This window comes from Paraburkholderia heleia NBRC 101817 (assembly GCF_000739775.1).
GTDB lineage: Bacteria > Pseudomonadota > Gammaproteobacteria > Burkholderiales > Burkholderiaceae > Paraburkholderia > Paraburkholderia heleia.
On sequence record NZ_BBJH01000034.1, the window covers coordinates 56,687 to 110,683 of the forward strand.

The 53,997-nt window shown below is 63.6% G+C and carries 42 protein-coding genes (1 of these 42 running past the window's edge); 17 read left to right on the top strand and 25 right to left on the bottom strand.

Going from position 1 to position 53,997, the window contains the following annotated elements:
- From BHE01S_RS25645 to BHE01S_RS25685, 9 genes are all read right to left on the bottom strand, one after another.
- Positions 1–943: the 5' portion of a phosphotriesterase family protein gene (locus tag BHE01S_RS25645; RefSeq protein ID WP_042268831.1), read on the bottom strand. The gene continues 155 nt to the left of window position 1, outside the view; only the first 943 of its 1,098 coding nucleotides appear in the window; its start codon is at positions 941–943; its stop codon lies off the left edge, out of view.
- Between the two features lie 10 nt (positions 944–953).
- Positions 954–1,958: an ABC transporter permease gene (locus BHE01S_RS25650; RefSeq protein WP_042268832.1), complete on the bottom strand. Its 1,005-nt coding sequence runs from the start codon at positions 1,956–1,958 to the stop codon at positions 954–956.
- Positions 1,959–1,960: 2 nt separating this feature from the next.
- Positions 1,961–2,755: an ATP-binding cassette domain-containing protein gene (locus BHE01S_RS25655; RefSeq protein ID WP_042268833.1), complete on the bottom strand. Its 795-nt coding sequence runs from the start codon at positions 2,753–2,755 to the stop codon at positions 1,961–1,963.
- 45 nt (positions 2,756–2,800) lie between these two features.
- Positions 2,801–3,757 (bottom strand): substrate-binding domain-containing protein, encoded by a 957-nt coding sequence (locus tag BHE01S_RS25660; RefSeq protein WP_042268834.1) that lies wholly within the window; start codon positions 3,755–3,757, stop codon positions 2,801–2,803.
- A 203-nt stretch (positions 3,758–3,960) separates the two neighbouring features.
- Positions 3,961–4,971 (bottom strand): LacI family DNA-binding transcriptional regulator, encoded by a 1,011-nt coding sequence (locus tag BHE01S_RS25665; RefSeq protein WP_042268879.1) that lies wholly within the window; start codon positions 4,969–4,971, stop codon positions 3,961–3,963.
- Positions 4,972–5,040: 69 nt separating this feature from the next.
- Positions 5,041–6,378: an NAD(P)/FAD-dependent oxidoreductase gene (locus BHE01S_RS25670; RefSeq protein ID WP_042268835.1), complete on the bottom strand. Its 1,338-nt coding sequence runs from the start codon at positions 6,376–6,378 to the stop codon at positions 5,041–5,043.
- Between the two features lie 23 nt (positions 6,379–6,401).
- The gene (locus BHE01S_RS25675) at positions 6,402–7,205 is read right to left on the bottom strand and encodes an amino acid ABC transporter permease (protein ID WP_042268836.1); all 804 of its coding nucleotides are present in this window, start codon (positions 7,203–7,205) and stop codon (positions 6,402–6,404) included.
- A gap of 79 nt (positions 7,206–7,284) precedes the next feature.
- Entirely contained in the window at positions 7,285–8,103 is an 819-nt protein-coding gene (locus BHE01S_RS25680; protein ID WP_042268837.1) for a substrate-binding periplasmic protein, read from the bottom strand.
- Positions 8,104–8,303: 200 nt separating this feature from the next.
- Positions 8,304–9,626 carry an NAD(P)/FAD-dependent oxidoreductase gene (locus BHE01S_RS25685; RefSeq protein ID WP_042268838.1) on the bottom strand — a complete coding sequence of 441 codons (1,323 nt, stop codon included), beginning with the start codon at positions 9,624–9,626 and terminating at the stop codon, positions 8,304–8,306.
- Between the two features lie 141 nt (positions 9,627–9,767).
- Between BHE01S_RS25685 and BHE01S_RS25690 the strand changes: the two genes are divergently transcribed.
- The gene (locus BHE01S_RS25690) at positions 9,768–10,679 is read left to right on the top strand and encodes a LysR substrate-binding domain-containing protein (RefSeq protein WP_042268839.1); all 912 of its coding nucleotides are present in this window, start codon (positions 9,768–9,770) and stop codon (positions 10,677–10,679) included.
- A 91-nt stretch (positions 10,680–10,770) separates the two neighbouring features.
- Here BHE01S_RS25690 and BHE01S_RS25695 read toward each other — a convergent pair whose 3' ends face one another.
- From BHE01S_RS25695 to BHE01S_RS25720, 6 genes are all read right to left on the bottom strand, one after another.
- Positions 10,771–12,126 carry a purine-cytosine permease family protein gene (locus tag BHE01S_RS25695; protein ID WP_042268840.1) on the bottom strand — a complete coding sequence of 452 codons (1,356 nt, stop codon included), beginning with the start codon at positions 12,124–12,126 and terminating at the stop codon, positions 10,771–10,773.
- Positions 12,127–12,340: 214 nt separating this feature from the next.
- The gene (locus BHE01S_RS25700) at positions 12,341–13,336 is read right to left on the bottom strand and encodes a 5-oxoprolinase subunit C family protein (RefSeq protein ID WP_042268841.1); all 996 of its coding nucleotides are present in this window, start codon (positions 13,334–13,336) and stop codon (positions 12,341–12,343) included.
- On the bottom strand, positions 13,326–14,201 hold the full coding sequence (locus BHE01S_RS25705; protein WP_042268880.1) for a 5-oxoprolinase subunit B family protein: 876 nt from the start codon (positions 14,199–14,201) through the stop codon (positions 13,326–13,328). The genes BHE01S_RS25700 and BHE01S_RS25705 overlap by 11 nt, the downstream gene beginning before the upstream one ends.
- Positions 14,198–15,661, bottom strand: coding sequence for an acetyl-CoA carboxylase biotin carboxylase subunit (locus BHE01S_RS25710; protein ID WP_042268842.1), 1,464 nt, complete (start codon positions 15,659–15,661; stop codon positions 14,198–14,200). Before BHE01S_RS25710 ends, BHE01S_RS25705 begins: the two co-directional genes overlap by 4 nt.
- A gap of 4 nt (positions 15,662–15,665) precedes the next feature.
- Complete coding sequence (locus BHE01S_RS25715; protein ID WP_042268881.1) at positions 15,666–15,908, bottom strand: acetyl-CoA carboxylase; 243 nt, start codon at positions 15,906–15,908, stop codon at positions 15,666–15,668.
- A 21-nt stretch (positions 15,909–15,929) separates the two neighbouring features.
- On the bottom strand, positions 15,930–16,712 hold the full coding sequence (locus BHE01S_RS25720) for a 5-oxoprolinase subunit PxpA (protein ID WP_042268844.1): 783 nt from the start codon (positions 16,710–16,712) through the stop codon (positions 15,930–15,932).
- A gap of 176 nt (positions 16,713–16,888) precedes the next feature.
- Between BHE01S_RS25720 and BHE01S_RS25725 the strand changes: the two genes are divergently transcribed.
- On the top strand, positions 16,889–17,797 hold the full coding sequence (locus tag BHE01S_RS25725) for a LysR family transcriptional regulator (RefSeq protein WP_042268845.1): 909 nt from the start codon (positions 16,889–16,891) through the stop codon (positions 17,795–17,797).
- A 168-nt stretch (positions 17,798–17,965) separates the two neighbouring features.
- On the opposite strand, the gene BHE01S_RS25730 is transcribed toward BHE01S_RS25725, so the two are convergent.
- The 6 genes from BHE01S_RS25730 to BHE01S_RS25755 form a co-directional block, all read right to left on the bottom strand.
- Complete coding sequence (locus tag BHE01S_RS25730) at positions 17,966–18,262, bottom strand: hypothetical protein (protein ID WP_042268847.1); 297 nt, start codon at positions 18,260–18,262, stop codon at positions 17,966–17,968.
- 12 nt (positions 18,263–18,274) lie between these two features.
- Entirely contained in the window at positions 18,275–19,999 is a 1,725-nt protein-coding gene (locus tag BHE01S_RS25735; RefSeq protein ID WP_042268848.1) for a methyl-accepting chemotaxis protein, read from the bottom strand.
- A gap of 369 nt (positions 20,000–20,368) precedes the next feature.
- Entirely contained in the window at positions 20,369–22,405 is a 2,037-nt protein-coding gene (locus tag BHE01S_RS25740) for a sigma-54-dependent Fis family transcriptional regulator (protein WP_042268882.1), read from the bottom strand.
- A 229-nt stretch (positions 22,406–22,634) separates the two neighbouring features.
- Positions 22,635–23,141, bottom strand: coding sequence for an acetone carboxylase subunit gamma (locus BHE01S_RS25745; RefSeq protein ID WP_042268849.1), 507 nt, complete (start codon positions 23,139–23,141; stop codon positions 22,635–22,637).
- A gap of 41 nt (positions 23,142–23,182) precedes the next feature.
- Positions 23,183–25,507, bottom strand: a complete 2,325-nt coding sequence (locus BHE01S_RS25750; RefSeq protein ID WP_042268850.1) for a hydantoinase B/oxoprolinase family protein — start codon at positions 25,505–25,507, stop codon at positions 23,183–23,185.
- Positions 25,504–27,663: a hydantoinase/oxoprolinase family protein gene (locus tag BHE01S_RS25755; RefSeq protein WP_042268851.1), complete on the bottom strand. Its 2,160-nt coding sequence runs from the start codon at positions 27,661–27,663 to the stop codon at positions 25,504–25,506. Before BHE01S_RS25755 ends, BHE01S_RS25750 begins: the two co-directional genes overlap by 4 nt.
- Before the next feature lie 654 nt (positions 27,664–28,317).
- On the opposite strand from BHE01S_RS25755, the gene BHE01S_RS25760 reads away from it, so the two are divergent.
- From BHE01S_RS25760 to BHE01S_RS25785, 6 genes are all read left to right on the top strand, one after another.
- Complete coding sequence (locus BHE01S_RS25760) at positions 28,318–29,802, top strand: sensor histidine kinase (RefSeq protein WP_042268852.1); 1,485 nt, start codon at positions 28,318–28,320, stop codon at positions 29,800–29,802.
- Positions 29,787–31,181: a sigma-54-dependent transcriptional regulator gene (locus tag BHE01S_RS25765; RefSeq protein WP_042268853.1), complete on the top strand. Its 1,395-nt coding sequence runs from the start codon at positions 29,787–29,789 to the stop codon at positions 31,179–31,181. Before BHE01S_RS25760 ends, BHE01S_RS25765 begins: the two co-directional genes overlap by 16 nt.
- A 147-nt stretch (positions 31,182–31,328) precedes the next feature.
- Positions 31,329–32,123 (top strand): hypothetical protein, encoded by a 795-nt coding sequence (locus BHE01S_RS25770; RefSeq protein WP_042268883.1) that lies wholly within the window; start codon positions 31,329–31,331, stop codon positions 32,121–32,123.
- Between the two features lie 56 nt (positions 32,124–32,179).
- Positions 32,180–32,452, top strand: a complete 273-nt coding sequence (locus tag BHE01S_RS39260; RefSeq protein WP_245639861.1) for a hypothetical protein — start codon at positions 32,180–32,182, stop codon at positions 32,450–32,452.
- A 115-nt stretch (positions 32,453–32,567) separates the two neighbouring features.
- On the top strand, positions 32,568–33,803 hold the full coding sequence (locus BHE01S_RS25780; protein ID WP_042268884.1) for an MFS transporter: 1,236 nt from the start codon (positions 32,568–32,570) through the stop codon (positions 33,801–33,803).
- Positions 33,800–35,053, top strand: coding sequence for an arsenic transporter (locus BHE01S_RS25785; protein WP_042268855.1), 1,254 nt, complete (start codon positions 33,800–33,802; stop codon positions 35,051–35,053). The genes BHE01S_RS25780 and BHE01S_RS25785 overlap by 4 nt, the downstream gene beginning before the upstream one ends.
- Before the next feature lie 70 nt (positions 35,054–35,123).
- Here the strand turns inward: BHE01S_RS25785 and BHE01S_RS25790 are convergent, their stop codons facing one another.
- Positions 35,124–36,629, bottom strand: a complete 1,506-nt coding sequence (locus BHE01S_RS25790) for a GGDEF domain-containing protein (RefSeq protein ID WP_042268856.1) — start codon at positions 36,627–36,629, stop codon at positions 35,124–35,126.
- A 282-nt stretch (positions 36,630–36,911) separates the two neighbouring features.
- On the bottom strand, positions 36,912–37,130 hold the full coding sequence (locus BHE01S_RS25795; RefSeq protein WP_042268857.1) for a hypothetical protein: 219 nt from the start codon (positions 37,128–37,130) through the stop codon (positions 36,912–36,914).
- A gap of 196 nt (positions 37,131–37,326) precedes the next feature.
- Here BHE01S_RS25795 and BHE01S_RS25800 point away from each other — a divergent pair, with 196 nt between their 5' ends.
- Complete coding sequence (locus BHE01S_RS25800; protein ID WP_042268858.1) at positions 37,327–37,545, top strand: hypothetical protein; 219 nt, start codon at positions 37,327–37,329, stop codon at positions 37,543–37,545.
- A gap of 35 nt (positions 37,546–37,580) precedes the next feature.
- Here BHE01S_RS25800 and BHE01S_RS25805 read toward each other — a convergent pair whose 3' ends face one another.
- Positions 37,581–37,793, bottom strand: a complete 213-nt coding sequence (locus tag BHE01S_RS25805; RefSeq protein WP_042268859.1) for a hypothetical protein — start codon at positions 37,791–37,793, stop codon at positions 37,581–37,583.
- A gap of 360 nt (positions 37,794–38,153) precedes the next feature.
- On the opposite strand from BHE01S_RS25805, the gene BHE01S_RS25810 reads away from it, so the two are divergent.
- Positions 38,154–38,690 carry a Uma2 family endonuclease gene (locus tag BHE01S_RS25810; protein WP_052406114.1) on the top strand — a complete coding sequence of 179 codons (537 nt, stop codon included), beginning with the start codon at positions 38,154–38,156 and terminating at the stop codon, positions 38,688–38,690.
- Between the two features lie 49 nt (positions 38,691–38,739).
- Here the strand turns inward: BHE01S_RS25810 and BHE01S_RS25815 are convergent, their stop codons facing one another.
- Positions 38,740–40,032: a D-amino acid dehydrogenase gene (locus BHE01S_RS25815; protein ID WP_042268861.1), complete on the bottom strand. Its 1,293-nt coding sequence runs from the start codon at positions 40,030–40,032 to the stop codon at positions 38,740–38,742.
- A gap of 160 nt (positions 40,033–40,192) precedes the next feature.
- Between BHE01S_RS25815 and BHE01S_RS39590 the strand changes: the two genes are divergently transcribed.
- The 7 genes from BHE01S_RS39590 to BHE01S_RS25845 form a co-directional block, all read left to right on the top strand.
- On the top strand, positions 40,193–40,318 hold the full coding sequence (locus BHE01S_RS39590; RefSeq protein ID WP_281177772.1) for a hypothetical protein: 126 nt from the start codon (positions 40,193–40,195) through the stop codon (positions 40,316–40,318).
- A gap of 547 nt (positions 40,319–40,865) precedes the next feature.
- The gene (locus BHE01S_RS25820; protein WP_042268862.1) at positions 40,866–41,321 is read left to right on the top strand and encodes a ribonuclease; all 456 of its coding nucleotides are present in this window, start codon (positions 40,866–40,868) and stop codon (positions 41,319–41,321) included.
- Positions 41,322–41,732: 411 nt separating this feature from the next.
- Positions 41,733–42,053 carry a hypothetical protein gene (locus BHE01S_RS25825; RefSeq protein ID WP_042268863.1) on the top strand — a complete coding sequence of 107 codons (321 nt, stop codon included), beginning with the start codon at positions 41,733–41,735 and terminating at the stop codon, positions 42,051–42,053.
- 178 nt (positions 42,054–42,231) lie between these two features.
- On the top strand, positions 42,232–42,618 hold the full coding sequence (locus tag BHE01S_RS25830) for a transposase (RefSeq protein ID WP_052406103.1): 387 nt from the start codon (positions 42,232–42,234) through the stop codon (positions 42,616–42,618).
- A gap of 221 nt (positions 42,619–42,839) precedes the next feature.
- Positions 42,840–43,070, top strand: coding sequence for a hypothetical protein (locus tag BHE01S_RS25835; RefSeq protein WP_157025632.1), 231 nt, complete (start codon positions 42,840–42,842; stop codon positions 43,068–43,070).
- A gap of 504 nt (positions 43,071–43,574) precedes the next feature.
- Positions 43,575–45,323 (top strand): ShlB/FhaC/HecB family hemolysin secretion/activation protein, encoded by a 1,749-nt coding sequence (locus BHE01S_RS25840; RefSeq protein WP_157025634.1) that lies wholly within the window; start codon positions 43,575–43,577, stop codon positions 45,321–45,323.
- A 109-nt stretch (positions 45,324–45,432) separates the two neighbouring features.
- On the top strand, positions 45,433–53,997 hold an 8,565-nt coding region (locus BHE01S_RS25845), incomplete at its 3' end, for an ESPR-type extended signal peptide-containing protein (protein WP_042268866.1).

Below are 53,997 nucleotides of genomic sequence, written 5' to 3' on the forward strand. Positions count from 1 at the left end.
TGAGAAATACGTCCTGGGAAAGCAGCAGGCGCCCGATGAACCCGGCGTCGGCGAGTGCGCGGATCGCCCGCGCGTTCTCTTCATCGGAAGGCGACTGCGCGTCCTCGTCCGCGTAGTAGTAGTCCATGCCGATCATGTCGTACTCGAGCCATGCGCCGCGGCGCGCGAGCGCGTGCTGGTAGTCGACGTCGGCATGGCTCGGATTCATGTGGCACAGCACCGTGTGCGCGAGGTCGGCGCCTTCCTGCTCGACGATGTCGAGCACGCGATGGCCGTGCCGAACCCAGCCCGGCAGATGCACCGACAACGGCACCCGCGTCGCCGCGCTGGCGCGAGCCGCCGCGCGCAGCGACTTCTCCTCCTCGGGCGTGAATGCCGCCGAAACGCCAATCTCGCCGATCAGTCCCGCGACCACCTCGGGCTTGCGGTCGGCGCCGCCGACCTCGTAGACCAGTTGCTCCGCCAGTTCGCCGACGGAGCGCTCGCGCACGTAAGCGGGGTGCGAAGGCTCCAGATAGAAGCCGGTCGACATCACGATGTTCAGGCCCGTGCGCCGCGCAATGCGCTGCAGCGCGAGCGGGTCGCGGCCGATGCCGAGATTGGTCGGATCCACCACCGTCTGGCCGCCCAGATCGCGAAACTTCATCAGTTCCTCGGCCGCGAGATCGGCGTCGAAGAGCTGGCAGTTGTCGCGGTTCATCAGCGGGTTCATGCGCAACGCGCCGAGAATGCCGATGTGCACCTTCTGCTCGCCGACATGCCGCTGGCTGCAGCAGGCCGGTGCGACCCATTTGCCCGAAGCGTCGATGAGGATGTGCTCGTGCATCAGCGTGATCCCCATCGCCTCGACGGGAAGCGGCCCGAGCACCGTCATCACATGGCCACTGTCAACGCCGACGGGCAGTGGCACGGCATGGCCGAACGCAGGTTTCGATCGCGTCATCGCTCGGCCCTCAGCCTTTGCGCCGGCGTTGCGGCGAGAAGATCCGCGTGTTCATCCAGATGGCGAACAGCATGATCGCCCCCTGGATGATCTGCGTGTAGAACGGCGAGACGTGGATGAGGATCAGCCCGTTGCCGAGCACGGCGATGGTCAACGCGCCAAGCAGCGTGCCGAGGATCGTGCCGCGCCCGCCGAACAGGTTCGTGCTGCCGAGCACGACCGCCGCGATCACCGCCAGTTCGAAGCCGACGCCCTGGTTCGACGAGCCGCTGCCGAGGCGCGCCGTCGTGATGAGGCCCGCGAGCCCCGCCGCGGCGCCACTCAGTATGTACACCTTGACGATCACGCGCCGCACGTCCACGCCCGCGCGCCGCACGCCTTCCGCATTGGTGCCGATCCCGACGATATAGCGTCCGAAGCGCGTGTGGCGCAGCACGGCCCAGCCGGCCGCCATCACCGCGACAGCGATGACGGCGGGCAACGGCAGGCCGAGGAACCACTCCCGGCCTAGATCGACGAACCAGCCGTTGCTGTCCACGGGCACCGAATAGCCCTGCGTGATAAGGAGTGCCGCGCCGCGCACGATCGACAACGTGCCGAGCGTCACGATGAACGCGGGCATGCCGGCAATGGCGATGAAGTAGCCGTTGACGAGGCCGATCAGGCCGCCGAGCACGAGGCCGCCGATCAGCACGAGCGTGTCGGGCACGCCCGCATGCAGTGCGACCGCCGCGAGCGCGCCGACGAATGCGAGCGTCGAGCCGACCGAGAGGTCGATGCCGGCCGTCGTGATCACGAGCGTCATCGTGGTCGCGACGATCAGGAGCGGTGCGCTCTGCCGCAACACGTTCAGCAGGTTGCCGGATGTGAGGAACGTGTCGGTGGCGAGCGTGAACGCGATCACGCAGATGAGGAAGAAGCCCGCGATGCTGGCGACGCCCGCATGACGGCCGAGCCGGTGCGACAGGCGCGGCGCGCCCGGCGTGGGAGAGGTTTGGGACACGGTGATACCCATGATCAGTTCCCCGCGAGTGGGCGCGCGGAGCGCGCGTTGAACTTGTGGCCGACGATCAGATCGACGATTTCCTGCAGGTTCGTCTCGGCGATCGGGCGGTCCGCGACGGTGCGGCCCTCGTACATGACCGTGATGCGGTCGCATACGAGAAACAGGTCCTGCAGCCGATGGCTGATCAGGATCACGCTGACGCCGCGCGCGCTGACCGTGCGCACGAGTTCGAGCACGGCTTCCACTTCGGCCACGGCGAGCGCGGCCGTCGGCTCGTCCATGATGAGCACTTTCGGGTCGAACGAAACGGCGCGCGAGATCGCAATGGCCTGGCGCTGGCCGCCCGAGAGATTCTCCACGTCGAGCCGCGTGTCGGGAATGCGGATGCCGAGGCCGTCGAGCATCTCGCGCGCGTCGCGATGCATCTTCGCGTGATCGAGCATGGGAACGCCGCAGATACGGCGCATGGGCTCGCGGCCGAGAAACAGGTTGCCGGCGACGTCGACGGTGTCGCACAGCGAGAGGTCCTGATAGACCATCTCGATATGGTGAGCGCGGGCGTCGCCCGGGTCCTCGAAATGGACGGCCGCGCCGTCGATCTCGATCGTCCCGCTGTCGGGAACCACGGCGCCCGAGAGCACCTTCGAGAGCGTGGACTTGCCCGCGCCGTTATCGCCCACCAGGCCCAGCACCTCGCCGGGAGCGACTTCGAGATTGACGCCGCGCAGCGACTGGATCGCTCCGTACTGCTTGGCGATGTCGCGCATGCGTACGCGCATCGGCGCCGCCGTGGCTGCACTGTTCATCTGGATTCCTCCCTTTGCGCGTCCCGCGCGGGGCGCGGGCTCCGGTTACTTGAACACGCTGCGGTACTTGCCGACGTTGGCCTTCGTGACGATCGTCACCGGCACGGAGATGTTCTTCTCCACCGGCTGCTTCGCGATCAGCTTCAACGCCGCGGCCACGGCCGCCTTGCCTTCGCCTTCGGGGTCCTGCTGCACGACGGCGAGCACGTAGCCCTGGTCGATGCCCTTGATGGCCTGTGCGCTCAGGTCCCAGCCGACGATTTTGACGCGGTTGGTCACGCCCTGCGCCGACGCCGCCGCAACCAGCCCGATCAGCGCGGGCTCGCCCGTGGCGTAGACGACCGACATGTCCGGGTTGCCGGAGATCAGGTTCTCGGCAGCCGTCTGCGCCTGATCCTGGACGTTCTGGCCATCGACCGTCGAGCCGATCTTCGCGCCCGGCGTGCTGGCGAGGCCGGACTTGAAGCCGTCGAGACGCACGTTCTGGATGTACGAATTGAGCGCGCCTACCACACCCACCTGCGCCTTGCCGCCCATCGACTTCGTGATGTAGTTGCCGGTATAGGCGCCGATCTCGACGCCGACCTTGTGGTTGTCGACGCCCACCTGCACGTCGTTGTCGCCATTGACGACGGCGTCGATGGCAACCACCGGTATGCCCGCCTTCTTCGCCTCGGTGATGGCGGGCTTGATGCCGTTCACGTCGATCGCAGCGACGAGAATCGCGTCCACCTTCTGCTGAATGTAGGTTTCGATCGCGTTGTTCTGCGCGTTCGGGTCGTTGTTCGAATTGAAGATCGCGAGATCGACGCCGGCTGCCTGCGCCGCTTTTTGTGCGCCGTCGTCCATCTGCGTGAAGAACAGGGCTTCCTGATTGATCTGGACGAGGGCGATCTTTTTCTTCCCGGCCGCGTGCGCCGCGCCCGTCATGCCCAGCAGCGAGAGGGCACCGGCGAGCGCGACGGCGGGCAGGGTCCGGCGGAACAGCTTGGCTGCGTTCATCAACTTCCCCTTCAAGAAAGGACGAAGGCCCGGGACTGCCGCCCACGCGGCGATCCCGGCTTCTGTTGGTGACACTTCAGGAGACGCAACCGACCGTCGCGCCTGACGATGGCAAATCCACCTGCTTGTAAACCGGTTTACACAAAAGTACCGCCATTGGATGAGCGCTGTCAACGGCATCAAAATAAATTTGCGGGGAGGGTTTACCGGGAGGGCGGCGCCACGGACGCGCGCTCGATCAACCGCACCGGCAGGCGTTCGACGACAGCGGGCGCGTTGCCGGTGAGGCGTGCGAGCAGCAGTTCGACGCCCTTGCGCCCGAGTTCGCGTGCGGACTGTCGCAGCGTCGAGATGGGGGGCATCAGCAGGCTGGCGAACTCCATGTCGTCGAAGCCGACGATGGACATGTCGGCGGGGACGCTGATTGCGCGATCGCGCAGGAGTTCGAGCATGCCGACGGCCAGGTAGTCGCTCGCAGCGAAGACCGCGGTGGGCGGCGAGGGCAGCGCGAGCAGTCCGGCGAGCGCCGTCGCGCCGAACTGCCGTTCGTAGGAGCCGAAGCACACGAGCGATTCGTCGAACGCAATGCCGGCCTCCGCCAGCGCGCGACGGTAGCCCTCGCAGCGCTCCTGCACGGTGAAGAGCCCGCGCGGCCCGCTGACGTGGGCGATGCGCCGGTGACCGGCGGCGAGCAGATGCCGGGTTGCGAGATAACCGCCCTGCACGTTGTCGACGAAGACCTTGGGCACATCGGCGCCGGGGATGTCCTCGTCGATGAGCACGATGTTGCCGCGCGTGCCGATCAGGTTGCGCAGCGAGCCGTCGTCGGGACGGTTGGAGACGAGGATCAAGCCATCGAGATGCTGGGTGTCGAGCCAGCCGATATACAGCGACTCGCGATCGAACTGGTTTCGCGTGATGCAAAGCGACAGCCCGTAACCGTGCTCGGAGGCGGCCAGCTCGACTTCGTCCGCGATTTCGGCAAAAAACGGGTTGGCGACATCGGGCATGGCGAGTCCGATGGTTTCGCTGCTGCCGAGGCTCAAGCGCCGCGCAAGGCTGTTCTGCCGGTAGTTGAGCGCGGCGATCGCCGCGTCGATGCGTTCGGAGGTTTCGGGCGGAAGCGCGAGACTGCCGTTCAGATAGCGGGACACGGTGGCTTTCGACACCTTTGCGTACTGGGCGACGTCGCGGATCGTGGAGACTTTGGGCACTGCTTGATCCCGGAGCGGAAAGCTCCAGTGTAGCGCGCGCCGCAAGCGCGGCATCGAACCGTGAACGCGTCAAAACCCTGCATCGATCGTGATCTTCGAGCCGTCGCTAAAGCGGCTCAGGCGAAACGCATGGGTATCGACGAGCGGCTCGTCGTTATGGACGATATCCGCCATCAGCTTGCCTGCGCCGGGTCCGATACCGAAGCCATGGCCGGAGAAGCCCGTGCCGATAAACAGTCCAGGCACTGGCGCAACGTTCGAGATGATCGGAATGGCATCCGGCGTAACGTCGATATAGCCTGCCCAGCGCTGCGCGATGCGCGCGGCCGACAACCGTGGAAAGGCGGCGACGAACGCCTGCAGGCCCTTGTCGACATAAGGAACGATGGGATCGGGGTCAAGCGTACGCACGGCTTCGAACACGGTTGGCCGATCCAGCGGCCAGCGGTGCGGCCGTTTCAGCTCGTCGAAAAACCGCCTGCCGACGCTGATCTGCAAGGCACCCAGCTGGCTCTTCAGCGCTTCGATGTATTTAAAGAACAAGCGGAACGAATCGGGTGTGAGATCGGCATGCGTGCGCAGCCCGTAGGCGACGGTATAGCCGCCGTCCAGACGTTTGCGAAAGGCGAACTCCTCGTTGTTGGCACTGCACGTCGGGCCGCCCTCAATCGGTTCGGTACGCAGCACCGATGCGCGCGTCAGCAGTTGGGGCAGATCGACGCCGAGATTGCCGCAGAAATAGCGCGTCCATGCGCCGCCCGCGACCACGGCTGCATCGCAGCGTATCGTACCGTGCTCGGTGACGACAGCGCTCACGCGCCCACCACTCGTTTCGACGCCGCGTACCGCGCACGGCGTCAGTATGCTGACGCCGCGTTCGCGCAGCGCGTTCGCGATCGCGGGCGCGGCCTTTTGCGGTTCCGCGCGCGCGTCGCCTGGCGTGAAAATGCCGCCTTTATACGCGCGTGTCGCGCCAGGCAACAACGCGGAGATCTCGCGTGAATCCATTACGCGCGTATCGAATGCATCGCCGGCAATGTCCCGCGCGCGTCGTAGCCAGTCGCGATGACGTTCGAGTGTCGCGTCGTCGTTCGATACATAAAGAATGCCGCACTGGTTGAATCCCGTTTCGATGCCGAGCTTCTTGTCGAGCGTACGCCACACCTTGAGGCTTTCAATGCTCAGCAGGAGTTCGCGGGGATCGCGCCGCGTCACGCGCACCCAGCCCCAGTTGCGGCTGGACTGCTCGCCGGCGATATGGCCTTTCTCGCACAGCGCCACGCTGAGGCCCTTTTCACTCAACGCAAGCGCGGTGGACACGCCGATGATGCCGCCGCCTATCACGACGACGTCGGCGCGTTGCGGCAGCTTGATGTCGTCGGCAACGATGTCGACTTTCGGTCCCATGTTTGATCGGTCTATATGAGGGTTCAGGAGCGCTGCCCGGCGGTTCCCGCGTGCGTTTGCGATTGCAGGGCCTCTTCGCGGCGAGTGGCGCGCAGCGTGCGTGTCAACGTCTTGTCGCGGCGGGCGCCGGGATTGCTGAAGCGATTGGTCCAGCGGTCGATATGATTGATTGCATGCGTGAGCGGCACGGTGATCAGCAAATACACGATGCCGGACGCGACCAGCGGCGAGAGGTTGGCGGTGTTGACAGCGGCGTTCTGGCCGATTGTGAACAGGTCCCGCTGCGACGTTAGTAATCCAAGGAAATAAACCAGGCTGGAGTCCTTGACGATGGCGATGAACTGGTTCGCGAGCGCCGGGAGAATGCGCCGTATGCCTTGCGGTACGATCACGTGGCGCATGCCGCTCCAGTACGTCATGCCTAGCGCCTGGCACGCGTTCATTTGCCCGCGTCCGACGCTCTGGATGCCGGAGCGGAATATCTCGGCAATATAGGCCGACGAGATCAGCGCGAGCGCGACGATGGCGAGCGGATACGGATTCGGCCCGAACAGCGAAAGACCAACGGGCGCGAGCCCCTGGCCCACCACGAGAATCACGAGGGCGGCGGGCAGGCCGCGAAACACGTCGATAAAGACCTGGGCGGGCCACGTCAGCCAACGCGTGTTGGAGACGGCCAGCAGGGCAAGCGCCATGCCCGCGACAATGCCGAGCGCCGTTGAGAACAACGACAGTATCAGCGTGTTCACGAGGCCCGTGCCCAGCAGTGCGGGCAGCGAGTCCAGAAGAAGCGGCCAGTCGAAGAAGTTCTGCAAGAACGCATCCATTTGGGCTTGCCTCAACAGTGTCCGGGGATGAAAGGCGACCGCACTCGGCCAAACGTGCGCCCGTTGCGTAAATCGAGCCTTAGGTGCCGGACTTCATCGCGTACGGGGGCAATTGGGCCGGCTTCGGGTAACCCGGATGGAACTCCAGGTACAGCTTCATCCACGTACCGTCCGCGACGAGCTCGCCGAGCGTCTTGTTGAGCGCGGCCTCCAGTTTCGTGTTGCCCTTGCGCACAGGAAATCCCGCAGGCAGATTGACGGCCGAAATGTCGAGCTTGTCGGCAATATTGGCTTGTGGATATTTGCCTTGCAGACCTTCGACGAGCGACTTGTCGACAAAGTAGCCGTCGATATATTTGTTGCGTAGCGCAAGAAAGCCCGCGTTCAGGTTGGGAAAGCGCACAATTTGCGCGCCGGGGAGATAGCTGGCCGAGTAGGTGTCTTCGATCGTGCCCTGGACAACGCCAATGCGCTTGTCCTTCACGGACGCGACGTCGCTGGTGATCGTGCTGCCGGGCAGCGTGGCGACACTGAGCAGGCCAGTCAAATAGCCCTCAGAGAAGTCGACCATCTTGAGACGCTCGTTTGTGATCGAGATGGAGCCCGCCGCGAGATCGATCTGCCGGTTTGCGACGCTCGGCAGCAGGCCCGCGAAATCCTGCGCACGAAAGTCGGCGGACAGCCCGAGCCTGGCGGCAATCGCGCGGATCAGTTCGACGTCGAAACCCGTCATCTTGCCGTTGTCGATGTATGAATACGGTTTATTGTTAGCGTCGACGCCCGCGACGATCTTGCCCTGCGTTAGCGTGCCGACGTCTTCGGCGCGGGCGGCCGTTGCCGCGACGACGCAGAGCGACGTTGCAATGGCGAGGTTGCGTACAAACTGAAGGAATCGCATCTGAAACTCCCCATGTGGAAACGGCGGTCAACGAAAATTGCGGAGATAGCGCGGGCTAGTGGAGAATGCGCGCGAGGAATTCCCGGGCGCGCTCCGAGCACGTTCATTTGCGCGAGCATCCGGTTGCGCCGCACGGTGATTTCGATCATTGTCATCTCTCTCGACGCAAAGCTGCTGACGCAACGATATACCGTGAGCGCCTACGACAGCGCGCTGCGCGTACGCCCGCGCACGAGGTCGTCGGCCTTGTAGAGCGCGGTGCCGAGCGGCACGGCGATACGGCGCACCATGCCTGCGCGGCTCAGCGCAAACGTGCCTTCGCCGAAAGCACCCATATCGCGTTCGACGCCGAGCATGTTCTTTGCGATTCGATGTCCCAGGTAGCTCATCAGTGCGACGCCGTTCCCATTGCAGCCGAGCGCGTAGTGAACGCCCTCGTGAGTGCCGATGTGCGCGAGCTTGTCACTCGTCATCGCGATATAGCCTTTCCATGCATGCGTGATGCGTACGTCGCGCAATGCCGGCCAAAGCTGAACCAGCTTCGAGTAAAGCCTTCGCGCGGCTTCGCGTTCGCCCAGTTCGCGTATCGCAGGCCGTGAGCCAAAAATCATGCGCGTGCCGTCTGGCGATGGGCGTGTATAGAACAGGTTGCGCTTCGAATCGCTAATCATGCGGCGGCCGGGATTGAGCGCGTCCATCAGGCCGTCAGGCAAGGCTTCGGTGGCGATCTGGTAGCTTGCGATGGGCAATAGCCGCCGCGAGAAGAACGGCAGCAGCGGCCCCGTATAGCCATTGGTCGCGACGAGCACGCGACGCGCAATGAGCGTCCCGCGCGCCGTGTGCAGGCGAAACCGCGGACCCTCGCGTTCGATGCGCTGCACCGCTGCATGCGAGTGCATGGTGGCACCGCGCCGCCGTGCGAGCTCGCGCAGCGCACGATGATATTTCGCGGTGTGCAGGCCACCATATTCGTCGATGAGAATGCCGCCGTAGTAGTAATCGGAGCCAATGATCGCGCGTTGCGCGTCCCGCTCGATCACATGAACCGTCACGCCTGTCCTGTCGCGCAGCACCTGTCCCTGATCGCGTAGCACGTCGAAATGCGCAGGCGTATAGGCGCCGAAAAAGCGACCGGTGATTGTCAGGTCGGCGTCGAGCGCTTCTTCCGCGATGAGCCGTTTGAGATAGTCGAAGCTGGCCGCCGACTCGCACATCAGCCGCTTCAGGCGGTCGGCGGGCACGCCGCGAATGGCGTTGGTCAACGCGAGCTTCTGTCCGCTCGACACCATGCCGCCGCTGCGCGTGCTGCCTCCCGCGCCAATCTCCGCCGCATCCAGGACGGCGACGCTTGCGCCGCGACGCACGGCTTCGGCCGCTGCCGACAGCCCGCAATAACCGCTGCCGACAATCGCGACATCCACGCTCGCGGGCAATGGCGCATTCGACGCTTCGGGCGGCGCGGCGTCCCACCAGTACGGCGCACAGCGGAAGGCGTGATGAAACAGCAGGGCATCAGGGCGCATGAATCAGGACCTGTAAGCTCGACGTGAGGCAAGTCTAGGCCGCGGGAAATCATGCGGTCAAATAGCGCCAAAAAAGTCTTCCATTCATTTCTGATATGGCAAGCTATCGTATCGGTCATGTTGCATTGCATCGGAGAGCGTATGAATCTCAGGCAAATTGAAGCGTTTCGGCTCGTGATGCTGCGCGGATCGATGACGGCCGCCGCGGAGGAGCTCAGCTCTTCGCAGCCCAGCATCAGCCGGTTGATCGCGGAACTGGAAGCGTCAACGGGGTTGACGCTATTCGTGCGCAACGGCGGCCGGATACACGCTACGGACGCGGGCAGTGCGTTCTATCGCGAGGTGGACCGCAGTTTCGTCGGACTCGAAAAGCTCGAGCATTCAGCGAACGAGATTCGACAGCTTGGTAGCGGGCGTTTGCGGATTGTCGCGGCGCCTGTACTCGCGCTGTCATTTCTTCCCGCTGTGATCGAACGCTTCGTCGATGTTTATCCGCGTGTGCCGGTGTCGCTGGAAATGCGCAGCGAGAGCACGATCCAGCGCTGGGTGTCGTCGGGCCACTGCGACGTGGGCTTCGGGACGACTACGCCCGATGCGTTCGGCGTGACGAGCGCCGAGCTATACCGGCTGCCGGGTTTGTGCGCGCTACCGGCACACCATCCGCTCGCGGCACTCAGGCGCATTCGGGCTGCCGATTTGTGCGGCGAGCGGTTGATCTTGCCCTCTTACGCGGACGATACGCGCACACCGCTGGACCGTGCGTTGCGGCCCGCCGGCGTGGGCCAGGTGCCGACCATTGAAACGCCGTACGGCGCGACGATCTGCGCGCTGGTGTCGCGCGGATTAGGCATAGGCATCGTCAATCCGTTGGCCGCGCTGGAAGCGGACGCGCGGCGCATTGTGTTCCGGCCATTCGAACCGGCGATTTTTTTCCGTGGCTTTATTCTGTATCCCCAGTCCCAGCAAGCCAATCCCGTTGTCGAGACGTTTCTGCAACTGGTCGAGGACACGATGGCACACGAGATCGCCGCGCTCGGCGTGAAGGCAGGCTGATTTACGGAACTGGGAAACCGTGTGGCCGCCAGGTTGCATCGAGGGCATTCGACTCGCGCAATGGTCCGGCCTTGCCGAGTCGAAGCTTGCCTCAGGTATTGCGCACGAACCACGTCCGCTTCGCGGTTGCCAGCAGCCCGCTATACACGACCCACGAAACGACGAAGGTGGCCGGCGCGGAAAGCGACGCGAGAAAACCCGACGAGGTGTTCAACGCGAACCCCACGAGCGCCCCCGCGAACCACGCAATCAACCCCCCAGGATTGAACTGCGGTACGTGGGAATCCCTGCATTCGATATCCTCGCCGATGAGCCGGACATAGCGCGCGGACGTAATATGCGCAAGCGCAACGCCTACCCACGCGACGACGAAAATGCCCTGCCAGGCGAGCGCCAGAAGGATCTTCGAGAAAATATCCGCCATCATCAGCACGTAGACCACCACGCCGACCACGAGCGCCCAGAGGAACTTCGGCGCCCGCAGGCCCGCGGCTTTCTGGAAGAACGCCTGCATGTTGATGGTGGCGAGATAGTAGTTCGCCGTATTGATGCGTGACTGCGTGACCCACACGAACAGCAGTCCCCAGATGCCCATCAGCTTGAGCAAGGCCAGCACGACCGACACTTCGGAAAGCGTGCCAAGGCCGGGAATCGTGCTGACCAGATAAATGCCTGCCGCGCCGTTGACGAGAAAGGTGACGAGATAGAACGGCATGCCGAAATTCCAGCGACCGTGATATTGCGCGTCTTCCTTGCGCCCGAAGCGGGCGTAGTCGAACGTGAACATCATGAGCACCCACACGCCCATGTAATAGACGAAACAGTGCCACCAGCCGTCGGCCGGCGCCGCGCCCTTGGGGCCGAAGTCCAGCCACGCAGGGTTGTAACCGAATTCCCAGGTCGCGAGTCCCACGGCCGCGAGCAGTCCGAGCAGATAGAACGGCAGCAGCACGCCGTTGAATTTGTCGAGCCAGTGTTGCACGCTGCCGAATACGAGCGGCACGCTGTAGCAGACCACGATCAGCGCGGCCCATTTGTAGGCGAGCGCGGGAAAAAGGTGGTTGGCCGCGACGGCGATGACCGAGCCTTCGAATACCGCATAGTAAATGGCGGTCGCGAAGAAGATCAGCGTCGCGAGCGCGGCGCCCGCGCTGCCGAACAGCACCCGTGAAAAGAGCGCGACCGACAAACCCGTACGGATGGCATAGCGACTGATGATCGTGTTCACGGCGCCATAAGAGACGACTGATAGCGCCATGCCGATCAACGCGTTGCGCGCGCCATAGTTCAGCGCGAGCGTCGCGCCCACCACGATATAGAACACCGCGCTGCATACTGCCCACCACGCCATCGTCAGCGCAAAGGGGGGCATTCTTGCGCTGTCGGGGATGGCGGCTGTCGAAAGATCGACGTCCGCCTCCGTGCTTTCCTGCGCCAGATTGGCCATGGTCCTGCTCCTCGAGTCTGAGTTTTGCGAACGGCGTCTGAACCGCGGTGCGAGATGGCCGCGGGGCTGCCTTGACGCCGGGCGGGCAGCCGATGCTGCAAAAAAAGGCGCGAGTGTTCCCGCCGTGTGGCCCGGGGCCGCACGGAGCGCGGGTTGCGAAAGGAAAAAGCAGGGGGGCGGCGCTGCTGCCAGCCGCTCCCTGGCCTCGGAAGGGCTAGCGCGCTAGCGCTTCACGCAGCAGGGCGAGGCGGTGTTGATATTCGCGCCGGGCCGCGAGCGCCTGATTCAGGGTGACGCTCACGAAGCGCGCGCGGTAGTTGGGCTGCATCTGGCCGATCAGATCCATATCCGCGCTGATCACCGTGCCGATGGTGGCGTAGCCGCCGCCCGACACCGCATCGCGATGCAGGATGATCGGCTCCAGCCCGGCCGGCACCTGGATCGAGCCAATGGGATAACAGGCGTCGACGATATTCGACGGGTCGGCCCCCGCGCCGAACGGCTGCTCGCGTTCCATGAAGTGCAGCGGGCGTCCGTTCTTGTAGCGATAGCCAATGCGGTCCGCTTCAGGCGCGACAGTCCATTCGTCTTCGAAGAACGTGTGGGCCGATTCGGCGGTGAGGCGGTAGTGATAAAGCCCCGTGAGCACGCGCAGTTCGACTGTGGTGTCGAGCTTCGCGCGCAAGGCGGCTGGCAGTTCGGCTCCCTCACCCGCGTTCGGGCGGCTCGCGCCTGTCGTGAGGCGGTCGCCTTTTTGCAGGCGGCGGCCCGCAAGTCCGCCGATGGCGCCGAGCGTGTAGGTCGAGCGGCTGCCGAGCACGGACGGCACGTCGATGCCGCCGGAGACCGCCAGATACGCGCGTGCGCCACGTTTCACGTAGTCGAACGTCAGCTTGCTCCCCGCGCGAATGCGCAGCGTGGTATTGCCGGCATAGGCCACGCCGTCGATCTTCGGGGTCATCTGCGCACCCGTCAGCGCGATGAGTGCGTCCGAGTGGAACAGGAGATCGGGGCCGAGCAGCGTCAGTTCGAGCACGGCCGCGTCTTCGGCATTGCCCACGAGCAGGTTCGCCGCGCGGGAGGAGTACTGGTCGAGCGAGCCGGAGGGCGGAATGCCGACGTGGTAGTAGCCCTGGCGTCCCGTGTCCTGCACCGAAGTGGCCAGTCCGGGCTTGAGCACCTCGATCACATTGAGCGTATCAGTTGGCATACAGCACCTCCACGAGGGAACGGTTGTATTCGTCAGGATCGCGAAGGAAATCGGCGAGCGAGAATCTCACGGGCTGCACACGCAGCGCAAACGTGCCCGCTTCGACGGCGGCGACGGCTTCGTCGTAAGCCGCGCGGTCGATGGGTTTGAACTTCACGATGTCGCCGGGCCGGAAAAACACCATGAACTCGCGCAGGTAGTCGAGCCGCTGCGCGGGGTCGAAGATCGGCGCGGGCGTCACGCCGAACATCTGGTATCCGCCCGCGCCGCGCACCGAATAGATGCAGCCGAAGCAGCCGCCATGGCCGACCGTCAGTTTCGGCGTGTCGGTGCGCGGCCGCAGGTATTTGGGCACCTGTAGCTGGCGCTCGCGCTCCACCATCTGGTACATGAACGGCAGCCCCGCCACGAATCCGACCATCGAAACGAACCACGGCGATCCCGCATGCGCCGCGATGAATTCGTCGACGTCGCGTTTGCCGTTGATGCGTGCCGCGTATTCGAGGTCAGTCGAAGACGGGTCCTGGTGACGTTCGCGAAAGCGCATGAGCGTCTCGTGCGTCCAGGGATCGTTGTAGAGCACCGGGACTTCGACAATGCGCGTGTCGATGTCGAGCGCCGCTTCGCCCACTTCGGCCTCGATGTCGCGCAGGAGCGCCACGAGCGCATCGGGGGCGATCACATCGGGGTCATAGCGCACCTGGTAGGAGGCATTCGCGGGGCAGATCTCGGTCACGCCCGCCACGTTGCGGCGCTGGAGTTCGCGCGTGATTGCCGTGCCCTTGAAAAACGCGTCGAGCGACATCGCTTCGCTGATCTCGGCGAACACGAATTCGTCGCCGCCAAATGTGTAGCGTATGGTCATGACGCCTCCCTTGCGCTCGTCGAGCCCGCCACGGCGGGCTCGCGCGCCGCGTTCGAGGCGGCCTCGCTGCCCGCGCGCCACGCCGCCATCCAGGTTTCCAGATAGTTGGTGTGGTAACGGGCTGCGCGCACGTCGTCGTCGGCCACGAGCGCGCGATGCAGCACGGCGGTGGTTTTCAGGCCGCCGATCTGCAGCTCGCGCAGCGCGCGTGCGAGGCGTTCGATGGCCGCCGCGCGACTTTCGTCGTGCACGATCAGCTTGGCGAGCAGCGAGTCGTAGAAGGGCGGCACGACATAGCCGGGATAGAGCAGCGAATCGACCCGCACGCCTGGGCCCGTCGGCCAGACCAGTTCTTCCACACGCCCCGGATTCGGGCGGAAATCGTGGAGCGGATCTTCGGCGTTGATGCGGCATTCAAGTGCCGCGCCGCGCAGCACGATGTCGCTCTGCTTGAAGCGCAATGGCTCGCCATCGGCAATGCGCAGCATTTCGCGCACGAGATCGATGCCCGTGATGGCCTCCGTCACCGGATGCTCGACCTGGATGCGCGTATTCATTTCGATGAAATAGAATTCGCCGCGCGTTTCGTCGAAGAGATATTCCAGCGTACCTGCGCTGCGATAGCCCACCTGTCTGGCGAGGCGCGCCGCCGATGCGCAAAGCTCCGCGCGCAGCGTGGGCGTGAGCGAAGGCGAAGGGGCTTCTTCGAGAATTTTTTGGCGCCGCCGCTGCAGCGAACACTCGCGCTCGAACAGATGGATCACGTCATTGCCGTCGCCCAGCACCTGGACCTCGATATGCCGGGCGCGTGCGATGAAGCGCTCCAGATAGACGCCGCCGTCGCCGAACGCGGCCTGGGCTTCGCGCTGGGCAAGCGGCAGTTCGGCGTCGAGCTGCGCCGCGTCGTGCGCCACGCGGATGCCGCGTCCGCCGCCGCCCGCCGCCGCCTTGATCATGATCGGGTAGCCAATGCGCGTGGCAACCTCGCGCGCTTCTTCGAGCGAGTTCACAATGCCTGCGCTGCCGGGCACCGTGGGCACGTCGGCGCGCTGCGCGGTTTCGCGGGCGCGGGCCTTGTCGCCCATCGTCGCAATGACCTGCGAAGCCGGGCCGACGAAGATGAGGCCTGCCGCCTCCACCTGCGCCGCGAAATCCGCGTTCTCGGAGAGAAAGCCATAGCCCGGATGAATGGCGTCCGCGCCGCATTGCCGGGCCGCGGCGAGCACCGCAGCGGGATTCAGATAGCTTTTGGCCGCATGCGAAGAACCGATATGCACGGCTTCATCGGCCATGCGCGCGGCGAGGCTGTCGCGGTCCGCGTCGCTCACCACGACTGCCGCGCGCATGCCGAGCTCCTGCGCCGCGCGTATCACGCGCACCGCGATCTCGCCGCGATTGGCAACCAGCACGGTGCGAATGCGCGAGGGGCGGTAGAACGCCGTCGAATTGTCCACGTTCATCGCTTCACTCCTCGATGCGCATCAGCACCTGTCCCGCATCCACGGGCTCGCCGTCCTCGACGAGAAGCTCCGCCACGCGGCCCGACACCTCGGTCTCGACTTCTGTGAACTGCTTCATCACTTCGACGAGGCCGATGACCGCGCCGGCCTGAACGGCGGAGTCGATGGCGACGTAATACTCCGCTTCGGGCGCGGGACGCCGGTAGAACGTGCCCGGCAGGGGGCTCACGATATCGTGCAATGCCATCATGTCTCTCCTTGAATTGATTTAGAACCTGGTCGTCGGCGCGAGCGGCCCGGTGATTCGAATCCCTTCGCGAACGAGGTGCTCGCGAGTGGTTTGCACGAGTTCCAGCGCGCCGGGCGTGTCGCTGTGGATGCAGATGGAATCGAAGTCGATGTCGATGTCGTCGCCGTCGACCGTGCGCACCTTGCCTTCGATGCACGCACGCCGGACCCTCCCGGCGACCTGGCCGGCGTCGAGGCGGCCAACGCGGCGCGTGAAGACGATCGAACCGCTGCGGTCGTAATCGCGGTCGGCGTAAAACTCGCGCACGACAGGCTGGCCGATTTCACGCGCAATACGATAAGTCGCCGACGACTCCATGCAAAAGAGCAGCAGATTCGGATCGATCTGTTGCAGCGTTTCGACGAGGAGCCGCGAGAATGCCTCGTCGCGCGCGGCGTGCATATAAAGCGCGCCATGCGGCTTCACGTGCTGGAGCCTGAGACCGTGCAGCCGCGCGAACTCGCGCAGCGCGCCGAGTTGATAGAGGATGTCGTTGACGAGCGCCTGAGGCGCTTCGGCGATATTGCGGCGGCCGAAGCCGACCAGATCGCGAAAACCGGGATGCGCGCCGATCCCGACGCCGGATTCCCGCGCCAGTTGAACGGTGCGCGCCATGATGTTTGGATCGCCGGCATGAAAGCCGGTGGCGATATTCGCCGAGCTGATGAGCGGCATGATGGCCTCGTCCACGCCATCGCCAATGCGCCAGGGGCCGAAGCCTTCTCCCATATCGGAGTTCAGGTCGACGGACTGCTTCTTCATACGGTTTCCCTCCTCGTTCGTTCGGCCGGGTGTTTCGAAACACGCGCAGCCGACTGTCGAGCTGAGGTTATATGGACGGAGGTGGCCAAAAAAGTTTTATTTTTATATGCTTCGGTATCGATTTTTTCGATAATGCGGGCTAGTCTTCTGCCTGACGCATTCACTTCCCATTGAAGATGGCGCTTACCCTCAGGCAGCTCAAGTACTTCGTCGCGACGGCCGAACTCGGGCAACTCTCGCAAGCGGCCATTCATCTGACCATATCGCAGTCGGCGGTGACGAGTGCCATCAAGGAACTGGAAGACAGCCTCGGCACGCAGCTTTTCGTGCGCACCGCTTCAGGCGTGACGCTGACCGACACGGGGCGGCGCTTCCTCAATCACGCCTACACCATTCTCGCCTCGGTGGACGAGGCCATGCGCATTCCCAACCTGGAAAGCACGCTCACCGGCACGCTCGCCATTGCGGCGAGCTACACGGTGCTGGGTTATTTCCTGCCGCATCACATCCAGCGGCTCAATGCGTTGTATCCGCGCCTCACCATTCAACTGCACGAGTTGAACCGCGACGCGATCGAGGAAGGATTGATCACCGGTCAGTACGACATGGCCGTCCTGCTCACGTCGAACGTCTCGAACCCGGAACTCGCGCTGGAGCCCGTGATTCATTCCGTGCGGCGGCTGTGGGTGGGCGCGCATCACCCGTTGCTCAAGCGCGAGAGCGTGACCTTTGCCGAAGTCGCGCATGAGCCCTTCGTCATGCTGACCGTGGACGAAGCCGCGCAAACGGCAATGCGCTACTGGAACGAGACGCCATGGCGGCCAAACGTGATGCTGCGCACCTCGTCGGTGGAGGCGGTGCGCAGCATGGTCGCGAACGGCTCGGGCGTCGCCATTCTGTCCGACATGGTCTACCGGCCGTGGTCGCTCGAAGGCCGGCGCATCGAAACGATCATGCTGCTCGACCCCGTTCCGGCGATGAGTGTGGGTCTGGCGTGGCGCAAGAACAAGGATCTGAGCCCTGCCATGCATGCGGTGCGCGAGTATTTCCGGCATACGTTTATGGAGCCGCGGGCCAGCGGCTGAAATACGGGTTCCGGTGCAATCGGGAATCGCTATCGTGTTCAGCTCAACCGAGCCGGCTATTTGCACCGGAGCCGCATGCCTGATCCCGCTCGCTTCGGAGACCGATGGTTTGATGTTTTCGGCCTGCGGGGTTCACACATGCGCGCCGCAATCGGCGGGTGAGACATTCTATTGACTCGCGACAGATCCCTGGCTCAGGGCGGCGAGGATGCCATTGGTGAGTTCGAGCAAGGTGGAGTGATACCCTGCGGGCAAGGGCACGTCGTCCATCAACGACATGAGATCCTCAATACCCAGCCGGAATGCGCGGCTGACCTCGGCGCGCTGCGCCGGTGTGAGCTGGGGCAGGGCGACTTCGAGAAACTTGCCCAGCACCATGGCTCGTGCCCCAAGCATGCTCATGTTCTTCGTGTTGGCGGTCACGAGCAAGCCAATCTTCTTCAGCGCTGCGTCAGTATCGTCCAATTTCCATACTCCTCAGAACGCCTGCCAGGCCGCGGACCCCGTGTCGGTCGCGATAGAGGTATGCCCGTCCGCGGCCATAGCGGGCGTCCCCGCGTCCGACGTTGAACGGGAAGGCCGGCGAGCGGCGGGCGCGGAACGACGCGCAACCATTTGCGGGGCATCGAGGCGCGACGAGGACGCATCCCGGTCGACGACCTTGAATACGGACACCGCGTCACGCAACCCTTGGGCCTGCTGGGCCATCGACTGCGTGGCGGCCGACGCTTCTTCGACCAGCGCGGCATTCTGCTGGGTCACCTGGTCCATCTGGCTGACCGCCTGACTGACCTGCTCGATACCATTGCTCTGCTCAACCGAGGCGGCCGCCATCTCGCCCATGATGTCTGTCACGCGCTTCACCGACTGGACAACTTCGGTGATCGTGCTGCCGGCTTCCTCAACGAGCTTCGAACCGGTGTCCACCCTGCTTGCCGAGTCGACGATCAGATCCTTGATTTCCTTGGCCGCGCTTGCACTGCGTTGCGCGAGCGTGCGGACTTCGCCGGCCACGACCGCAAAGCCCCGACCCTGTTCACCGGCGCGGGCAGCCTCGACCGCGGCGTTGAGCGCGAGGATGTTGGTCTGGAATGCGATGCCCTCGATGACACTGATGATCTCCGCCACCCTGGCTGAACTATCGGAAATCCCGTGCATGGTTTCGACCACCCGTCCGACCACTTCTCCGCCGCGCTGGGCGATGTCCGATGCGGTGTTCGCCAGCGCCGTCGCCTGCCTTGCGTTGTCTGCGTTGTGACGCACCGTGCTGGCCAGCTCTTCCATGCTCGATGCCGTTTCCTCCAGTGACGCTGCCTGCTCTTCGGTGCGCGCGGACAGATCCGCGTTGCCAGCCGCAATTTCAGCGCTGGCCAACGCCACGCTTTCTGCATTGTGGCGGACACTGCGCACCACGTCGGACAACGAATTCTGCATGGCGCCAAGGGCACCGAGCAGCGGGGATATCTCATCAGCGTGGGAATCGACGACCGTAACCGCAAAATTGCCGTCCCGAACTCGCTCAGCCACTTTCTGAGCTTCGGCAACGCGGCTGCGAAGGCGATTTCCGATGTACCAGGAGAACGCGATGAGACCCATTGCGATGCCGGCCACGAGGCTTACCAGCAGCAACCGCGTCGACTGCAAGGCTTGCTCGATGTCCGAGACCTGACCGCCAAGTTGTTCCCCTTGGCGGGCGCGCTCCTCGCCCAACCATTTTTGAATGCGCGCAAAGGTAGGGATCGTTTGCGCCGTCAACATCTGGAACGCTTCGTCACGGCGGCCATCCTGAACGAGTCGAAGATTGGCTTCGGCTACCGGCCACGCGTCGGCCTGCATCTTGAGCCAGACATTGTGAAAGGCATCCCTTCCCGCCTCGTCGGTAATGTTGCTCAGGAACGCTTCGTCGTTGTGCCGGATCTGTTGACGTTCCGCGTCGATACTCTGCGCGGCAGCCTGTACGTCGCCCGTTGAGGACACCAGCATCGCCTGGCGCAAATCCAGCAATACCTTCGTCACGCTGAGTTCGGTGCTTGCAATGCGCTCCAACTGCTGCATTCGCACATCGCCTGCGTTGGTTGCAATCTGCTGGGCGTCAGACAACTGCATCCACGAGATCGCGGCGACTGCTGTCAGAGCCACAATCAATGCGGCCGACACTGCATACAGTCGGTGAATCAGGCTGAATCGAGCGAAGCGTTTCATGGCGGGGTAATGGAAGGGTCGATCAAGTGGTAAGCTCCCCCGGCTATGAGGAGGCACCGCGCCCGCTGGACTGGGCGTGCACTGGCAGGACACTCGTGAATAACGGCTCAAGACCGACCTGGATTAGCACTTACCCGAAGAACAGTGCTTTACGGAAGTTGCGAAGATACTGGCTGCCCGTCGGTGATCTGCGGAGCGGGCGCCATGGACAAAAAAAGTCGGAGGTCAGAACCGGAAAGCGGAGCGCTATCGGCTCGCGAGAAGGAAAGTGGGTCAACGACAATCCGCCGTTTTAGCGCGATTGACGAAAGCAAGTTGACCGCAACGCGTTGCAACGTCGTGTGGTACGGCAGGGTTGCATTGTGAAGCTCAGGGACGGCGTAGCCCATAACGCTGCATTTTCACGTACAGCGTGCTTTTCGCGATATTCAGCTGACGCGCCGCGCGCGTGAGATTGCCGTCGCTGGCCGCAATCGCGCGCCGGATCAGCGCCTCCTCACCCTCGGCGATACTCGTCACGTGGCCCGGCATCGTCGCGGCGGCCGTCGTCCCGCGAGGGGGGGCGTGCGCCAATCCGGAGCCCGCCGCGGCCCTGAAGGCCATCCCGGCGTCCGCCGTGGACGCCTCACGCAGCTCATACGGCAGATGCTCTAGGTCGATCGGACCGCCCTCGCTCAGCAGCAGCGCGCTCTCGATCGTGTTGCGCAATTCGCGCACGTTGCCGGGCCAGTCGTAGGTGTGCAGCGCGTCGAGCGCGGCGCGCGTGAAACCCGGCGGCGTGGCGCCCGGCGCGAGGCGCAGCAAAAAATGCCGCGCGATCAACGCGATGTCGCCGCGCCGCTCGCGCAGAGGGGGAATCGGCACCGTGCTCACCGCGACGCGATAGTAGAGGTCCATGCGGAAGCGCCCTGCGGCGACCTCGGCGCGCAGATCACGGTGCGTCGCCGCGATGAGCCGGAAATTCACCTTGCGCGGCACGTTCTCGCCGAGCCGATAGATCTCACCCTGTTCGAGTACGCGCAGCAGATGCGGCTGCATGTCGAGCGGCATCTCGCCGATCTCGTCGAGAAACAGCGTGCCGCCGTTCGCGGCTTCGATCTTGCCGATCATGCCGCCCTTGCGCGCGCCCGTGAACGCGCCGTCGGCATAGCCGAACAGCTCGCTCGCGAGCAGCTCGCGCGCCATGCCGCCGCAATTGAGCGCGATATACGGCCCCTCGCCGGCCTCGTGGATGCCGCGCGCGAACTCCTCCTTGCCCACGCCCGTTTCGCCGAGCAGCAGGATCGGCACGCGCGAGCGCGCGAGCTGGCGGGCGCGCGTGATCGCGCCGCGCATGGCCGCGTCGCCGGTCACGATGTTCGCGAAATCGGGTCGCGCACTCGCGGACCGTTCGGCGCCGCCCGCGCGCGATTCGTGCGCACGCGGCGGATACGGCAGTACGACCAGCGTGCCGATATGCTCGCCCGCGACCATGAGCGGTTCGAGCCATTCGGGGCGCAGCCACGCGGGCAGCGTGTGCGCGTCGACGCTCGCCTGCAGCCGCCCGGCGGCCAGCTGCGGAATCTGCCGCAGATCGGCCGCCTCGACGGCCGCGCCGTGTGCCGCGAGCCGCGCGAGCGCCGCGTGCGCCGACTCGTTGAGCTTGACGAGATTGCCGCGCCGGTCGAACAGCACGAGCCCCTGCGCGTGCGCACGGTTCCAGTAGTCGAGACTGTGTTCGAGCAGCGCGTTGCGCCGTTCCATCTCGCCCATCGAGAGCCGGCTCTCGATGCGCCGCGCGGTGGTCACGACGAGCGCGAGACTCTGGCGATTGTAGGTCTGCGAAAGGCCCGAGACGTCGACCGCGCCGATCACCTCGCCGTCCATCGGATGCCGGACGACCGACGCCGAGCAGGTCCAGCGCTTGATGCCCGCGCAATAGTGCTCGGCCGAATGGATCTGCACGGGCTCGCCTACCGCGAGCGCCGTGCCGATCGCGTTGGTGCCGCACAGCGCTTCGCTCCAGCGCACGCCCGGCATCAGCGCGATGGTTTCGGCCGAGCCGACCGTCGGCGTGTCGCCTTCGACGCTCAGGATCGTCGAGTACGAATCGGCGAGCACCATCATCGTGCCGGTTTCCGAAAGGAAGTCCCGCGCGCACGCCATGACGGGCGCGCTCGCCTCGAGCAGTTCGCGGCGCCGTTCGCGCAACAGATAAAGGTCCTGATCGGGCAGGGGCTCGGGACCGCTGCGCTGGTTCGGGTCGACCCTGGCCGCCTGGCAGCGTTGCCACGAGACGTCGACCAGCGCGCGCAGCGACAGTGCGGGCTCCGGCGCCATGTCGCCGCGCACGAAGGACTCCCAGGCCTGCATGACGCTCGCTTCGTCGCCGGGGTCCGAGAACAGCTCACTGGAGGGGGAAGGCATCCCGTTGTCTCCTTGACGCCGTGTATCCGGCATTCCTGTTTCGTCTGCGGCGCCGCGCGCGGCGCCACGCACCACATGATAGTCGCATCTGCCGCGATGCGACCAGACACGGAAGCCGCGATATGGCATCGAAGGGCGCCGCGCGGACCCAGCGCGAACAGGCCGTGCAGTCGCCTGCCCGGCCTGTGCCGCTCACGCGACGCCGGTCAGCCCGGCGCAGCGCACGGCGCTAGTCGACGCGTTCCGGCACCGGCAGATTCACCCACTCGCTATAGAACGTGTCGATGTCGGGCTCGAAGTCGTGGATCACCGGATACCACGGCGTGGGCGCCTCGACGTCGTGCAGCGTGCCGCACTGCGGGCAGTAGTACTCGCGATACACCTGCCACTGCGTGTCGGGCGCCATCAGCTTCGGGTAAACCTCGGCCATCGCGTCCTCGGTATCGCGCACGTACACGAGCGCGTCGAGCTTCCAGTTGCTGCGCCAGCCGCAGAACTCGTGGCCGCAATCGCACTTCGTCACCCATTTCCTGCTGTCCGCCTTCTGCACGATGTACAGATGCGGGCCGAGCGGCAGCACGATCCGGTCGGCCCAGCTGAGCCGCTGCTGCAGCGTCGCCAGATACTGGCTGAAGCGCGCCGTATCCTTCGGCATCGACAGCATGCGCAACGTGGTTTCCCAGTCGAGCGTGCCGTCCACGAGCTTGCTGACCTGTTCCTGCGTATAGGTCGTCATTTTCCTGTCTCCTTGTCAATCATTCGTCGGTCCGGCCGCGCTCACTCGTCGACTAGCACGACGGTGCGCACGTCGGGCATCTTCGAGAGATCCATGCGGAACTTCGCGCCATAGCTCGGCACGGCCAGTTCTTCCTCGGTGAGCGTCCAGCTCCCGGGCAGCGACCAGAACGTGCGGAACTGCGTCTCGAACTTCTTCGAGAGTCCGAAGCTCGTCGCGAACATGTGCTGCACCTGGACCGCCGCGTCCTTCGCGAGGATGCGCTTGCGCTCGTCCTTCATCCATTCGCGGGTGGGACGCGCGCGCGCGATGCGCTCCTTGCGGATTTCGAGGCGGCGCAGCTGGCTCGCCTTTTCGTCGGCGACCCAGCGGCCGTTGTCGTCCTGGGTGGCGACCGCGCCGTACACCTTCAACGCGAACTCGGGCAGCAGCGCCTCGTCGTTGAGATCGCGCGCGATCGACGCAAGGTCGCGGTCGAGCGGATCGCCGAAGCCCGGGCCGCCGCGCAGATAGTTCAGGTACAGGTCGTAGTTGTCGTAGCAGTCCTCGGTCGTCATGCACTGATGATCGCGCTTGATCACGGCGCCCGGGTTCAGGCTCTTCTCGTAGTCCGGATGGTCCGGGTTCAGGTCCGCGCCGAGCGGCAGGCTCTGGCCTTTCGCGATGCGCTCCTTGAGGCCCGTTTTGTGCGCCTCGAAGCGGTAGCCGGTGGCCGCCGGATAACCGCCCATGAAGCCCCAGTCGCTGTTCATGTAGCCGTTGCCCATGAAGAACATGGTCCAGTCCTGGGCCTTCCAGACCATGCGCAGGCTCTCGAAACCGGTACCGCCGCGATACTTGCCGTAGCCGCCCGAGTTGCACTTCGCGTTGCGCCCGAGGTACAGCAGCGGCTCGGCCATCTCCCAGATTTCCATGTCGCCCATGTCGCCTTCGGGGTTCCAGATCGCCGCGCCGTGATTGAGCCCGTCGCGGATCGCGCCCGCGCCGGTGCCGCACGACGACGCCTCGAAGCTGTTGACCGCATGGATCTCGCCGTCCTGGTTGATGCCGCCGCCCTGCAGCCAGTTCGAGGTGTTCGCGTTGCCCGCATTGACCTCCTCGAGATAACCGCGGCTGAAGTACGCCTGACCGAGCCCGCGCCATAATGCGCTCCAGCCCGAAACGAGGAAGTGCCACGCATAGGCGTGCCCGGTGCGGCGGTCGTCCGGGTTCATCCACGCGCCCTTGGGCAGATGGAACTCGGTGCCGTAATAGGCGCCGTCGTTGATGCGCTGCGTCGGCACGAGTGTCTGCGTCATCATCACCCAGATGCCGCTCGTGAACGCGACCTGGTGCGCGTTGTACGAGTGCCAGCCCCAGCGGCTCGCGCCCTCGAAGTCGAGTCGCCACGAACCGTCCTTGCGGATCTCCATCTCCACGGGCGAGTGCATGATCGAATCGAGTTTCGCGAACGCGTTCGAGGTTTGCACGTCCTCGTGTTTGTAGGGCACGTCGACGAACGCAACCTTGCGATACTTGCCCGGCAGCGTGAGCGCCTTGATGCGGGTCTGCAGGCCGCGGCGGCCCTCTTCGATCACCTCGTACGCGAACTTCTCGTAGGCGTCGATGCCCTCCTCGGCGATGACCTCCTCGACGAGGCTGCGCACCATGTGGCAGCCGGCGATGCGGGTGCGCTCGTCGAGGATCCAGTACTTCGGTGTGCGTACGGAACGCTGGCTCTCGTGCAGCCAGTCGCGCAGCGGCGTGTCGTTCACGCCGGTCTTGCGGCAGGTGATCATGTAGCCGTCGCCGAAGCGCTGGGTCTGGCCCGTCGACATCGAGCCCGGCGTGACCGCGCCGGTGTCGATCACGTGCGTGACGCCGCCCACCCAGCCGATCAGCCGGCCCTCGGCGAAGATCGGCACGATCGTCGCGATGTCGCACGGATGCACGTTGCCGATCGCGCAGTCGTTGTTTGTGAACATGTCGCCCGGATTGATGCCGGGGTTCTGCTCCCAGTTATTCTCGATCATGTACTTGATCGCCGCGCCCATCGTGCCGACGTGGATGATGATGCCGGTCGAGGTCAGTACGCAGTCGCCGGCCGCGTTGTAAAGCGTGAAGCACAGTTCGCCTTCCTGCTCGACGATCGGGCTCGCCGCGATCTTCTTGGCCGTTTCGCGCGCATGCACGAGCCCGCCGCGCAGCTTCGAAAACAGCTTCTCGTAGCGGATCGGATCGCTCTCGCGGAACTCGAGCTTGTCGAGACCGTTGTAATGGCCCGTGGATTCGGTGCGCGCGAGGATCGCGTCGCGAAACTGCTTGAGCGTCTGGCCCGTGCCGAGCAGGTCGGCCAGGCCGACTTCCTGACTGGTCATGCGGTTCATGCGTCGTCTCCTTGATGGACTTCTTTCAGATGGAACAGGCGGTGCTTGTCGATCGTCGTGGCGAAGCCAAGCGGCACCACGAAGGTGGTCGCGTCCGATTCGATGATCGCGGGCCCGGCGATCATGTTGCCGGGCTTGAGCGCTTCCATCTTCCACAGCGTGGCCTCGTGCCAGGTCTTGTGGCGATAGAGCCGGCGCGTGCCGAGCTTCGCCTCCTCCGGCGGCGTGGGACCGGCCTCGGGATCTTCGGGCAGCACCGGCTTCTGCGTGATCACCATGCCGCGCATGATGGCGCCCGTCACCGAGAAACCGAGCTCGGGCGAACGCGCCGAGCTCGCATAAACGCGGCCATAGGTATCCTCGAACGCCTCGACGATACGGTCCCAGTCCTGCGCGGTGCCGGCCGACGCGATCGGCGAATCGATCTCGAGATCGTTTAGCTGTCCCATGTACTGCATGCGGTAGCCGGGCCGCAGGATCACGTCCGCGGCCTTGAAGCCGTTGATGCGGAACTCCTCGATCACCTTGCCCGCCAGTTCGGACCACGCCTGCTGGATCGTCGCCGCGGCCTGCGCCTTGTCCGCGTCCGACGCGGCCTGCGGCAACGCGAGGTCGACGCTCTTGTCGTAGCGGTACTCGAAGTCGGCGCAGGCGCAGCCGAACGCGGAGAAGCCGGCCGCCCAGGCGGGCACGATCACGTCCTTGAAGCCGAGACCTTCCGTGTAGCCGTAGGTGTGCACGGGGCCCGCGCCGCCGTACGAGAAGCAGACGAAGTCGGTTGGGTTGTAGCCCTTCGCGCTGACGTTCGAGCGCAGGTACTCGTGCAACTGCAGGTCGAGCAGTTCGATCACGCCGGCGGCCGCGTCCTCGATCGAGAGGCCGAGCGGATCGGCGATCTGATCCTTGATGTGCAGCCGCGCGCGGTTGACGTCGAGCTTGATCGCGCCGCCGAGGAAGTTGTCCGGATTCAGATAGCCGAGCACGACGTGGCAGTCGGATACGGTGACGGTGTCGAGCCCGCTCTCGGGCCAGCAGGTGCCGACGCGGTAACCGGCGCTGTCGGGCCCGAGCTTGATCGAGCCGCTATACGGGTCGAGCCGCACGAAACTGCCCGCGCCCGCGCCGACCGAGTCCATCGCGACGAGCGGCAGCGAGAGCACGAGCCGGGCCATGTCGGGGTCCGAAGCGATCGTGAAGTTGCCCTTCGTGATGAGCGCCATGTCGAACGAGGTGCCGCCGATGTCCGAGCACGCGATGTTCTCGTAGCCCAGTGCGCTGCCGAGCAGCTTCGAGCCGATCACGCCGCCGATCGGCCCCGAAACGATCGTGCGCGCGAGCTCCTTCGCCTTCCAGCTGATCGTGCCGCCGTGCGTGGCCATCACGCGCAGATCGAACTTCGCGCCGTGCTTGTGGAAGCGGTCGCTGACCTTCCTCAGCGTCTGGCGCGACGGCTCGGCCGCGTACGCCTCGAGGATGGTCGTGTTCATGCGGTGACTTTCCTTGCGCTGCGGATAGTAGTCGACCGACGCGAACACGGGCAGCTCGGCGCCGAGCTGCTTGAGTTCGTCGAGCGCGACGTCGCGCGCGCGCCGCTCGCTCGCGCCGTTCTTGTGGGACTGCAGCAGCACGATCACGAGCGCCTTGCTGCCCGCGTCGACGAGCTCGCGCACCGCCTGGCGCACCTCCTGCTCGCGCAGCGGGATCACGATTTCGCCCTGCACGTCGGTCCGCTCGGTCACGCCGCGCGTGCGTGCGAGCGGCACGAGCGGCTCGTCGTAGCGGTGCGTGTTCAGGTGGATGCGCTCTTCGAGCGCGTAGCCGAGATAGCTCTGGATCGCGCGGCCCATCGAATGCACGTGCTCGAAGCCGCGGTTCACGATCAGGCCCACTTCGAGGCCCTTGCGCTGCACGACGCGATTGAGCATCGCGGTGCCCGAATAAACGCAGGTCAGCAGTTCCGGATAGACGTCGTCGACGCCGCGCTGCCAGTGCGCGAGCGCGTCCTGGGACGAGTTGAAGATGGCGAGCGATTCGTCGGCCGGATTGCTCTGGGCCTTGCCGACCACGAAGCGTCCGTCCGAACGGACGAAGAAGGTGTCGGTCATCGTGCCGCCGGCATCGATGCCCATCACCTGCACGGGGGATTGCACTTCCATGAACCTGTCTCCGCGTTTTAGGAATCAAGACGCGCGGGACTGCGCGCGCCGGCTGGGGAGGCCCCGATGGGCACTCCCGGCGCCTGGAAGGGCAACAGCCGTACCATCGTGCGGCGCAAAACCCTGCTGGACTCGGGAAAAAGCAATCTGTGCGGGGCAGGGCACTGTGCGGAGAACGGCTGCGGTGCCGGATTTGCCGTGCCGCAGCATGAGGTCGGCCGTCCGGTTTCCGGACGGGTCGACCGGAAACCGGACGGGTGCGGACGGGGCCGTGTCCGCGTTCGTCGGATCGCGTGGAGGGGGGCGAAGGGTGTACGGGCCGGGCGCACTTGCTGGTATGCCAATGCGCTGCGCAACCCGGGAAGCGCTCGACCAGTGCGTTCCCGATGGAATCAGGTCACCCCCTGGGCGGACCTGCCTCGTGATTACTCGTCGGAAATCGACCGCACGTATCGCCGACCGCGTCTTTGAATTTATGGATGGCAATCTGGTCGAGATTGAACGAAAATCCGCTAGCGCTGGGTAAACAGAGTGAGATATTTTCGCGTGCGGCGACCGATTACCGGGTTGCCGAAACCGATGTCTGAACCTGTCGGTACTTTCCGGGCAGCAGTCAGGGTTGGCTGCCTGACTCAGTCTGAACACTAGCCACTCATGCCGAGACCGTCGTTCTCCACCCAGCTCTACGCACTCTGGATCCTCGTGGCGATCCTGTGCAGCCTCCTGACCGCAGCCGTGTGGCTGATGCTGTCGTCGGCGCTCGGGGAGCGTGTCGCCGCCGCGAAGCAGCAGGCGATCGCTACCTGCACGGCGGTCGCGTCGCGCTACGACCTGTCCATTCAGCGGCCGGGCGAAGCCAATGTCGATCTCATGCATGCCGTGCTCGATCTCGTGCTGATCCGCACGGAGGGTATCGAAGGCGGCTTCTGGACCTCGGCGCCCGCGCCCGGCGCACCAAACGGGTTTCTCGCCTACGCGTTTCCCACCTATGAAGGCAGCGGCGTGAAGCGTGACGTCCCCGAGGCCGAAACGCCGCTCATTCTTCGCACGCTGAGAAGCGTCTCTGGCGGTGGCCAGATGCGCGCCGACGTCGTCTCGAACGGTGCCGACGCGGTGATCGCCGTCGCCTGCCCGGTCCCGCATCACGCCGGCCTGCTGGCCTGGATGCTCACGCACGCGCGCCCGCCGCTCGGGCCGTATGGGGCGCGCGCCGCGGCCTTCCTTGCGGGCGTGCTCGCGATCATCGTGGTGCTGGCCCTGTTGCTGGCGATGGCGCTCAGACGCTGGAAGCGCAACCTCATGCGGCTCGAACAGGCGCTCGCGCCGGACGGCAGACTCGAGCAGGGCAAGCGCATGGAGCGGCTCGGGGAGCGCGATCTGGACCACATCGTCGACGCGCTCAACCGCTATGTGGAGCGCGCAGACCGACTGCAGCGCGAGGCGAACGAACTGGGCATGAAACTCGCGCAGGCGGAACGCTTCGGCGCCCTGGGCAAGATGGCCGCGCAGATTGCACACGAGATCCGCAATCCGGTGGGCGCCATGCGGCTGAAGGCGGAAAACGCACTGGCCGGCGACGGCGCACGGCGCGAATCCGCGTTGAAGATCATCGTCGAGCAGGTGGGACGCATCGAGTCGCAGCTCACGAGCCTGCTTGCGCTCACGCAGCCCGTCATTGTGCGTGCGCAGGAAGTCGACCTGCGCCCGTGGCTCGGCGAACTGGTGGGCGCCCACGAATCGGCTGCGCAAAGCCGGCGGATAACGTTGCGGGCGCAAGCCGCATCCTGCGCGACGCAACCGGTTTTCGACGCCGCGCAACTGGCGAGAGCGCTCGACAATCTGATCATTAACGCGCTGCGCCATGCACCGTCCGGCGGGCACGTGAGCGTCCGGGCACGCGCCTCGACGGATGACGGCCGCGAGCGGCTCAGGTTCGAAGTCGTCGACGACGGCCCCGGCGTCAGCGCGGCCGATCGGGAGCGTATCTTCGAGCCGTTTGTGAGTGGCCGGCCTGACGGATCGGGTCTCGGCCTCGCCGTGGTACGCGAAATCGCATCGGCGCATGGCGGCCGTGCGTGGCTCGCGGACAATCCGGAATTGACCTGCTTTGTCATCGACATTCCATGGCGACCATCCTGATCATCGACGACGACGATGCCTTCCGCGACGGCCTCGCGGAAACCGTCCGGGACCTTGGACACAGGCCGCTCGAGGCGCGTACGGGCGAACAAGCGTTCGAACGCCTGCGCGGGCAGGCGCCGCCGGACTGTATCTTTCTCGACTTCCGGCTGCCGGACAGGGATGGCCTGGCCGTGCTCGAAGCGCTGCGGGGCATGGCCAGCCTCCAGCACGTGCCGGTCGTGATGCTGACCGGGTACGCGACGAGCGACAACACGATCGGCGCGATGCGGCTCGGTGCTTTCGAGCATCTGACCAAACCGGTCGGCCGCGACGAGATCGCCGCGCTTCTCGCGCGCATTCTCGCGACCCGTGCCGATGCGCCAGCCCCGCAGGCGACCCGGACGTTCGCGCACGAACCGCCGTCGCGCGAGCCGCAACTGCTCGGCATCAGCGAAGCCATGCGTGACGTGCAGAAGCGCCTTGGCCGTGCGGCCGGCACGAACTCGACGGTGCTGATCACCGGCGAGACGGGCACGGGCAAGGAGGTGGCGGCGCGCGTGCTGCATCGGGCGTCGCCGCGCGCCAGCGGCCCGTTCGTCGCCGTGAACTGTGCGGCGATTCCGGCGGACCTGCTCGAGAGCGAGCTCTTCGGTCACGGCAAGGGTGCGTTTACCGGCGCGCATACGGAACGGCGCGGCCGTTTTGAAGAAGCGCACGGCGGCACGCTGTTTCTCGACGAGGTCGGCGACATGCCGCTCGCAATGCAGGCAAAGCTGCTGCGCGTGCTGCAGGAGCGGCAGATCACGCCGCTCGGCACCAACCGGACGGTGGCCGTCGACGTGCGCGTGGTGGCCGCGACGCATCGCGACCTGCCGGCGATGGTCGCGGCGGGCACGTTTCGTCAGGACCTCGTGTATCGCCTCAACGTGATTCCGCTGCACATGCCGCCGTTGCGCGAGCGTGTGGCGGACATCCTGCCGCTGGCGGAGCATTTCCTGGCGAGCGTCACCGGGCCGTCCGGGACGGCGGGCAGGCATCTCTCCGCGGACGCCCAGCGCCTGCTCGTCAGCTTCACCTGGCCTGGCAACGTGCGCGAGCTGGCGAATGCGATTGAACGCGCGAACGCGCTGGCGCCCGCCGCGCTGCTCACGCGCGAAGACTTCGCCTTCCTGTTCGATCCAGGTGAGGGCGGCGCTGCAGCGATCCCCGCGAGCTTGCTCGATCTCCCATTGAATGAGGCCCTTGCACAGCTCGAACGTGCGGTGATCGCCCGTGCACTCGCGCTCGCCGGTGGCAATCGCGCCGAAGCGGCGCGTCGGCTCGGCATCAGCCGGCAGTCGCTTTACACGCGTCTGGCGAATTTCGGCCTGTCCGACGCCGACCCCGACGCCCGATAACGCACAGGTGTCAAGCAACCGGACGGCGGCTGTCCGGTTGCTTGACACTGCGCTCCCGCTTCAGCGCGTTGCGGCCCACTTCCACGGGACTTCCGCGCAATGGCATAGGCCTTGCAAAGAGATCCACGCCAGATGAAGGAGTGGACCATGCAAGCGATCCCGAAGTCCCCGCGCCGCGGCGTCGCCGCGCGCCTCATGAACGCGATGGGCGTCGCGGCGCTCATCGCGGCTGGCGGCGGATGTGCGGCGCAGACGCAGCCGGAGCCGCCGGTTGCGCCTGCGCCGCCGCCGGTCGCGACAAGCGCGATGCCGCCCGGCATCGCCCCGGGGGCGCCTCTCCCGCCGCCGCCCGGCGGCCCGGTGCCGCTCGCCGATGCCGGAGCCGCCGTCACCGCGCAAGACACGGTCTCGCGCTTTCTCATCAACCCGGACGGCGATGTGGACGGCTTTCTGACCGGCGACGGCCAGGTCGTGCATTTCCCCCCGCACATGGGCCCGCAGCTCACCTCGATGGTTCGTCCGGGCGACAACGTGCAGGTCGGCGGATGGCGCGACGCCGGTGGCAACATCGCGGCACAACGCATCGTCGACGCGCGCAGCGGCCGGCAGCTGGAGGACCAGCCGCCGGTGCCGGGCTCGCAGCCATTGCCGCCCGCGCTGCGTGGCGTCGCGCTGTCGCGTCTGAGCGTGCAGGGCCAGGTGGCGCACGTGACGACCGCGCCGCGCGGCGAGCCGGACGGCGTGATTCTGGCCGACGGCACCGTGATCAAGCTCACGCCGCCGATCGCACAGCAGTTTCCCGCGCTCCTGCAAGCCGGTGCAACGGTTTCGGCGCAAGGCTACGGCACCCGCAACCCGTACGGCACAGCACTGCAGGCGACGGCGTTCGGGTCGCCCGGCAACCTCACGCGGCTCTACGACAGCCTGCCGCCGGCCCCTTGAGTCACGGCGGACTTCGGCCGCTTCATCATCGAAAAAGGACCATCGACATGCATTAGATCGACCCGCACGGACTTCCCGAAACCCGCGGCACGGTGACGCGTTTTCTGTTGAACGCGCAGGGCGAGCTGGACGGCTTCGTGCTCGGCTTGCGTCACCCGCGGCAGGTCCATTTTCCGCCCCACGTGTCGCGGCAGATCGCGCGATGCGTTGCGTCGTACCTCGCGCCGGGAGCGCACGTTCAGGCATGGGGGCACGGCATCAGAAACCGTCATGGCCGAACCATCGAGGTCGACGAGATCGCCGAACGGGTTGACGCAGCAGCGGCCTGAGTCGGGGGGAAAAACCCATGCCGGGCTGGATGCATTTCGACGATCTGCACGCTTCGTCCAACAACGGGTATTGGAGCCTCGATCACCTGAAATGGCCAAGGAAGGCGAATTGTCCATGAACCCCCGGTACGCGCTCGAAGGTCTGAACTTCTTCATGGCCGATGTGCAGGCAGGCATCGGGCCGTTTCTCGGTGTCTTTCTGCAAGCTCACGGTTGGCATCCCGACGCGATCGGCACGGTGATGACGCTCGGCGGCATCGCGGGCATGCTCGCGATATCGCCAGCCGGAGCACTCGTCGACGCGTCCTGTCACAAGCGCGGCATCATCGTGGCGGCGACTGTGTCGACCGTGCTTGCTTCGCTCGTGCTCTGGGTGGCGCACACCTGGTGGATGACCGCGGCGTCGCAGATTCTTACCGCGTTGGCAGGTGCCGCGCTCGGGCCGGCCGTGGCGGGCGTGACGCTTGGCATCGTCCATGAACGGGGCTTCGACCGGCAGTTCGGGCGCAACCAGGTGGCCAATCACGCGGGCAATGTCGTGGGGGCGGCGCTGTCGGGCTGGCTCGGCTGGCGCTATGGTTTCGGCGCGGTTTTCGCGCTGGCAGGTGGCTTCGGCGCGCTGTCGATCGTCGCGACGCTGCTGATCCGTGCCGATGCGATCGATCACGACAGCGCACGGGGCCTGGCCGCAACCTCGTCCATGCAGGCGCATGAGCAGTCGAGCGGCGCCCGTGTGTTGCTTGCCTGCCGGCCGCTGCTGTTGCTGTCCGCCGCGCTTGCGATGTTTCACCTCGGCAACGCCGCGATGCTCCCGCTCTATGGCCTTGCGGTCGTCGCCGCGCACAGGGGCGATCCGAGTGCGTTCACTGCGCAGACGATCGTGGTCGCGCAACTGGTCATGGTCGTCGCGGCGGGCTATACGAACCGGCTGATCGAGCGCCTCGGGTACTGGGGCGTCATCCTGATCGCCTTTCTCGCGCTGCCGCTGCGCGGCCTGGTTGCGGCCCTGTTCATCACGCCCTGGGGCGTGTGGCCCGTGCAGGCGCTCGATGGCATCGGTGCCGGGCTGCAGAGTGTGGCCGTTCCGGCGCTCGTCGTGCGGCTCCTTCAGGGCACCGGCCGCGTCAACGTCGGGCAGGGCGTGGTGATGACGGTGCAAGGCATTGGTGCGGCGCTGAGTCCTGCGTTGGGCGGCATGCTCGCCCAGCACTTTGGCTATGCGGCGGCATTTCTCGTGCTGGGCGCCGTGTCGACCGGGTCGCTCGCGCTCTGGCTTCTGTTCGGCACCTCCCTGAAGCAGGCCTGCGGCATCCGCCGCGATCTGGCCGACCCGCGCTCTCTCGCAGCATGAATCCGACCTTCCTCTCATGGGGCATCGCGCTTGCCGCCACCGCGGGCGTGGTGCTACGGCCGTTTCGCTGGCCCGAAGCGATCTGGGCCGTAGCGGGCGCGGTGCTGCTCGTCGCGCTCGGCCTGCTGCCCCCGGGGCTCGCGCTGCAGGCGCTCGCCAAAGGCACCGATGTCTATCTGTTTCTCATCGGCATGATGCTGCTTTCGGAACTGGGGCGTCGCGAAGGGTTGTTCGACTGGATCGCGGTATTCGCCGTCAACCATGCGAAGGGCTCGCCGCGCAGGCTGTTTCTGCTGGTGTACCTGGTCGGCGTTGCAGTAACGACGTTCCTCTCGAACGATGCCGCCGCCGTCGTGCTGACGCCCGCCGTATTCGCCGCCGCGAAGAAGGCAAACACGAAGCCGCTACCGCTGCTATACGTTTGCGCGTTCATTGCCAACGCGGCGAGTTTCGTGTTGCCAATCTCGAATCCCGCCAATCTTGTGCTTTACGCGAATCACACGCCGGCATTGGGCTTGTGGATGACGCGCTTCGCCGTTCCTTCCGTGCTGTCGATCGTCGCGACGTTCTTCCTGCTGCGCTGGACGCAGCGTAGGGATCTCCAGGACACATGCGCCTGCGGCCTGCCGGTCGACCCGCTCGGCGCAAACGGCAAGGTCGCGCTGGCGGGCATCGGCGTGACGGCAATCGCCTTGCTCGTGATCTCCGCCTTCGACCTGCAACTGGGCCTGCCGACCGCCTTGCTCGGCCTGCTCACCACGCTGGTGGTGCTCATCAGGGAGCGCGAGTCGCCGCTGGAACTGGTCGCCGGCATCTCATGGAGCGTGCTGCCACTCGTTGCTGGACTTTTCGTGCTCGTGGAGATGCTCGCGCACACGGGCGTGATCGCTCAACTTTCACGATTGCTCGCGCACGCGGCGCAGCAGAGTCAACCGGCCGCGGCCGCGATATCGGGGCTCGTCGTCGCGTTGGGCAGCAATGCGATCAACAACCTGCCGGCCGGACTGATCGCAAGCGCGAGCGCGTTGCAGGCGCACAGCCCCGAGCGGTTGATCGATACCCTGCTGATCGGTGTGGACCTCGGTCCGAACCTGTCGATCACCGGTTCGCTCGCGACCATTCTGTGGCTCATCTCGATCCGCCGTGAGGGCGAAGAGGTGGGTTTTATGCAGTTTTTCAGGATCGGCACAGTGGTCATGCTGCCCGCGCTCGTGCTGGCCATGGGGGCACGGCTACTGGTCGGGCATTGAACAATGGCCATGAATGCGCGTGATGAGTATCGGGATCACGCTGGTTGGGAAACCGAAGGGCACTCGGGTCTTATAGCCGCTCAGTCGCAACCGCATTGGCAAAAACGACAGTGTTCCTGCCATTACGTTTGGCGGCGTACAACGCGGAATCCGCACCGTTCGTCAGTTCCGCGAGCGAGCAGGGAGAGCCTCGCCGGCCGGTCGCACCGCCAATGCTCACCGTGAACGGGGGAACCGCCCCGGAAGAACCGTGGGGGTGCCCGCTCTCAACTTCGCAACGTATGGCTTCCGCTATCCTCATCGCGGCAGCTTCGTCTGTGTCAGGCAATGCAACGACAAATTCCTCTCCGCCGTAGCGTGCAGTGAGATCGCCGAGCCGACGCACATGCCGTTTGATACACGCAGACAAGTGTTTCAACGCGATATCCCCCTGGGCGTGACCATGCCTGTCGTTATATTGCTTGAAGTTGTCCGCATCGATGAACAGCAGCGACAGGCAGCTATCGTTACGGTGAAGCCGAGCCCATTCGTGTGCCAGGAACTCGTCGAGCGCACGCCGGTTTTTGAGTCCGGTCAGCGCATCCGTCCGGGTGAGTTCAGTCAGCAACGCCTGCGCTTTCACGTGAGCCCGCAGTGAGAATGCGAGGAGCCAGACAACGGCGCAAAATGCGGCGCTGATGAGTGCAGCGGAGATGCCAACCATCCAGGACATGCGTCGCGAGCCGGCCAGCACGTCGCTTTCCGCGGGTGCGACCACGGCAATCAGGGGAGTGCCGGGAACGTGCTGGAATGTATAGAGCCGGACTGTTCCGTCTATCGATGATCGCGCCGAATAGAATCCGGAGTCCTGATTCACCATACGCTTGAAGTGCGATGATGTCAGAAGCTGGGCTTTGGTGAGTGGAGGATTTCTCGCTAGCACCGTGCCATCGACACGCACAATTGCAGTGACACCATGAGGACCTACGTCCAGTCTGGAGAGAAGCTGGCTGAAATAGTCGAGATTGACGGCAACCATTGCCACTCCACCGAACGAGCCGTCCCCTCGGTTGATCCGTCTGGACAATGCGATCGCCTCCACGCCTCCACGTGAACGGGCGCGGTAGACCGCAGACAGATAAAGACCCACGTTCGCCGACTGACGATGAACCGTGAAGTAGTCCCGGTCGCTGAAGTTCCAATGGTGCGTGCGGCCACAGCAACCGTCGATCAGCTGTCCCTGGCTATCTGTAAAACCCATACCGGTAAAATACTCCGCTGGGGTACTGTCAAACAGCAGGTCGTGCCTGGATTTGGGATCCAGATTCTGAACGACGGGCTTGCTCAAGTCAGCAATCAACGTCCGGAGGGAATTATCAGACGTTTCAAAGGTCCGGGCGATATTGCTGACGAGAACCGCAGTAACGTTGCGCGAAGTCTCGTGTGCATGCTCCACCGCCTCGTTGCGGGCGGCCAGAAGCGTCGCTGTGCTGATGGCCATCACCCCCAAGGCCATCAAGGTGCCCAATATGCCGACAATCAAGAGATGACGTCCCGCCCAGGTAGCCAGTTTTCCAGTAGAAGTTGAAACGGACACGAAGGCAGTCTCACGAATTCGCTTGGTTCGAGCGTCGCCCACCCTCGAGACTATGGGACGAGTACAGCTCAGGGATATTCCGCAAAGGCGTCGTCCGGCATCTGTAGTCAGCCGACATCTGGTTATCGGCAAGGGCAGCAGAAAATTGAATTATCTCATGGCGCGGTTTGGCGGCGCCTTTTGCGGAAAACCGGCAAAAAAGCGAGGGGGACTAAGCGGCAGCGTTGTGACGTTGACGTGCTGATCGAAGTATCAGGAACACCGGTGTTGCCCCTGCGTGCGCTAGCCGTGTGTGTCGACCCACGCCTTTGCCCATGCGATTCCCGCGTCCTGCGCTTCCTCCTCCGAATCGAACAGGTCCAGGACGCCGGAAGTGCAGATGAGCTTGTTACCCTGGATGATGGTCCCGCCTCCCGCGTAGCGCCCCGGCGTCAGCAGCTCTGCCTGTTGCGCGATGGCGTGACCCCACAAATCGTAGCCTTTGTAAGTTTCTCGTTCCATCTTTCTGCTGCCCGAAGACGGGAGCCGTTGCCTATCCCGCTCTCATCTTAACTTCTCTCATAGACGAGAGCGTGCCGTCAGGCGCCGTAGCGGCAGCGCGCGCTTGCCAGGCGCCGGCCCGGCAAGGCTTTCGTCCTGCCGGCGTTGTTTAAGCCCGATTTAAGTGACGCTACGTACGCTTCGAAAGAATCCTTGAGTGGACAACGACTCAGACCCCCCCGGACAGAAAGAGGTTGAGATGGTGTACTTGATTACCGACCTGATGATGGTCGAAAGCTACGGCCGCATCAAGGCTGACAGCGGCAAGGATGCGCTGGAAGCATTTGCGCTCAGCGAGGGTTTCGTCAACCTGATGGAATTCGCCTCCGCCCGGCCCGCGTTCGTCAACGAGTTGATGGCTGTTCAACTGCAATAAGGAATACTGACGTGGCCGTGACTTTGGGGCAGGGCCTACTTTTGCGACTCGAGCATGTCGAGGTTCGCTTGCGCGGTCTCCTCGGGATGTATTGAGCAGTAAGCGTCGAAGAGCGTCGAGCACAGTCGCGCGAGTGCCGCGAGATTCACAGCCTGGCCCGCATGTTCAACCTCCCCGGCGTTGAGTATGTCGTCAACGACGGGGGCGAGACGGCGCAGTCGCCGGAAAGTCTCCGTATCGATTTCCATTGCACTTCTCGTGTTCAAGCGCCGGGGCGCACTCGACAAACACTTACAGTAACACTTCACCGAAGCGCGCGCAGAGCGCGACTTCGGTAAAAGCTGAATACCAGGCGCTGATACTACCCTTTGCGGCGATGTTGATGCGCTGCACAACAAAGACGAATGCCAGCCAGTTTCAGCCGCTACGTTGGCATTGGGCTGAGACGCGGGCTGAGACGCGGGACCTCCCCATATGGCCCGATAACGGGTGCAAAATCGAGCCCATTTTAACCCGCAGTTTATTGTGCGACGCACATAATCATTGGCTTTTCAGCAGCCGACAAAGGGAATACCCTTAGTTAATTCTCATACCGGAGGCTTGTGGTTGTGTCGACTCTTCTCGAACAGGACGGGCTTGTAGCGACCTGGCGCCGGATGCACCCCAGCGCTGATTCCGGCGCGTGGGAATGCTGCGAGCTCGATGGCCGCGGTGAAGCGGTGCCGCATCCTCAGCCTTCGGCACGGCGCCAGATTGTTCTCACCGACGTGTACTGCCAGATCGCCGAGCAGATTGGCCACGTGGCTGCGATGTCGGTTGCCGTGGCGACACCGTCATTTGGCATCCGCGTACCTGACGTCGTCTGGATGCCGCCTGAAAAGTGGGAAGGGTTTGACCGGGACGATCCCGTTCCGTTTGTGCCGGATTTGTGCGTCGAGGTGCTTCTTGACCGCAAGTTTGCGCATGACATCGGCGCGCGGATCAGGGCGTACCTGGAGGGCGGCGCCCAGGAGGTCATTGTCGTCGGCGAGCGAGCAGAGCTGCAATTCTGTGGCGCCGATGGACTGCGGCAAACTTCGCAGTTCGGTATCACGCTCGCACTCGAGCGGATGTACTTCGAAGCGTTCGCCCCGTCCTCGCACTGATCCAGACGGGAACGTCGGCCGGCGCTCATCGCTCCTCCAGCACTACTGACTAGTCCAGTGCGAAATCCGCCGGGGCCTCCGGTTCCCTCGCGTAGCGGAACACGTTCAAATCATCGTGCTGGATGGCGGGTCTTCTGCCTGAAATCAGGTCGGCGAGAAGCTGCGCCGAACCGCAGGACATGGTCCATCCGAGCGTGCCATGGCCCGTGTTCAGGAAAAGGTTGGGCACGGCGGTGCGTCCGACAATGGGCGTGCCGTCCGGCGTCATCGGCCGCAGCCCGGTCCAGAACGTCGCCTTCGATGTGTCGCCGCCGCCCGGGAACAGATCGTTCACGCACATCTCGAGTGTCTCGCGCCGAGCCTCGCGCAGGCGCTTGTCAAACCCGACGATTTCGGCCATGCCGCCCACGCGGATTCGTTTGTCGAAGCGCGTGATGGCGATCTTGTAGGTTTCGTCGAGGACGGTCGAGACAGGGGCGCGTGCCTCATCCGCGATAGGCGCCGTGATGGAATATCCCTTGAGCGGATAGACCGGAATCCTGACGAGGCCAGACAGGAAGTTCGTCGAATAGGAGCCAAACGCGACAACGAACGCGTCGGCATGGATAAGCCTGGTTCCGTGACGTACGCCAACGACCTTGCCGCCTTCGACAACGAGCGCATCGACGGTGGTGTTGTAGCGGAACGTCACGCCCGCCTGGGCGGCGAGAGCGGCAAGCCGGGTGGTGAACAGTTGGCAGTCGCCTGTCTCGTCGCCGGGCAAGCGAAGCCCGCCGGTTAGTTTATGCGAGGTCGCGGCGAGAGCCGGCTCGGCCCGTGAGAGTTCGCTTGCAGTGAGCAACTCGTAGGGAACGTTCGCCGCTTTCAGGACGGCGATGTCCTTTGCTGCGCCGTCGAACTGCTGCTGCGTTCGGAAAACCTGTAGCGTTCCGCCGGTTCGTCCTTCGTACTGGATACCCGTATCGGCGCGTAGCGCCTTCAGGCAATCGCGGCTGTATTGCGCGAGCCGCACCATGCGGTTCTTGTTGATGGCGTAGCGCTCCGCCGTGCAGTTCTGCAGCATCTGCCACATCCACTGGAGCTGGAACTGCTTGTCCGCGTCATCCGGGCGGATGGCGAGCGGGGCATGCTTCTGGAACATCCACTTAACGGCTTTGAGCGGAACGCCGGGCGCGGCCCACGGCGCTGCGTAGCCTGGGGAAATTTGCCCCGCGTTTGCGAAGCTCGTCTCTAGCGCAGGACCCTCCTCGCGGTCGATGACAGTGACCTCATGGCCGGCGCGCGCCAGATAAAACGCGCTCGTCACGCCGACGACTCCGCTACCCAATACCAGGACTCGCATATCCGTCGTCTCTCCCGTCAGGAGGCCGCCAATACCTGATCGACGCTGCCGGTATTCGATCTGGCAGTCGATGAATGAATGCTACCGGCATGCGAGCAGTTTTCAATAATGTTTAGTTGGCTCTTTCTGGTTGAAAGCGCCATGCCGACAGGAGGGAGGCATGGAAGTTTCCAAACCACGACTCAGCCGACCCGCAAACATCCCGCAAACATCGTTCTTCGGCGGCACACACATCGGTTATGCGAACTTCCCGTTCTTTCGGTCCGAAGCACAAGCGGTAGCCTGAACAGGAAGACCGCCCAATTGCGCAAACTCGACGCGATATTGGGCTCGTTTCGGTCAATTGGTTCATCCCGTCTACGCCTACACTGTCTTTCATGGAGCGAGATGTTGGCTCCGTCCCGGGACTCCCCTCCTGCGGTCGAGTTGGACCATACCGTGTAACCGTTGCAGAACAGCAGTCCGGCGGTCGTAGTCGAATGTGGCAGAGTTGAGCGGTTAGTGTCGAAGCATCACGCTGTAATATCAATGAGGAGTGCAGGGCAACCCGTAGTTGAAGTGCGGAGCACCGTGCAGTTGAAGAGCAGGGCATCACGTAGTTGTAGTGCAGAGCATCAAGCCGTTGCAGTACCGCGTCATCCAGGCATCATGTGATTGCAAGTCCAGGCCGCTTACATCGGAACGGGTGTGAGCGGCCGCCGCGCATTGGCCGGGGGCGTGTGCCGAGTGCCGAGTGCCTGTTTGCGGCCGAACATTGATTCGCTCAGCCAATAGCGCTACCTTTACGTCTATCCTGGTCGTCGAGTTCTGGTCAACGAGGGGAGAGTCGTTTCGTGAAGAGAGCGTGGGTTTTCCCTTGCGTCGTCGCTTTGAGCGCGATCCTTGGCGGATGCGGCAAGGAGAGTTCGCGAAACGCCACCGAGGCTTCGGGCGCATCCGCTAGCCAGGCGCCGGTAGCAAGCAGCACGCCCGCCGCATCTGGCGCGCAGGTGCCGGGCGCACTGGGGACCGTCACCAAGGCGCAGTTGCCGGGCGAAGCGGCCGAGACACTGCGGCTGATCAAGGCGGGCGGCCCCTTTCCTTTTGCGGACGACGGCGTTTTGTTCCGTAACACGGCGCAATTGCTGCCGAAGCATCCCCGCGGTTACTACCACACATACACGGTGCGCACCCCGGGCACGACGGATCGCGGGCAACGCCGGGTCGTATGTGGCGGACCGCGCAGGCAGACCAGCGATTGTTATTACACTGACGACTACTACGTCAGTTTCAAGCGTATTGCTGAGTGAAGGCGGCCCTGGATTCTCGTAGCTGATGACCCGTTGCGGCTTCGCGCTTCCGCCTGCCGTCATGCCCCGCCGCGACTTAACGAAACACCCAGTTCGTCTGCGTTTTAATTCAATAGTCCAAGTATTTACCCTGGTGTCGCATACTAACCTCGTTGCTGCAGCAAACGCTGCGGCCAACCTGAAGTTAGAAGGGTAAGAACACCTATCGCCGAACCTTTAATGCAGCGTCCGCGCGTGGCGGGATTCGGTGCGAATGGCAATGCGTATTTCGAATTTGTTCGATAGACCGTCACCGACTCCCATCGCAAAATTCATCCGGGTTGCAGCGCAGTCGGACGGCAGGGCGAAGTCTGCTGCCGCCCCGGAAGACTTCGTCCCTGGCATCGTTTATCCAACTTGACGAGGGCGAACATGAATATTGCCGAATCTACCAACCATCTGGTTTCCAGCACGTTGCTCGCGGGTGTGACGACCGCGCTCATCGTGAGCTGCTTTCGATACTTCGATATCCCTTCCGGCCATTTCGCCAATACAGCAACGCAGATTCTCGTACCCATTCTGGTCTCGGCCTGTCTGCTTGTCACGCGTCCAATTCTGCTGTGGACTGTGCTGCGTGACCGACGCAGCCCGTTTCTGCTCGATGAGGATCTCAAGTCCATGCTGATCGGCCGCGTACTCGGTTTGATCGGCGGCGCATGTATCGGCATCACGCTCTACACAGAATTCATCTGATCGTGCGCGCTCGCGAGCCGTGAGCTGTCAGCTAAACATACGCAATATTGGACATGAAAAGTATCAAAGAGTTTTCACTCCAGTCAACGACGACGCATTATCGCAAAAATAGAAGATTTCCGATATCCGCCCAGCGTTGGGTGAACTATTAATGAACAGTCTTTCTCACTAAATCGTTATGGTGAATTCATTTCTCGAATTGTCGAACGTGCAGTGGTCGAGCGTCGTGAAGCTGCTGCCGGAATCGCTGCCGAAAAGAAATCCTCGCGGCCGTCCCACTGTCTGCCTGCGCTCGGCGCTGAACGGCGTCCTTTGGGTGTTGACGAACGATAGTCCCTGGGCGCATTTACCCGCGCGCTATCCGGTCTATCAAACGTGCCATCGCTACTTCCTGGGCTGGTATCAGAAGGGCGTTTTGCTCCCGGTGCTCGTCGAGCTTTTCGGCAATGAAGGCGCGGAGCTTCATCGACTTGTCGAGGCACGCATGCGGCCAGCGCGCGCTGGGAAGACCCGTATTCCGCCTCAGTCGCCGCAGCCGCCGTTCGTGGTGCGCGTCGGTACCTGAACCTGGCGCGGGGCGCGATCCTCGGTCTCGGGAGGCAGGGCCCGAGCGTGGCGCCATAGGCCGACAAGGACTTGATGCCGGGATTTTAGAAGTTATTCGATTGTCAGATTTTGTTAAATCTCTTAATTTTGACCGTGTTTTTCATTCGCAAAAACCTGTCGTAGCGTGTGCGAGCCTTGAGGGAGGGCGGCGCGCGCAGCGCGTCAAGTGAGAGAGGGGGCATGGAATTGCCAGATATTCTTCTATTAATTATCTCAGCGATGCTGATGTTGGGTTGTGCTGCCTTGATGCTGATGATCTCGATGCGCGACCCCCTGAAAATGCTGTCTATTTCTTCGATCGAGCGTCGTATCGAGCCCGCGTGGACGCTGTATTTCACGCGCGGCGGGATCGTCTGTCTGCTTGTTTCGCTGATGTTGCTCATCGGCTTTATCGGCCTGCTCGCCCAGTGAGTGCCTGGTGGCTACCAGGCCGCTGCGCGGGAAAGCCCGCTGTCGCTCTGTCCCGTAGCTCGGGCGCGAGTCCTTCCGCTCTTATTGCGACCCTCCTCCTTACCCGCGGCAACCAGCCGCACTCGGGCGTGCCTGCAACGAGTCTCGCGACCCCGCTCTCCAGTCCGCCGCGTTGGCCGTCTTCACGCCATTCCCGCCAGTTACGAAATTCGGTAAGAAGTGTCTTCGCTTAAATAGAATTTTTGCTATTTCCCGCTTACCCACCGAGCAGTATCGTATCTGCGGTAGTGGAGTCGCTCTCGTCGTGAATGTTGTCGAGTTCGTGATGGGTCCTCGTCGGTAAGCGGTAAGAACGTTCGTTTCGCTCAGTCATTCAAATCACTAATGTAGTTATCCGAATTAATGGCGGATAACACACGCGAAAAGCCATTCCGGTCACTCGACCGGCGATGCGATCGGGGAAAACCTGCAACGGCTGCGATCCGGGCATCTCGTCCTGGATGCGTGCGCCCTGACGATCCGAACTTCAACGTCGTCGAGATGGCTCCTTGCCACTATTCGAACGCCTTAAACGTAAATCAGGAAACGGTCACTATGCGGACTCCGGAACATAACTCTCGAATTATGGGGCGACTGCGACCGATGTCGCTCGCGATCGTCTCCGCGCTCGCCCTGTTTAGTGGCGCTGTCTCGGCGCAGGTGCGCGTAACAGCGGTCGACTTTTCTCCCGTCTCGGACGTCAAGTTCCAGAAAGACGTGGTCGAAAAGCGGCTGACGCCGATCGGCAGCAGCCTGATTGGCGAAGACGTTGCCAGTCTCAACTTCACGGATGCCGCCGCGAAGATGAGCGAGGCTAGCCGCTCCGCGGGCTGGCTGATTTCGCGCGTGGTGGTGACGCCGGCCGACAAGCAGGCGGCCATGAAAACGGGTGTGCTGCGCTTCACCGTGCTGGAGGGCGCGGTCGGCAGGATCACGCTCAATAACACCTCGAAGGTCAAGACGCGGCGTTTAGCCAAGACACTCAGCACGGCGCTGTGCGACAAGTACGAGTTGCAGGGCGATACGCTCGTGTGCGAGGGCGGCAAGCCCCTGACGAACGCATCGCTCGAGCGCGCGGAGCTGCTGCTCAGCGACATTCCAGGCGTGCAGCTCGGCGTGCCGAGCTTGTCGGCGGACGGTGTGGGCGTTGGCGAAACCCATTTGACCGAAGGTGTGACGCCGCTTGGCCGTCGTCTGCAATTCGGCCTGGGCGTCGATAACTACGGGTCGAGTTCCGTGGGGCACGCGCGCTTCGTTGGCACGGTCTCCGGTGTGAATCTGCTCGGCGAGGGCGATGTGCTGAAGGTTCTCGCCACGGCCACCGACAAAAACTACTACGGCGGCGATATCGACTTCAGCTTGCCGATTGGTTATAGCGGCCTGCGCTGGTACGTGAACGCATCGAGCACCTACTTCACGATCAATGATTCCGATTTGACCGGCCGCTCCACGGGTGTCGCCACCGGTCTTTCCTATCCGATTTTCCGCGCCTTCGGTTACGACCTTCGCGCAAATATCGACCTGTCGAAGTCCTGGGGACGCAGCACCTTCGGGGGCCAGGAGCTCAGCAATTCGATCACGAATGCCCTCGACGCCGGTTTGACGTGGGACGACGGCGATCGTCGCCGCCTCGCCGGAGAAAGCTTCACGGCTGCGAACTTCACGCTGACCAACGGCCACCTGAATATCGCCTCAGCCGCGAGCGCCCAAGTCGATGCACTGACCGCGCAGACGCAAGGCCAGTTCACGAAGGCGGTCTACACGCTGCTGCGCAAACAGAACCTGTATTCAGGTACCAACGCGCCGTATCTGCTGATCAATCTGCACGGGCAGTTCGCGAGCAAGAACCTGGACGCGGGCGACAAGATGGTCACGGGCGGCGTGAGCGGCGCGCGAGCCTATTCGACCGACGAGCCGATGGCCGACACGGGCCACATTTTGCAGCTCGACTTGCGCAAGCCATTCACGGTCAAGAACACGGTGGTGACCGGTGGCATTTTCTTCGATGCGGCCCACGTTCGCATCAACAAGGATCCGTGGGACGCCTCGCAAAACACGCGAAATCTCCTCGATGCCGGTATTTCGCTGGACGCGAATATCGCGAAGCACGCCTCGCTCGGTTTGATGTGGGCGCACCGATTGGGTGGCGAACAGAGTATTGCCAACCCGGGCTCGCCGTCCCAGCTGTGGCTGACCTTCAGCAGCCAGTTCTAACCCAGACAGATTGTGAAAATCAGCGGGCATGCATAGACGATCGATCGCGGTCAATCCCGTTCGATCGAGCATGCGCCAAGAATTAAAGATAATTTCGGACTAGAAAAAAATGAATGCAAAGCTGCGTCGCCTCGTTTTCAGCAAGCGCCTCGGGATGCTCGTTGCCGTGGCGGAAACTGTGATGTCGCAAGGGAAGGGCTCGGGGGCAGGCTCTTCCAGTGGCACGGCCGCGTCGCTCGACGAGCGCGCGGGAACGAGTGCGGAGTCGACGCTCGTGCACAGCGTGGGCAACAACGGTCCCGGCAAGCGCTGGTCCGTGATGACGCTGAAGGGACTTTCACTTTCCGTTGCACTCGCCTACCTCTCGCCCGCCTATGCCGCCGCCCTTCCCACGGGCGGCGTTGTCGCTGCGGGCAGCGCGTCGATCAGCACGCCGTCGTCGAGCAACATGGTCATCAACCAGACCTCGCAGAACGCCATCGTGAACTGGCAGTCGTTCGGCATTGGTTCGGGCGCCAGCGTGCAGTTTCTCCAGCCCAATTCGAGCTCGGCCACGCTCAATCGCGTGCTCGGCAGCAGCGTCAGCGAGATCAACGGCAGCCTGACGGCCAACGGCCGTGTGTTCATCGTCAATCCGAATGGTGTGGTGTTCGGCAATGGCGCGTACGTCGACGTCGGCGGCCTGCTTGCCACGACGAAGAACATCAGCGACAGCAACTTCATGTCGGGCAACTACCAGTTCTCCGGTAGCGGTGCGGGTGCGGTGATCAACAACGGCACGATCAATTCGGCGCACGGCTTCGTCGTGCTGCTGGGCAATCAGGTATCGAACCACGGCACGATCGAAGCGAACGGCGGCCAGGTCGTGCTCGGTGCCGGTGACGCGGCGACGCTCACGCTGAACAACGGTCAGGTGGTGAACGTCACGATCGATTCGCCGACGGCGCAAGCGCTGATCGAGAACACCGGCACGATCAAGGCGGACGGCGGCATGGTGCTGCTGAGCGCACGCGGCGACACCACGGTGCTGGACTCGGTGATCAACGTTTCGGGTCTCGTGTCGGCGCAGGGCGGTTCGGTCGATATCGACGGCGGCAGCAGTGGCGCGGTGATGCTCAACAACGCGACGGTTGACGTGTCGGGCGGCCAGGCGGGACAAACTGGTGGCACCGCGCTGATTCAAGGCCAATACATTGGCCTCGTCAATGGCACGCACGTGAATGCGAGCGGCGCGGCGGGCGGCGGCCACATCATTTTGGGCGGCGACACGCTGGGCATGTTGCCCGGCCAGAATGTGACCTTCGCGCAGGGCGTCGTGGTCGACGGCACTTCGAGCCTCGACGCGTCGGCGCTCGTGAGCGGCAACGGCGGCACAATCGAAACGTCGGGCCATTCGGCGTGGATCGACGGCAACGTGACGGCAGCGGGTGCGGGCGGCGGCGGCGCGGGTCACTGGCTGCTCGACCCGACCAATATCACGATCGACAACAACACCACGTCCGTGAACGTTTCGAACGGGGTGGCCGGTCTGTTCAACGGCACGGGCAGTTCGGGCCACGTCTCGAACGTTACGATCGCAAACACGCTCGATACCGGCACCGACGTCACGGTGACGACCGCGAGCAACGGCACCGACGCGGGCAACCTCGTCGTGGCGGCGTCGATCTACAAGACGGCGGGCGGCAACACCAACCTGACGCTGAATTCGAACGGCAGCCTGACGATCCAGCGTAACGTCAACATCACGTCGACGGCCGGCACGCTGAACCTCACCGAAAACGTCGGCGGCGGTTCGGCTGCGTTCGCGGGCAACAACACGATCAGCCTGAACGGCGGCTATCTCGTCGTCAACAGCACCAATGCGGGCAGCAGCGATGCAATCACGTTCAACGGCTCGAACGTGCTGGTGCAGGCGGGAGGCATCAATCTGACCGGCACGGCCACGACCGGCGCCGGCGTCAATTTCAACGCCAACAATGTCACGCTCGCTTCGACCGGCGACGTGAACATTGTCGCGAATTCGACGAGCGGCACCGGCCTCAATCAAGCCGCCGGCGGCACGGCGAACATCAGCTCGTCGGCGGGCAACGTGTCGATTTCGGCGTCGACGAGCGGCAATGCGATCAGCACGTCGGGCACGATGTTCAACGTGAGCGCGGCGCAGAACGTCAACATCTCCGGCACGAGCACCGCGAATACGAACACCGGCGTGCTTTTCGCCGACACGACGACGCAGATCAGCGCGGGCAACAACGTCTCGATCACGGGCAGCGGTGCGACCGGCGTCTCGGCGCAAGGCAACAGGAACCTGAACATTTCCGCCGCGAACGTGACGATCACGGGCGCGGGCACGTCGGCACGCGGCATCGCGCTGGACTACAACGTCAGCATCACTGCCAATAGCGGCAACGTGACGCTCGCGGGTACGAGCACGAACTCGTACGGCATCGAAATGCTTGACAGCGGCAACAAGTCGATCAGCGCGGCGCAGAACGTCGTGCTGAACGGCTCGGGTTCGTACGGCACGGTGGTCGATTACGGCCTGAATGTGTCGGCCGCGAACAATGTGTCGATCGGCGGCACGGCTTCGAGCAACAGCGGCGTGTCGTTTGGCGCGAGCGGTGGCGCGTCGACAATCGTCGCGTCGAACGTCACCATTGCTGGTACGAGTTCAGGCAGCGGCGCGGGCGTGCAGTTGTCTACGACGAACATCAGCGCGGTGGGCAACGTATCGGTGTCGGGCCAGTCGTCGTCTGGCTCGGGTGTCTATGGCGCGGGCAGCGTGCTGAACATCACCGCCGGGCAGAACATTTCGATCACGGGGAATTCCTCGGGTAGCGGCTATGGCGTCTATCTGGGCTCGACGCAAACCAATCTGAATGCTAGCCAGGAAGTCGTAATCAACGGCGCGTCCACGTCGGGCACCGGAGTGTACACGGCCGGCTCGTTCGCGGGCATCGTGGCGGGCGGCAATATTTCCGTTGTGGGTTCGAACTACAACAACGTCAATGATGGCATGAACCTCACGGACACGAACACGGTGCTGTCCGCGGGGCAGTCCGTGATCCTGTATGGTCGGGGCAGCAACGCCGTCGAGGTAACCGGCACCAACTTCAACGTGACGGCTGGCAATATCTCGATATCGGGCGACGGCACGGTCTATGGTCTGTACGCGCACGGCAAATCGTCGAACCTCACCGCGACGGGCGGCGACGTGACGCTCGCCGGTTCCGCCACGACGGGTACGGGCGTGAGCCTGAACGGCCAGACGAACATTTCGACGCCGGGCAATGTGTCGATCAACGGCACGGGCGCGTACGGCGTCTACCTCGGCGGCGTGAACAGCACGTCGACGGGCAACTTCACGGTGAACGGCACCGCGACCACCGCTATCGGCGCGTTGTTCGTCGGCTCGGACAACATCACCGCGTCGAACGTCAACATCACGGGCGTCAGCGGCTCGAACGGCTATCACGGCATCGAGCATCAGTCGTCGCTGAACGTCAATGCCGTGGGCAATGTCGCCATCGCGGGCAGCGGTTCAGCAGGTTTTTACGGCACCAACGTGAACGCGACGGCGGGTGGCAACATTTCCCTGACCGGTACGGGTACGTCAGGCCAGGGCGTCTATCTGAGCGGTGTCACGAACGATCAGGCGGGTCAATACGTAACCATCCAGGGCACGAGTGCCAGCTCGGATGGCACGGACCTGATGAGCAGCGCCAGCATCACGGCAGGCGCGGACATCGTCATCAACGGCACGTCGGCCGGTAGCGGTTACGGCGTCCAGCTTTCGGGGGCCAATGTCAATATCGCATCGACCGCCGGCAATGTGACGATCGCTGGTAATTCCGCTTCGGGTACGGGCTTTTATTCCCCGGCTAACGGCGGCTTCCTCGGCACCGGCATCTTCGCGTCGACGTCGTATCTCAATGTTGCGGCCGCGCAGGACCTCCTGATCACGGGCACTTCCGGGAGCAGCGGCGTCGGTACTTCGCTGGGCGCGACCGGTACGAACCTCCAGGCGGCCGGTAATGTGTCGATTCTCGGCAATTCCAGCAGGGGCGACGGCGTCTACGCGACCGGCACGTATCTCAACGTCACTGCGGGCAGCAACCTGTCGATCACGGGTATCGACGGCACGCAGGGCAACGACGGCGTCCAGCTGACCAACACGAACACGCTGTTGTCCGCAGGCCAGGCAGCGGCGGTGAACGGTACGGGCTCCAACGCCATTGAAGTGGCCGGCACCAACTTCAACGTGACCGGCGCCAACGTCACATTGAACGGAAACGGCACGAACTATGGCGTCTATCTCGGTGGCAGTTCGTCCAGCCTGAACGCGACGGCAGGCGATGTCGTCGTCAACGGCACCTCCGCGACCGGAACCGGCGTCAGCTCCAACAGCCAGACGAACATCAGCGCTGCGGGCAACATCACCGTGACCGGCGGCGGATCGACGGGGGTGTGGACGGCCGGGGTGAACGAAACCGCGGGCGGCAACATCACGATGACCGGCAACGGTTCGGCCGGCCAGGGTGTTTGCGTGACGGGGACGTTGAACCAGAACGCCGGGCAGTATTTGACCATCCAGGGCACGAGCACGAGCTCCGATGGCGTGGATCTGAACGGCAACACGAACATGACTGCCGGGTCGGACATCGCCATTTCGGGTACGTCGACTGGCAGCGGCGTGGGTGTCGGCTTGAACGGCGGCTTCAACATCACCTCGACCGGTGGAAACGTCTCGATTACAGGTAACTCGTCGACCGGCGTTGGTGTGAATTCGCCCGCGCCCAGCAGCGGCCTGCTGGGCACGGGCATCTTCGGATCGACCAACAGCCTGAACGTTACCGCTGCGCAGAATCTTTCGGTGACCGGCAATTCCGGTGGCGGCAGCGCAGGCGTGTACCTCGGCGCGACGCAGACCGGCCTCAAGGCAGGGGGCAATGCGTCGGTGAGCGGCAGCTCGTTGACCGGTTCGGGGATTTACTCGACCGGAACGTATCTCAATGTTTCCGCCGGACAGAATCTGTCCATGGTGGGTTATGTCTCGAATCTGACCAGCGACGGCATCAACCTCACGGCGACGAACACGCTGCTGAGCGCGGGACAGAATGTGCAACTTACCGGCGAAGGCTACAACGGCATCGAAGTCAGCGGGAACACCTTCAACGTCACGGGCGGCAGCGTTTCGTTGAGCGGCCAGGCGCCGAACTTCGGCGTGTATGTCCATGATTCGGCCAACCTTACGGCGACGGCCGGCGACGTCAATGTTTCGGGCGTTTCGTCGGGCAATGTCAGCCAGAGTATCTGGACCGATATCATCGGGACCATATCTATTGGCATCATCAACCTCAGCTCGCCGAGCGGCACCGGCGTGAGCTTCGGTAGCCAGACGAACATTAGTTCGGCTGGGAACGTCTCTATCGACGGGTCGAGCATTTACGGCGTGCATTTCGCCGGGCTGAACAGCAATTCGGCCGGTAATTTCTCCATCAACGGTACAGGTAGCGTCGCCGTCGGCACTTATCTGGACGGCGCGACGAGCATTACGGCTGCGAACGTCAATATCACCGGGAACAACACGAATAACGAGAACTATGGTGTCTATCAGACGTCGTCCGTCGTGATCAATACGACAGGCAACGCGACGATTACCGGCAACGGCACCACGGGCTACCAGGGCTGCGGTACGCTCAACGTGCATACAGGTGGCGATTTCACGCTGACCGGTGTGGGCGACAGCGGCAACGCAGGTATCTACCTGGCGAACACGGTCAACGTTACCTCGAATGGCACGGCGACGTTCAACGGCACGAGCGACACGGGCTACGGTTTCTATGATGTCGGCAATATCAACGTCACCGCCGGCAACATCTCGATCTACGGGAATAGCTCGGCCAACGGCACAACCGGCGTCTACCTCTACGGCACCACCAAGGTGCTCAACGCCACGAATAACCTGACGATCGTCGGTAGCGGCCAGGAAGGCGTGGCGATCAGCACGACAAATACAATCAGTGGCGGCAACGTCACGATCGATGGCTATGGCACGTCGGGTAGCGGTATCCATTTCACGTGGTACGGTACGACGATCACCGGAACCAGCCCGAACGGCACCGTTGCGCTCTACGGCTATAGCTCGAGCGCGAATGGCATTCTGAACGACAGCTCCGGCTTCCTGAACATCAATTCGACGGGCGGCGATGTGAGCGTGATCGGCAATTCGAGCTCCGGCGTGGGCTTGCCGGTCAGCCAACCGATGACGATCATCACGAACGGCGGCGACGTATTGCTGGAAGGCAACTCGGTCGGTACGGCCACCACCGCGAATGGCTTTGCGCCGACAGGCAACATCAATGTCAATACCGCGTCCAGGACGGGCATAGGCGGCAACGTCACCATTGCGGGCTCGTCGGCAGGCAATGGTTACGGTGTTTACTACAACACCTATCTGCCGAACGTCACGACGGGCGGCGGCACGTACACGATCAATGGCACGTCGGGCAGCAACACCGGCACGTATCTGAAGGTCGTGCCGAATCTCTCACTCGGCAACAACGTCACGATCATCGGTAACTCGGATACCGGTGTGGGTCTGTACGTCAACATCAACACGCAGAACATTACCGTCAACGGCACCGACGCGCTGATCGGCACGTCGCGCACGAATGCCGGTTATGTGATGTCCGGCAATCTGAGCTTCGCAGGCGTCAACGGCTCGCTGACGATCGAGGGTGTTTCGCAGAACAACACCGGTTTGCTGATCAACCCGAACAGCGTGGTCAACGTCACGGGCAACGTGACGCTCGTGGGTATTTCGGGTAACGCGACGGGTGTTCAGGCATCGTCGGCAACGCTGATCAATTCCGGCAATGGCACGATGAACGTCCAGGGTGAATCGACGAACAGCGTGGGTCTCGCGCTGAACGGCACCACGGTGACCAACACCCAAAATGGGTCTGTGAACCTGCAGGGCGTCACCGTAGATGGCAGCGATGGCCTGTATGCGAACGGCGCGAAGATCACGAACGCCGGTGCGAACGGCACTCTGACGGTGACGGGCGAAGCGCTCGCCGGCGTTGGTAACGGCACGCAGATGGTCAACACGAACGTCGTCAATGCAGGTAATGCGACCATCGGCGGCAACTCGATCGGCGGCGCTGCGCTGCAACTGTCGGGTGGCAACACGATCTCGGCCACCACCATGCTCGGCACCTCCCAGAATGGCGTGGGCGTGAACATCTCGAGCGGCGTCAACAACCTCAACGTGGCGAACATCGAAGGCGGCAGCAACGGCAGCGGCATTGGCGTGTTGCTGGCAGGCGGAACCGTCAACGTGACGGGCAACGTGACCGGTGTCTCGGATTCGGGTACCGGCGTGGCATTCGAGTCGAACGGCACGACGCGGATCGGCGGCAGCGTGGTCGGCGAGAGCACGAACGTTTCGGGTTCGGGCGATGGCGTGGTGTTCGACTCCGCGAGCGCGCCGCAGATCGCGGGCACGATTTCGGGTCTTGCGGCGGGAAGCGGCGATGGCGTGCTGATCTCGGGCGGCAACCTGTCGATCACGCAGGCGAACGGTCTGACCGGCAGCGCCAATTCAGGCGCGGGCGTCAACGTGACCGGCGGCGCGCTGACCACGAGCGGCAACGTGACCATTACCGGCTATTCGCAGTCGGGTGTGGGTATCAATATCTCGGACGCGCAGCAGAACGTCACGTTCGCAGGCAACCTGACGCTCAACGGGACGACGCAGACGGTCAGCGACACGTCCGCGGCCGTCAACATCCTGAGCAACATCAGCTCGATCGGTAACGGCAGCCTGAGCGTGAACGGCGGCAATTCCACGTTGAGCATGGCTAATGTGATCAATATCGACGCGAATATCACGGCGTCGAATGGCACGGCCAGTTTCTGGAACGTGGGGCCGTCGATTACCCAGGGCGATGGCCTCATCACCGCGCAGGCAGTGTCCTTCACGGGCCAGGGCGCGACGGTTGTGGGCTCGCTCGATACGAATGACCTTGTTGTTCAGCGCGGCCAGGAAGTGTTGATTACCGATAACCTCACGGTTCCGGGCAACCTGACCTTGAGCGGTACGGATATCAACGAGTCGGCTACGGGTATTTTGTCTGGTGCGAACGTCTCGTTGAACGCGACGAACAACATGACGCTCGATGGCGTGGTCACGTCGCCGAACAATGTTTCGCTCTCGGGTAACAACATCACCGTCAACGGTACGGTTTCGGGTGCGAATACGACGGTTTCGGGCGGGAACGTCACCAACAACGGGAATATCACCAGCACGGATAACACGGCGGTGAACGCGACCGGGAATGTCACGAATAGCGGGGATATCAACGGTACGAATACGTCGGTTTCCGGTGGGAATGTGACGAATGACGGCAACATCACGGGCACGAGCAACGTGTCGGTGAATGCGACCAATAACGTCACGAACAACGGGAATATCACCGGTGGGAATGCGTCGGTTTCCGGCGGAAATGTCACGAATAACGGGAATATTACCGGCACGGATACAAGTGTCTCGGGGGGTAATGTTTCGAATGGCGGGAACATCAGCGGCACGGATAACGTGACGGTGAACGGCACGGGTGATGTGACCAACGATGGCGACATCAGTGGTACGAACACGTCGGTGTCGGGC

Excerpts from the sequence above, each read along its gene's own strand:
- BHE01S_RS25650 (WP_042268832.1), bottom strand. The coding sequence starts at position 1,958 with ATGGGTATCACCGTGTCCCAAACCTCTCCCACGCCGGGCGCGCCGCGC.
- BHE01S_RS25655 (WP_042268833.1), bottom strand. The coding sequence starts at position 2,755 with ATGAACAGTGCAGCCACGGCGGCGCCGATGCGCGTACGCATGCGCGAC.
- BHE01S_RS25660 (WP_042268834.1), bottom strand. The coding sequence starts at position 3,757 with ATGAACGCAGCCAAGCTGTTCCGCCGGACCCTGCCCGCCGTCGCGCTC.
- BHE01S_RS25670 (WP_042268835.1), bottom strand. The coding sequence starts at position 6,378 with ATGGGACCGAAAGTCGACATCGTTGCCGACGACATCAAGCTGCCGCAA.
- BHE01S_RS25675 (WP_042268836.1), bottom strand. The coding sequence starts at position 7,205 with ATGGATGCGTTCTTGCAGAACTTCTTCGACTGGCCGCTTCTTCTGGAC.
- BHE01S_RS25680 (WP_042268837.1), bottom strand. The coding sequence starts at position 8,103 with ATGCGATTCCTTCAGTTTGTACGCAACCTCGCCATTGCAACGTCGCTC.
- BHE01S_RS25685 (WP_042268838.1), bottom strand. The coding sequence starts at position 9,626 with ATGCGCCCTGATGCCCTGCTGTTTCATCACGCCTTCCGCTGTGCGCCG.
- BHE01S_RS25690 (WP_042268839.1), top strand. The coding sequence starts at position 9,768 with ATGAATCTCAGGCAAATTGAAGCGTTTCGGCTCGTGATGCTGCGCGGA.
- BHE01S_RS25695 (WP_042268840.1), bottom strand. The coding sequence starts at position 12,126 with ATGGCCAATCTGGCGCAGGAAAGCACGGAGGCGGACGTCGATCTTTCG.
- BHE01S_RS25700 (WP_042268841.1), bottom strand. The coding sequence starts at position 13,336 with ATGCCAACTGATACGCTCAATGTGATCGAGGTGCTCAAGCCCGGACTG.
- BHE01S_RS25705 (WP_042268880.1), bottom strand. The coding sequence starts at position 14,201 with ATGACCATACGCTACACATTTGGCGGCGACGAATTCGTGTTCGCCGAG.
- BHE01S_RS25710 (WP_042268842.1), bottom strand. The coding sequence starts at position 15,661 with ATGAACGTGGACAATTCGACGGCGTTCTACCGCCCCTCGCGCATTCGC.
- BHE01S_RS25715 (WP_042268881.1), bottom strand. The coding sequence starts at position 15,908 with ATGGCATTGCACGATATCGTGAGCCCCCTGCCGGGCACGTTCTACCGG.
- BHE01S_RS25720 (WP_042268844.1), bottom strand. The coding sequence starts at position 16,712 with ATGAAGAAGCAGTCCGTCGACCTGAACTCCGATATGGGAGAAGGCTTC.
- BHE01S_RS25725 (WP_042268845.1), top strand. The coding sequence starts at position 16,889 with ATGGCGCTTACCCTCAGGCAGCTCAAGTACTTCGTCGCGACGGCCGAA.
- BHE01S_RS25735 (WP_042268848.1), bottom strand. The coding sequence starts at position 19,999 with ATGAAACGCTTCGCTCGATTCAGCCTGATTCACCGACTGTATGCAGTG.
- BHE01S_RS25740 (WP_042268882.1), bottom strand. The coding sequence starts at position 22,405 with ATGCCTTCCCCCTCCAGTGAGCTGTTCTCGGACCCCGGCGACGAAGCG.
- BHE01S_RS25745 (WP_042268849.1), bottom strand. The coding sequence starts at position 23,141 with ATGACGACCTATACGCAGGAACAGGTCAGCAAGCTCGTGGACGGCACG.
- BHE01S_RS25750 (WP_042268850.1), bottom strand. The coding sequence starts at position 25,507 with ATGAACCGCATGACCAGTCAGGAAGTCGGCCTGGCCGACCTGCTCGGC.
- BHE01S_RS25755 (WP_042268851.1), bottom strand. The coding sequence starts at position 27,663 with ATGGAAGTGCAATCCCCCGTGCAGGTGATGGGCATCGATGCCGGCGGC.
- BHE01S_RS25760 (WP_042268852.1), top strand. The coding sequence starts at position 28,318 with ATGCCGAGACCGTCGTTCTCCACCCAGCTCTACGCACTCTGGATCCTC.
- BHE01S_RS25765 (WP_042268853.1), top strand. The coding sequence starts at position 29,787 with ATGGCGACCATCCTGATCATCGACGACGACGATGCCTTCCGCGACGGC.
- BHE01S_RS25770 (WP_042268883.1), top strand. The coding sequence starts at position 31,329 with ATGCAAGCGATCCCGAAGTCCCCGCGCCGCGGCGTCGCCGCGCGCCTC.
- BHE01S_RS25780 (WP_042268884.1), top strand. The coding sequence starts at position 32,568 with ATGAACCCCCGGTACGCGCTCGAAGGTCTGAACTTCTTCATGGCCGAT.
- BHE01S_RS25785 (WP_042268855.1), top strand. The coding sequence starts at position 33,800 with ATGAATCCGACCTTCCTCTCATGGGGCATCGCGCTTGCCGCCACCGCG.
- BHE01S_RS25795 (WP_042268857.1), bottom strand. The coding sequence starts at position 37,130 with ATGGAACGAGAAACTTACAAAGGCTACGATTTGTGGGGTCACGCCATC.
- BHE01S_RS25805 (WP_042268859.1), bottom strand. The coding sequence starts at position 37,793 with ATGGAAATCGATACGGAGACTTTCCGGCGACTGCGCCGTCTCGCCCCC.
- BHE01S_RS25815 (WP_042268861.1), bottom strand. The coding sequence starts at position 40,032 with ATGCGAGTCCTGGTATTGGGTAGCGGAGTCGTCGGCGTGACGAGCGCG.
- BHE01S_RS39590 (WP_281177772.1), top strand. The coding sequence starts at position 40,193 with ATGGAAGTTTCCAAACCACGACTCAGCCGACCCGCAAACATCCCGCAA.
- BHE01S_RS25825 (WP_042268863.1), top strand. The coding sequence starts at position 41,733 with ATGAATATTGCCGAATCTACCAACCATCTGGTTTCCAGCACGTTGCTC.
- BHE01S_RS25830 (WP_052406103.1), top strand. The coding sequence starts at position 42,232 with ATGGTGAATTCATTTCTCGAATTGTCGAACGTGCAGTGGTCGAGCGTC.
- BHE01S_RS25835 (WP_157025632.1), top strand. The coding sequence starts at position 42,840 with ATGGAATTGCCAGATATTCTTCTATTAATTATCTCAGCGATGCTGATG.